This is a genomic window from Brevibacterium album DSM 18261 (assembly GCF_000426445.1).
In the GTDB taxonomy this organism is placed as follows: Bacteria; Actinomycetota; Actinomycetes; order Actinomycetales; family Brevibacteriaceae; genus Brevibacterium; species Brevibacterium album.
In genome coordinates this window covers 766,669-824,339 of sequence record NZ_KE384526.1, presented here as the reverse complement: position 1 = coordinate 824,339, position 57,671 = coordinate 766,669, and the positions used below count along the sequence as shown (strand labels likewise).

At 71.4% G+C, this 57,671-nt stretch carries 48 protein-coding genes and 1 tRNA gene (1 of these 49 running past the window's edge); 34 read left to right on the top strand and 15 right to left on the bottom strand.

Annotated elements, in window-relative coordinates; all coding sequences use genetic code 11:
- The 4 genes from K318_RS22935 to K318_RS0117360 form a co-directional block, all read right to left on the bottom strand.
- Positions 1-229 carry the 5' portion of a CsbD family protein gene (locus tag K318_RS22935; RefSeq protein WP_245579936.1) on the bottom strand. The gene continues 62 nt to the left of window position 1, outside the view, so only the first 229 of its 291 coding nucleotides appear in the window; it begins with the start codon at positions 227-229; its stop codon lies beyond the left edge, outside the window.
- A gap of 163 nt (positions 230-392) precedes the next feature.
- Positions 393-1,541: a tartrate dehydrogenase gene (locus K318_RS0117370; RefSeq protein ID WP_029090425.1), complete on the bottom strand. Its 1,149-nt coding sequence runs from the start codon at positions 1,539-1,541 to the stop codon at positions 393-395.
- 135 nt (positions 1,542-1,676) lie between these two features.
- Positions 1,677-1,946, bottom strand: a complete 270-nt coding sequence (locus K318_RS0117365; RefSeq protein ID WP_029090424.1) for a hypothetical protein — start codon at positions 1,944-1,946, stop codon at positions 1,677-1,679.
- A gap of 89 nt (positions 1,947-2,035) precedes the next feature.
- On the bottom strand, positions 2,036-2,725 hold the full coding sequence (locus tag K318_RS0117360; protein ID WP_029090423.1) for a DUF1707 SHOCT-like domain-containing protein: 690 nt from the start codon (positions 2,723-2,725) through the stop codon (positions 2,036-2,038).
- Positions 2,726-2,836: 111 nt separating this feature from the next.
- On the opposite strand from K318_RS0117360, the gene K318_RS25660 reads away from it, so the two are divergent.
- The 14 genes from K318_RS25660 to K318_RS0117290 all read left to right on the top strand — a co-directional run bounded on the left by K318_RS25660 (position 2,837) and on the right by K318_RS0117290 (position 19,902).
- Positions 2,837-7,267 (top strand): DNA polymerase III subunit gamma and tau, encoded by a 4,431-nt coding sequence (locus tag K318_RS25660; RefSeq protein WP_029090422.1) that lies wholly within the window; start codon positions 2,837-2,839, stop codon positions 7,265-7,267.
- A complete protein-coding gene (gene recR / locus K318_RS0117350) occupies positions 7,264-7,869 on the top strand; it encodes a recombination mediator RecR (protein ID WP_029090421.1) in 606 nt (201 codons plus the stop codon). Before K318_RS25660 ends, recR begins: the two co-directional genes overlap by 4 nt.
- 89 nt (positions 7,870-7,958) lie before the next feature.
- Positions 7,959-8,141, top strand: coding sequence for a hypothetical protein (locus tag K318_RS0117345; RefSeq protein ID WP_029090420.1), 183 nt, complete (start codon positions 7,959-7,961; stop codon positions 8,139-8,141).
- Positions 8,134-8,868, top strand: coding sequence for a hypothetical protein (locus K318_RS22925; RefSeq protein WP_051298166.1), 735 nt, complete (start codon positions 8,134-8,136; stop codon positions 8,866-8,868). Before K318_RS0117345 ends, K318_RS22925 begins: the two co-directional genes overlap by 8 nt.
- Positions 8,869-9,369: 501 nt before the next feature.
- The gene (locus tag K318_RS0117335) at positions 9,370-10,668 is read left to right on the top strand and encodes an aspartate kinase (protein WP_029090419.1); all 1,299 of its coding nucleotides are present in this window, start codon (positions 9,370-9,372) and stop codon (positions 10,666-10,668) included.
- Complete coding sequence (locus K318_RS0117330) at positions 10,665-11,753, top strand: aspartate-semialdehyde dehydrogenase (RefSeq protein ID WP_051298165.1); 1,089 nt, start codon at positions 10,665-10,667, stop codon at positions 11,751-11,753. The genes K318_RS0117335 and K318_RS0117330 overlap by 4 nt, the downstream gene beginning before the upstream one ends.
- Before the next feature lie 180 nt (positions 11,754-11,933).
- Entirely contained in the window at positions 11,934-13,106 is a 1,173-nt protein-coding gene (locus K318_RS0117325; RefSeq protein WP_029090417.1) for a metal ABC transporter substrate-binding protein, read from the top strand.
- Positions 13,103-13,948, top strand: a complete 846-nt coding sequence (locus K318_RS22920) for a metal ABC transporter ATP-binding protein (protein WP_051298164.1) — start codon at positions 13,103-13,105, stop codon at positions 13,946-13,948. Before K318_RS0117325 ends, K318_RS22920 begins: the two co-directional genes overlap by 4 nt.
- Before the next feature lies 1 nt (position 13,949).
- Complete coding sequence (locus K318_RS0117315; protein ID WP_029090416.1) at positions 13,950-14,855, top strand: metal ABC transporter permease; 906 nt, start codon at positions 13,950-13,952, stop codon at positions 14,853-14,855.
- A 150-nt stretch (positions 14,856-15,005) separates the two neighbouring features.
- Entirely contained in the window at positions 15,006-15,932 is a 927-nt protein-coding gene (locus tag K318_RS0117310) for a metallophosphoesterase (RefSeq protein ID WP_029090415.1), read from the top strand.
- Positions 15,933-16,110: 178 nt separating this feature from the next.
- Positions 16,111-18,372, top strand: a complete 2,262-nt coding sequence (locus K318_RS0117305; RefSeq protein ID WP_029090414.1) for a transglycosylase domain-containing protein — start codon at positions 16,111-16,113, stop codon at positions 18,370-18,372.
- Positions 18,373-18,468: 96 nt separating this feature from the next.
- A complete protein-coding gene (gene sp36 / locus K318_RS25100; RefSeq protein WP_169721490.1) occupies positions 18,469-18,630 on the top strand; it encodes a Sp36 family protein in 162 nt (53 codons plus the stop codon).
- 11 nt (positions 18,631-18,641) lie between these two features.
- On the top strand, positions 18,642-19,112 hold the full coding sequence (locus tag K318_RS0117295) for a RidA family protein (protein ID WP_029090413.1): 471 nt from the start codon (positions 18,642-18,644) through the stop codon (positions 19,110-19,112).
- A 1-nt stretch (position 19,113) separates the two neighbouring features.
- Positions 19,114-19,902: an MBL fold metallo-hydrolase gene (locus tag K318_RS0117290; RefSeq protein ID WP_035282237.1), complete on the top strand. Its 789-nt coding sequence runs from the start codon at positions 19,114-19,116 to the stop codon at positions 19,900-19,902.
- 150 nt (positions 19,903-20,052) lie between these two features.
- Here K318_RS0117290 and K318_RS0117285 read toward each other — a convergent pair whose 3' ends face one another.
- Positions 20,053-20,730, bottom strand: a complete 678-nt coding sequence (locus tag K318_RS0117285) for a Crp/Fnr family transcriptional regulator (protein ID WP_029090411.1) — start codon at positions 20,728-20,730, stop codon at positions 20,053-20,055.
- 169 nt (positions 20,731-20,899) lie between these two features.
- On the opposite strand from K318_RS0117285, the gene nth reads away from it, so the two are divergent.
- Positions 20,900-21,640 carry an endonuclease III gene (nth, locus tag K318_RS0117280; protein WP_425393466.1) on the top strand — a complete coding sequence of 247 codons (741 nt, stop codon included), beginning with the start codon at positions 20,900-20,902 and terminating at the stop codon, positions 21,638-21,640.
- Entirely contained in the window at positions 21,637-22,365 is a 729-nt protein-coding gene (locus K318_RS0117275; RefSeq protein WP_051298162.1) for an NUDIX hydrolase, read from the top strand. The genes nth and K318_RS0117275 overlap by 4 nt, the downstream gene beginning before the upstream one ends.
- A gap of 123 nt (positions 22,366-22,488) precedes the next feature.
- Here K318_RS0117275 and K318_RS22915 read toward each other — a convergent pair whose 3' ends face one another.
- The 3 genes from K318_RS22915 to acs all read right to left on the bottom strand — a co-directional run bounded on the left by K318_RS22915 (position 22,489) and on the right by acs (position 27,434).
- Positions 22,489-24,609: a PhoX family protein gene (locus tag K318_RS22915; protein ID WP_035282234.1), complete on the bottom strand. Its 2,121-nt coding sequence runs from the start codon at positions 24,607-24,609 to the stop codon at positions 22,489-22,491.
- A 254-nt stretch (positions 24,610-24,863) separates the two neighbouring features.
- Positions 24,864-25,271: a phage holin family protein gene (locus K318_RS0117265; RefSeq protein WP_029090408.1), complete on the bottom strand. Its 408-nt coding sequence runs from the start codon at positions 25,269-25,271 to the stop codon at positions 24,864-24,866.
- A 225-nt stretch (positions 25,272-25,496) separates the two neighbouring features.
- Entirely contained in the window at positions 25,497-27,434 is a 1,938-nt protein-coding gene (acs, locus tag K318_RS0117260; protein ID WP_029090407.1) for an acetate--CoA ligase, read from the bottom strand.
- 283 nt (positions 27,435-27,717) lie between these two features.
- Between acs and K318_RS24015 the strand changes: the two genes are divergently transcribed.
- The 8 genes from K318_RS24015 (at position 27,718) to K318_RS0117220 (ending at position 35,799) form a co-directional block, all read left to right on the top strand.
- Positions 27,718-30,441 carry a hypothetical protein gene (locus tag K318_RS24015; protein WP_051298161.1) on the top strand — a complete coding sequence of 908 codons (2,724 nt, stop codon included), beginning with the start codon at positions 27,718-27,720 and terminating at the stop codon, positions 30,439-30,441.
- A gap of 247 nt (positions 30,442-30,688) precedes the next feature.
- Entirely contained in the window at positions 30,689-31,756 is a 1,068-nt protein-coding gene (ssd, locus tag K318_RS22905) for a septum site-determining protein Ssd (RefSeq protein WP_084500375.1), read from the top strand.
- Positions 31,753-33,027: a TadA family conjugal transfer-associated ATPase gene (locus K318_RS0117245; RefSeq protein ID WP_029090406.1), complete on the top strand. Its 1,275-nt coding sequence runs from the start codon at positions 31,753-31,755 to the stop codon at positions 33,025-33,027. Before ssd ends, K318_RS0117245 begins: the two co-directional genes overlap by 4 nt.
- Positions 33,024-33,830: a type II secretion system F family protein gene (locus tag K318_RS24010; protein WP_051298160.1), complete on the top strand. Its 807-nt coding sequence runs from the start codon at positions 33,024-33,026 to the stop codon at positions 33,828-33,830. Before K318_RS0117245 ends, K318_RS24010 begins: the two co-directional genes overlap by 4 nt.
- A complete protein-coding gene (locus K318_RS22895; RefSeq protein ID WP_035282232.1) occupies positions 33,827-34,543 on the top strand; it encodes a type II secretion system F family protein in 717 nt (238 codons plus the stop codon). The genes K318_RS24010 and K318_RS22895 overlap by 4 nt, the downstream gene beginning before the upstream one ends.
- A 192-nt stretch (positions 34,544-34,735) precedes the next feature.
- On the top strand, positions 34,736-35,002 hold the full coding sequence (locus K318_RS22890) for a DUF4244 domain-containing protein (RefSeq protein WP_084500374.1): 267 nt from the start codon (positions 34,736-34,738) through the stop codon (positions 35,000-35,002).
- Position 35,003: 1 nt separating this feature from the next.
- Positions 35,004-35,351, top strand: coding sequence for a TadE family protein (locus K318_RS0117225; RefSeq protein WP_035282229.1), 348 nt, complete (start codon positions 35,004-35,006; stop codon positions 35,349-35,351).
- A 7-nt stretch (positions 35,352-35,358) separates the two neighbouring features.
- The gene (locus K318_RS0117220; RefSeq protein WP_169721489.1) at positions 35,359-35,799 is read left to right on the top strand and encodes an Rv3654c family TadE-like protein; all 441 of its coding nucleotides are present in this window, start codon (positions 35,359-35,361) and stop codon (positions 35,797-35,799) included.
- A 104-nt stretch (positions 35,800-35,903) separates the two neighbouring features.
- Here the strand turns inward: K318_RS0117220 and K318_RS0117215 are convergent, their stop codons facing one another.
- Positions 35,904-38,366 carry a DEAD/DEAH box helicase gene (locus tag K318_RS0117215; RefSeq protein WP_029090403.1) on the bottom strand — a complete coding sequence of 821 codons (2,463 nt, stop codon included), beginning with the start codon at positions 38,364-38,366 and terminating at the stop codon, positions 35,904-35,906.
- Between the two features lie 90 nt (positions 38,367-38,456).
- On the opposite strand from K318_RS0117215, the gene K318_RS0117210 reads away from it, so the two are divergent.
- Positions 38,457-38,828, top strand: a complete 372-nt coding sequence (locus K318_RS0117210) for a hypothetical protein (RefSeq protein WP_029090402.1) — start codon at positions 38,457-38,459, stop codon at positions 38,826-38,828.
- 96 nt (positions 38,829-38,924) lie between these two features.
- On the opposite strand, the gene K318_RS0117205 is transcribed toward K318_RS0117210, so the two are convergent.
- The 3 genes from K318_RS0117205 to K318_RS22880 form a co-directional block, all read right to left on the bottom strand.
- Positions 38,925-40,139 carry a Dyp-type peroxidase gene (locus tag K318_RS0117205; protein ID WP_029090401.1) on the bottom strand — a complete coding sequence of 405 codons (1,215 nt, stop codon included), beginning with the start codon at positions 40,137-40,139 and terminating at the stop codon, positions 38,925-38,927.
- Positions 40,132-40,728 carry a copper chaperone PCu(A)C gene (locus K318_RS22885; RefSeq protein ID WP_035282228.1) on the bottom strand — a complete coding sequence of 199 codons (597 nt, stop codon included), beginning with the start codon at positions 40,726-40,728 and terminating at the stop codon, positions 40,132-40,134. The genes K318_RS0117205 and K318_RS22885 overlap by 8 nt, the downstream gene beginning before the upstream one ends.
- Before the next feature lie 369 nt (positions 40,729-41,097).
- The gene (locus K318_RS22880; RefSeq protein ID WP_156914090.1) at positions 41,098-41,850 is read right to left on the bottom strand and encodes a hypothetical protein; all 753 of its coding nucleotides are present in this window, start codon (positions 41,848-41,850) and stop codon (positions 41,098-41,100) included.
- Positions 41,851-42,067: 217 nt separating this feature from the next.
- On the opposite strand from K318_RS22880, the gene K318_RS0117190 reads away from it, so the two are divergent.
- The 5 genes from K318_RS0117190 (at position 42,068) to K318_RS0117170 (ending at position 52,114) form a co-directional block, all read left to right on the top strand.
- Positions 42,068-43,786, top strand: a complete 1,719-nt coding sequence (locus K318_RS0117190) for a N5-glutamine methyltransferase family protein (protein WP_035282226.1) — start codon at positions 42,068-42,070, stop codon at positions 43,784-43,786.
- Between the two features lie 282 nt (positions 43,787-44,068).
- Positions 44,069-47,182 (top strand): type I DNA topoisomerase, encoded by a 3,114-nt coding sequence (gene topA, locus K318_RS22875; RefSeq protein ID WP_084500372.1) that lies wholly within the window; start codon positions 44,069-44,071, stop codon positions 47,180-47,182.
- 174 nt (positions 47,183-47,356) lie between these two features.
- Positions 47,357-48,241: a lipoate--protein ligase family protein gene (locus K318_RS22870; protein WP_245579935.1), complete on the top strand. Its 885-nt coding sequence runs from the start codon at positions 47,357-47,359 to the stop codon at positions 48,239-48,241.
- Between the two features lie 13 nt (positions 48,242-48,254).
- A complete protein-coding gene (gene tmk / locus K318_RS25655; protein ID WP_245579934.1) occupies positions 48,255-50,942 on the top strand; it encodes a dTMP kinase in 2,688 nt (895 codons plus the stop codon).
- Complete coding sequence (locus K318_RS0117170) at positions 50,939-52,114, top strand: DNA polymerase III subunit delta' (protein WP_029090399.1); 1,176 nt, start codon at positions 50,939-50,941, stop codon at positions 52,112-52,114. The genes tmk and K318_RS0117170 overlap by 4 nt, the downstream gene beginning before the upstream one ends.
- Positions 52,115-52,157: 43 nt before the next feature.
- Here the strand turns inward: K318_RS0117170 and K318_RS0117165 are convergent, their stop codons facing one another.
- Both K318_RS0117165 and K318_RS0117160 read right to left on the bottom strand, forming a co-directional pair.
- Positions 52,158-53,300 (bottom strand): M20/M25/M40 family metallo-hydrolase, encoded by a 1,143-nt coding sequence (locus K318_RS0117165; protein ID WP_029090398.1) that lies wholly within the window; start codon positions 53,298-53,300, stop codon positions 52,158-52,160.
- A gap of 146 nt (positions 53,301-53,446) precedes the next feature.
- Complete coding sequence (locus K318_RS0117160; protein WP_029090397.1) at positions 53,447-54,073, bottom strand: LysE/ArgO family amino acid transporter; 627 nt, start codon at positions 54,071-54,073, stop codon at positions 53,447-53,449.
- 71 nt (positions 54,074-54,144) lie between these two features.
- Here K318_RS0117160 and K318_RS22860 point away from each other — a divergent pair, with 71 nt between their 5' ends.
- Both K318_RS22860 and K318_RS0117150 read left to right on the top strand, forming a co-directional pair.
- On the top strand, positions 54,145-55,011 hold the full coding sequence (locus K318_RS22860) for an ArgP/LysG family DNA-binding transcriptional regulator (protein WP_035282224.1): 867 nt from the start codon (positions 54,145-54,147) through the stop codon (positions 55,009-55,011).
- Positions 55,012-55,185: 174 nt separating this feature from the next.
- Positions 55,186-55,258: transfer RNA gene (locus tag K318_RS0117150), tRNA-Thr, on the top strand.
- 95 nt (positions 55,259-55,353) lie between these two features.
- Here the strand turns inward: K318_RS0117150 and K318_RS0117145 are convergent.
- On the bottom strand, positions 55,354-55,626 hold the full coding sequence (locus K318_RS0117145; RefSeq protein ID WP_029090396.1) for a helix-turn-helix domain-containing protein: 273 nt from the start codon (positions 55,624-55,626) through the stop codon (positions 55,354-55,356).
- A 46-nt stretch (positions 55,627-55,672) separates the two neighbouring features.
- On the opposite strand from K318_RS0117145, the gene map reads away from it, so the two are divergent.
- Together map and K318_RS0117135 are read left to right on the top strand one after the other, a co-directional pair.
- Complete coding sequence (gene map, locus K318_RS0117140; RefSeq protein ID WP_029090395.1) at positions 55,673-56,455, top strand: type I methionyl aminopeptidase; 783 nt, start codon at positions 55,673-55,675, stop codon at positions 56,453-56,455.
- Between the two features lie 160 nt (positions 56,456-56,615).
- On the top strand, positions 56,616-57,518 hold the full coding sequence (locus tag K318_RS0117135; protein WP_029090394.1) for a universal stress protein: 903 nt from the start codon (positions 56,616-56,618) through the stop codon (positions 57,516-57,518).
- Positions 57,519-57,671 lie beyond the last annotated feature (153 nt).

Sequence of the window (57,671 nt, the reverse complement as noted above, 5' to 3'; positions counted from 1 at the left end):
CGTCCGCCTTGTCCCTGGCGGAGTCGGCGGCCTGGCGGATGCCGGATTCGGTGCGGTCCCGCACGCCCTCGGCCTGAAGATCGCTGTCGCCGGTCTTCTCGCCGATGAACTCCTTCGCCTTGCCGGTCGCTTCCTGTGCCTTGTTCCGGATGTCGTCCCCGATGCCCATGGCGTCTCCCTTCGTCCGGTGCACACCGGTCGATGTGCGCGTGGTCCCCACGCTAGCCATGAACCCTCATGAAGGGAACAGACCTTGCTGAACACCGGCTGAAATCGCTGCGCTGCGCTGTTCGCGTCTCACTCCGCGTCGCTGAGTAGGCGGATCAGCGATGCGGAGTGAGACACCAGCAGGAAGTGAGACGCGAGCGGGGAGCACACGGACTCCGGCGGGCTCAGCGGGAGACGGAGATCGCCTCGGCGACGGCGGTGCCGAGGGCCTGCGTGGTGGCCCGGCCTCCCATGTCCGGTGTGAGGATGTCCGGGTCCCCGCCGGCCAGCACGGTCTCGAAGGCGGTCTGCATCGCGGCGGCGGCCTCCGTCTCGCCGAGGTGGTCGAGCATGAGCGCGCCCGACCAGATCTGGCCCACCGGATTGGCGATGCCGCGTCCTGCGATGTCCGGGGCGGAGCCGTGGACGGGCTCGAACAGGGAGGGGAAGACGCCCTCCGGGTTGATGTTGGCGCTGGGGGCGATGCCGATCGTGCCGGTGCAGGCCGGGCCCAGATCGGAGAGGATGTCGCCGAACAGGTTGGAGGCCACCACCACGTCGAACCAGTCCGGATGCATGACGAAGTTCGCGGTGAGGATGTCGATGTGGAACTGGTCGACCTCCACCTCGGGGTAGGACTCGGACATGGCGGCGACCCGCTCGTCCCAGTAGGGCATCGTGATGGCGATGCCGTTGGACTTGGTCGCCGATGTGAGGTGCTTGGCCCGGATCCGTCCGGTGCCGCTCGCGCCCCCTGTGCTGCCGGGCCTGCCGTCGCGGCGGTTCGCGAGTTCGAAGGCGTAGCGCAGGACCCGGTCCACGCCGGTGCGCGTCATGACCGTCTCCTGGATCACGGTCTCGCGGTCCGTGCCCTCGAACATCCTGCCGCCCACCGAGGAGTACTCGCCCTCCGTGTTCTCGCGGACCACGAAGAAGTCGACGTCTCCGGGCTTCCGGCCGGCCAGCGGGGAGGGCACGCCCTCGAGGAGCTTGACCGGGCGCAGGTTGACGTACTGGTCGAAGTGGCGGCGGAACTGGAGGAGCGAGCCCCACAGCGAGACGTGATCCGGCACGATGTCCGGCCAGCCGACGGCGCCGAAGAAGATCGCGTCGAAGCCGCTGAGCGTATCCTTCCAGTCGTCGGGGAGCATCTGCCCGTGCTCCTGCCAGTACGCGGCCGAGGCCCAGTCGAACTCCGTGAGTTCGAGGGCGAAGCCGAAGCGGTCGGCGGCCGCGCGCAGGGAGCGCAGGCCCTCCGGCATCACCTCCGTGCCGATCCCGTCGCCGGCGATGGCCGCGATCCGGTATGTGCGGTCTGCTGTGCTCACTGTCATGGGTCTCCCTCTTCTGCGGTCTGCTCTGTCTCTCGCTCACATCTCGCTCATGTCTCATTCCGCGTCGTTCAGTGGGCGGATCGTCGATGTGGAGCGAGACACCAGCGGTCCTGTGTGGCTGGGACGCGAGCGGGTCTACGCGGGCGGCTCGTCCTCGCCGGACCGGTCTTCGCCGGACTCATCCTCACCGGGCCCGTCCTCGCGGGGCTGTTCGGCCCTGTACCGGCGCCGCTCCTCGTCGAGGATGCGCTGGTCGCGCATCTCCTCATAGCGCTTCCGCGTCCTCGCTCCGATCCGCGCCTCGGGATTCCGCACCGCGCGCACGATGAGCCAGCCGCCCAGTGCGAAGCACACCGCGAACGCGGCGACGATGATGAAGAAGACGAGGATCTGCGGCTCCTGCACGGCTCACTCCCCGGGTGCCTCGGGAACGGTTCTGACGGTCGGCACGGGGAGGGCGCCGGTGGCCTCGGGAGCGGCTGCGCGCCCGTCTCTCATCGCCTCTCCAGCCTGCGCCGGTCGAACCAGTTGGCGTGGCGGATCGTGAGCGATCCCATGCCCATCTTCCCGCTGACCCTGATGAGGGAGCCGCCGTGGCTCGGCAGGTCGCCCACCTTGTTGGTGACGGAGCCCCAGGACTTGGCGACCTCGTTGGTGTCCGCGCCCCAGCCCTCGGGCACGACGATGACGAGCGTCCCCATGTCGCCGGACACCTCGAGGCTGATCTCCTGCGGCACGAGGGCGACCTCGAGGAAGTTCAGCTCGACGGTCCCCATCCCGGACTCCACCCGGAGGTACGGCGGCACACGCCAGTTGCCCCGGCGGTACTCGGTGTCCCAGCCGCCCTTGAGCACGAGGGGCCGGTGCGGCTCCCAGCCGGGCTCCCCCTGGCGGGCGGGGACGAGGGGAGCGCCTCCGCCGGCGGGGACCACCGCGCCCGAGGCGGCAGCGGCTCCCAGCCCTGCCGCACCCTCCACGGCTGCGGAGGGGCGGGGCACCGGCAGGTCCTCGACGAGAGGGTCGAGGTCCGCATAGGTCCTCGCCGCGGCGGCGAGCTCCATGCGCTCAGTGAGCTCCTCGACCGTGAGGCGGCCGTCGCCTGCGGCCTCCCGCAGCGTCTCGATGACGGCGTCCCGCTCTGCGTGTCCGATCCGCAGGCGGCGGGCCGATGACTCGGGGTCCATGGGTGTCCTTCCAGGTGGTTGCGCGGGGCGGCGGTGTGAGATGGAGCGCGATCAGGCGGTCGGAAGCGGGCTCCGTGTTGTGTGTCCGTGCCTGACTATAGGCTGGGGGATGTGTCCACCGCACTGTACAGACGCTATCGCCCGGAGACCTTCGCAGAGGTCATCGGCCAGGAGCATGTCACCCGTCCGCTCTCCGCTGCGATCGACAGCGGGCGCATCAATCATGCCTATCTGTTCTCCGGCCCGCGCGGCTGCGGGAAGACGACGAGCGCCCGGATCCTGGCCCGCTGCCTCAACTGTGCGAAGGGACCCACGTCCACGCCCTGCGGTGAGTGCCCCAGCTGCCGGGACCTCGCGAACGGCGGGGGAGGCTCGCTGGACGTCGTGGAGATCGACGCGGCCAGCCACAACGGCGTCGACGACGCTCGTGACCTGCGGGAGCGCGCCGTCTACGCCCCCGCGCGCGATCGCTACAAGGTCTTCATCCTCGATGAGGCCCATATGGTCACAGCTCAGGGGTTCAACGCGCTGCTCAAGCTGGTGGAGGAACCGCCGCCGCATGTGAAGTTCGTCTTCGCGACGACGGAGCCGGAGAAGGTCATCGGCACCATCCGCTCGCGCACCCATCACTACCCGTTCCGGCTCGTGCCGCCGGAGGTGCTCACGCACTACCTCGAGGATCTGTGCGGACGGGAGTCCGTGCCCGTGGGCAAGGGCGTCCTGCCGCTGGTGGTGCGTGCTGGCGGAGGCTCGGTGCGGGACACGCTGTCCGTGCTGGACCAGCTCATCGCGGGCTCGGATGCGAACGGGATCGACTACGCGACGGCGGTGGCGCTGCTGGGCTACACGGATGACTCGCTGCTGGGCGACATCGTCGACGCCTTCTCCGCGGGCGACGGCGGGGGAGTGTTCCGTGCCGTGGAGCGCGTCGTGGAGTCCGGGCACGATCCCCGGCGCTTCGTCGAGGATCTGCTGGAGCGGTTCCGCGATCTCTTCGTCATCGCGGCGGCGCCGGACTCGGCGCAGGCGTTCCTGCCCGAGGTGCCGGCGGACCGCCTCGAGCGCCTCATGGTGCAGGCGCGCGCCTACGGTCCCGCGGAGCTCTCCCGTGCCGCGGACCTGCTCAACACGGGTCTCACGGAGATGTCGGGGGCGACCTCGCCGCGCCTGCAGCTCGAGCTCATCTGCGCGCGCATCCTGCTGCCGGCCTCGGAGGACTCGCGCCGCTCCGTGATCTCCCGGGTGGACCGTCTGGAGCGTCGCGTGGGCATGAGCCAGTCCGGTCGGATGCCGCAGGGGGCGGCACCGGGGCCGATGCTCGGTGTGGAGGCCGCCGAGGCGCCGGGCGGTGTCCCCGCAGGTGCCGTGGGCGCAGGGGCCTCGGCGGGTGCGCGGGTCGCCGAGGGAAGTGCCGCGGGTGGGCGCGGTCAGATGCCGGATGGGCGCGAGGACCGTTCGGGGATGCCGGTCGATGCCGGCGGTGCGTCCGGTGGTGCCGGACAGGGCGGTCTCGGACACGATGGTCCGGGTGCTGGTGGTCCGGGTGCCGGGGCACGCGGTGCCGAGCAGGATGCCGCCGGCCGCTCCGATGACCCCTTCGAGGGAATGGCCGATGCGGTGGCCTCGGCGCGCTCCGTTCTCGGGGAGGAATCCGGCGCTGCGGCTGTGGGCCAGTCCGGAGCTGTGGCCGGACCTGGGCCTGCGGGCCAGCCCGAGCCTGGGATCCGGGGTGGGTCTGCGAGCGAGTCGAAGCCCATGGCCGAATCTGGACGTGGAGCCGAGCCCGCGGTCGCACCGGATGCGACCTCCGGGCCGGACGCCGTCCACGCTCATGGGGCCGTTCAGGGGTATGACGATATGTCGGGCCGGGGAGCTGTACAGGGGCAGCGTCCTGTGCAGGGTGCCGGCCTCACACAGGGACAGAACTCCGCACAGGAGCAGAGCCGTGTCCAGCAGAGCCCGGTCCAGGAGCAGAGCCGTGGCCGGGAGCAGAGTCCGGCTCAGGACCGTGGAGGCGCGCCGGAGCCGGGCGTCCCGCAGGTCACGGGCCCGCCGTCCGCAGGGGCCCCCTCGCCGAGCGCGCATGAGCAGGATGCTCGGGGTGCGGCTCGGGTCGGTGCGCAGCCGCAGGGTGGGGCGCCCGCACAGCCGGCCGACCGCTTCGATTCCGTGCCTCCGCAGGGGCAGGGCCCTGTGCCTGCGCCGCCTCAGGGCGCAGACTCGAGCCAGAGCCAGAGCCAGAGCCAGAGCCAGAGCCAGAGCCAGAGCCAGAGCCAGAGCCAGAGCCAGAGCCAGAGCCCGGGCGTCGGTGCGGAGATCGACGCGATTCGCCGCGGGTGGCCGGACGTCCTCTCCCGTCTGCAGCAGCTGCGGCGGCTCTCCCATGCGATCGTGAGCGCCAACGCGTTCCCGCAGCGTTTCGCGGACGGGACCCTCTATCTGGCATTCAGCAACCCCGGTTCGGTGCAGGGCTTCCTGCGCGGACCTCATGCGCAGTTCGTGTCCTCGGCGCTGGAGGACTCACTGGGCATTCGAGCCGCGGTCCAGGTGGGCGACGACAACGCAGGCCCCATCCCCCCTGGCGGATTCGGCCCGGCCGGGCCCGGCGATTCCGGCAGGCCAGGCGGCCAGGGGGGACCAGGCGTGCCCACCAGCTCGGGTGGAACTGCAGGTTCCGGCGGAGCACCCGGCCCCGGCGGTGCGAACACTCCCCAGGGCGATGGCTGGTCCCAGGATTCGGCGGCCGGTGCTGTCTCCGTGCAGCGGCAGGCTCCCCGTCAGCCGTCCCAGGAGGAGATGGACCGGGTCGTCGGACCACGCGAGGCCGATCGTGCTCCGGTCGACCACGAGCGCTTCTGGCAGTCCGATGACGTACCACAGGAGAGCCGTGGCGGGCGTGAGCCTGCTGCCGAACAGGAGCCCGTCAGTCCGGGGCCGCTGAGCGCTCGCGGCGGCGAAACGCCCGCAGAGGTGCAGCGGGAGAACTCTGCCGTCCCCACACGAGGCGCGGCTGCGAGCCCGGCTCCAGGTTCCCCGTCGCTTCCGGTCTCTGAAGCGCATTCGGCGGCCGAGCCGTATGCGACCTCAGAGCCTCCGCCAGAGTCCTCGTCGCACACGGCCCCTGAGCCTCGCCGGACTTCTGAGCCGCATCCGGACCCTGAGCGGCATCCGCACCCTGAGCCGGACTCTGCATTCGGAACGGGCTCGTCGCGTCCGCAGGCTGCTCCTCATCCTCAGGCTGCCTCGGCGGCCCAGGACGTGGTCGGCGCACCGGCCGCAGCGCAGGAGCAGGACCCTGCCCCCGAGCGTGCCGAGGATTCTGCGCACACCAGGGATTCCGCATACGCACAGGACTCCGCATCTGCTCAGGGCGGCGGAGAGCGAGGGGGCTCCGCAAAAGCCTCTGCACATGCCTCCGCCAGTCCGGAGGACGCGTGGGCGGTGACGGACAGCTCGGTCGAGGGCTGGGCGATGGTGTCACCCGCCGGCGCGGGTGCCTCCGACCCCGCAGATGCCGGCTCCGATCCGTGGGCGCCCGCGCCCGGTATGGCGCGGTGGCAGGCCGATGCGGCACCGCAGGAGCTCACTGGCCAGCCGGTTCCGGAGCCGGTGGGGGAGGCGTCGTCCCGAGACGGTGGGGACTCCTCGCCCGCGGCGCACTCGCACGAGTCGGCCGTGACACGGTCTGCCTCGGAGAACGCCTCCGCCGGTCCCGCCGGCGAGGCAAGCTTCGCGAGCGGGGCGGGCTCCGCCAGTGAGGCGGGCCTCGACGACCAGGGGAGCGCGACCGCGGCTGGTGCAGGTGCCGTGGACTTCGGCGCCGTCGTGGTGCCGCCGCCCGTGGAGATCGAGGCGGACTATGGGGCGCCGGGCGTGGACGACGAATTCGCCCCCGGCGAGCCTCCCTACGACCCGGAGTACGACGGGTACCCGCCCTACGCGGATGAGCATGCCTCGCATGGAGACTGGGGCGGACAGTCTTCTCCTGGACAGCCGTCCTCCGGGCAATCCGCTCCCGCACAGTCCGCTCCCGCACAGGCGGGGCCGGACCGCAGAGAGCCGGGACCAGCGGAGTCGGCAGACATGCCCCTGAGCTCGTCCGCGCCTCGACCGGCAGAGCGCGGACCGGACGCATTCGGACAGGCATCCGCCGAACCTGCGGCAGACGGTCCGGCGGAGTCCGGCCCGGTGGGGGCAGGGCAGGGGGCGGACCTGGACTTCCTGGGCGCCTATGCAGACGTCTCCATCGCGTTCACGGACAACCCGGGGTACACCGCGGGCGCTGTGCAGTCGACTGCTGCCCAGTCCGACGGCGGCTTGGGCAAGTACGCGCACCTGGCTCAGCGGCACAGCGGAGACTCGAACCGGCATGACGGGGCGCCCGCGTCTGCACCTGCCGCGGAGCCCGTGCCCGATCCCATCGAGAACTATGCCGACTACGACACGTCCGGTGATGCCGATCTGGATGCGACGGCTGAGTTCGGTCCGGCCGTGGTCGAGCGTCTGCTGGGCGGGACGATCATCGAGGAGATCCACGAATGAGCCTGCTCTACGAGGGCGCTCTGCAGGACCTGGTCGAGGAGTTCGGCCGCCTGCCGGGCATCGGGCCCAAGTCCGCTCAGCGGATGGCGTTCCACATCCTGCAGGCGGACCAGGCGGACGTCGAGGCGCTTGCGACCGCCCTGCGCGAGGTCAAGCGGCGGGTGCGCTTCTGCATCGTCTGCGGCAACGTGTCCGAGGACGAGAAGTGCGTCATCTGCAAGGACACCCGGAGGGACCAGACCATGATCTGCGTGGTCGAGGAGCCCAAGGACGTGGTGGCGGTCGAGCGCACCCGCGAGTACCGGGGCCTGTACCACGTGCTGGGCGGTTCGATCGACCCCATGTCGGGCGTCGGGCCGGACGATCTGCGGATCAAGGACCTCCTGCCCCGCCTGCAGTCCGGTGAGGTGACGGAGGTCGTCATCGCCACCGACCCCAATCTCGAGGGGGAGGCGACCGCGACCTATCTGGTGCGACTGCTCAGCAGCGTGGGTCTCACGGTGACGCGTCTGGCCTCGGGCCTGCCCGTGGGCGGTGATCTGGAGTACGCGGACGAGGTGACGCTGGGCCGCGCCTTCGAAGGCCGCCGCTCGGTGGTGTGAGAGAGCTGTGTCCGCGCTCCTCGGTACTCTGGCCCTCCCACGCCCTGCACGTACAATTTCACTGAGGGGCCTGATCAAGGAGGTGCGTCATGACCGTATTGGTACCTGAAGTACTCAGCCGGGGCGAGGTCGAGGACCGCCTGAGGGCGTTGCGCGAGTCGATCGGGGACGTCGATGAGTTCTGCCGCAGAGGGGCGGCATACGAGCTGGATGCCGAGGAAGCGGCCAAATACGACAGGCTTCGTGATCTGGAGTTCCTGCTCGGTGAGTGAGATCGCGTCCCTCGAGGAGCAGGCCAGCGAGTTCGCGGAGGAGATCACTGCGACCGTACGTGCGGTGTCACCTGGTTGCGCTCCCTTTGTGGCCTCGCTGGTCAAGGATGGGCGTCGGCTCGCGGTACGGCAGGAGCCTGACACGGGTATTCCTCTGTGCGTCGGCGGCGAGGCTCTTCTGTCACTCAAAGTCTCCTACCACTGTACATGGGACGGTGTCGGCAGCTTCCTCGCGATAGACACCTCGACGGTGAAAGTGTTCGCCAGCCCGCAAAGCGGTGGGCAGCCACTGTTCCGGTACGAGTATGAGCGCAGCGCGCACTCGAAGCCTGCAGCTCGCCTCCACATTCACGGCCACAGGGATTCGTTCACCTATGTGATGACCCGGGCCGGTCGCACGACGAGGCAGTCGCAGAAGCGCGTGGATCAGGACAGGGTGCCCGCGATGCAGGACCTGCACTTTCCCCTGGGAGGCCACCGATTCCGGCCGTGTCTGGAGGACGTCCTTGAGATGCTCATCGACGAATTCGGCATCGACGATGCGCGTGAAGCCAGGACTGTCCTGCGACAGGGGCGTGCCCGTTGGCGGAGGAATCAGGTGCGCAGTGCTGTGAGAGACGATCCCGAATCGGCGGTTGGCGTGCTGAGTGCACTGGGATACACGGTCACCTGGGACCGTGAGGAAGCAGAGCCCGCAGTCCGAGAAGATCGGCTCGAAGCACCCTGATGAGCTGGGCGCTACGCACTGTGGTCTGGTGTGGGAACGCGAAACCGTCGGAATCGTGTTGGTACGGCAGACCACTCCGTGCGGAGCGGTCGCGGGGTGCGCGGCGGCCGCGGGTGCGCGACGCAAGTGCGACGCCCCCGGCGCCCGCCCGCAGCACGCACCGCGGCGTCCGCATGTCAGGCCGGTCCGAGTGCGGCGGATCACGCCCCGTACAATGAACAGCGGCCCGGCGACCTGGGCTCCGTCCTCACGGGCGGGCAGGGTGCTCCCCGCGCAGGCGGGGATGATTCGCCCCTCCAGGACGCAGGCGTCGGTGCTCCTGTGGAGCGTGCTCCCCGCGTAGGCGGGGAAGATTCTGCGCACAGGACACCGGGCGCAGGCGGGGACGTGCTCGGCACGGACCGGCAGCGCACCTCATGCAGGGGACGTCTGGGATCGGAGTCGCCCGTGCGGCGGCTCCGGCGTCGGAGAGATACCAGTGCCCGCGAGAGAAATGAGCTCATGAGCCTCGTTGTACAGAAGTTCGGAGGGTCCTCCGTCGCCGATGCCGAATCGGTCAAGAGGGTCGCGAAGCGCATCGTCTCCTATCGCGATGCCGGTCACGACGTCGTCGTGGTCGTCTCCGCGATGGGCGACCAGACCGATGATCTCATCGACCTCGCGCAGGAGGTCTCTCCCGTCCCGCCGCCGCGCGAGCTCGACATGCTCCTCACGGCAGGAGAGCGGATCTCGATGGCCGTCCTCGCCATGGCCATCGCGAACCTCGGCTCCGAGGCCCAGTCCTTCACCGGCTCCCAGGCCGGCGTGATCACGGACGAGAGTCACGGCAGGGCCCGTATCATCGACGTCACGCCCGGCCGCATCCGGTCCGCGCTCGACGAGGGCTACGTCGCGATCGTCGCGGGCTTCCAGGGTGTCAGCCAGACGGCCAAGAACATCACCACCCTCGGCCGGGGCGGCTCGGACACCACCGCCGTCGCCCTCGCCGCGGCGCTGGACGCGGACGTGTGCGAGATCTACTCCGATGTGGACGGCGTCTTCACCGCCGATCCCCGGATCGTGCCCTCGGCGCGGAAGATCGACAGGATCGGCTACGAGGAGATGATGGAGATGGCGGCCTCGGGCGCCAAGATCCTCATGCTCCGCTGCGTGGAGTACGCCCGCCGCTCCGGTGTGCCCATCCACGTGCGCTCGTCCTTCTCCCAGCACACCGGCACGTGGGTCACGGACGCAGAGATCCCCGAGCCCTTCCGCACCGACAAGCTCAAGGAGTCCACAGTGGAACAGCCCATCATTTCCGGCGTCGCGCACGACCGCTCCGAGGCCAAGCTCACCATCGTCGGCGTCCCGGACGTACCGGGCAAGGCGGCTGAGATCTTCAACCTCATCGCGGAGGAGGAGATCAACATCGACATGATCGTGCAGAACATCTCCACGCGCGATCCCGGCCGCACGGACATCTCCTTCACGCTGCCGATGACGGACGGCGGCAAGGCGATCGAGGCACTGGAGGCCCGTAAGGACACCATCGGCTTCGACCACCTCCGCTACGACGACCAGATCGGCAAGCTCTCCGTGGTGGGCGACGGCATGCGCTCGCACCCGGGCGTCACCGCGACCCTGTTCAAGGCGCTCAGCGAGGAGGAGGTCAACATCGAGCTGATCTCGACCTCGGAGATCCGCATCAGCGTGGTGACCCGCAGCGAGAGCCTCGACCGCGCGGTGCGCGCCGCGCACAGGGCCTACGGGCTGGATTCGCAGGAGGAAGAGGCAGTGGTCTACGGAGGTACGGGACGATGAGCGAGCAGAGCACCAGCAGCACGGCACAGGGCGTGCACATCGGCGTCGTGGGCGCCACCGGCCAGGTGGGCGGCGTCATGCGCACCCTCCTCGAGGCCGATCCCGGCTTCGAGATCGCCTCGATCCGCTTCTTCGCCTCGGCGCGCTCGGCCGGCACCACGCTGCCGTTCCGGGGTGAGGACATCACCGTCGAGGACGCCGCGACCGCGGATCCCTCCGGACTCGACATCGCCCTGTTCTCCGCGGGCGGGGCCACCTCCCGGGCCCAGGCCGAGCGCTTCGCCGCCGCCGGGGTCGTCGTCATCGACAACTCCTCGGCCTGGCGCGGGGACCCCGACGTCCCGCTCGTCGTGAGCGAGGTCAACCCGGATGCCCTGCGGGATCTGCCCAAGGGCATCATCGCCAACCCCAACTGCACCACGATGGCTGCGATGCCCCCGCTCAAAGCTCTCCACGACGCCGCCGGCCTCGAGCGTCTCAAGGTCGCCACCTACCAGGCGGTCTCGGGCTCCGGCCTCGCCGGGGTGCGCGAGCTCTCCGGTCAGGCCGAGGCCGTCATCCCCGCCGCCGAGGCGCTGGTCACCGACGGCTCCGCCGCCCCCTTCCCGGCCGCGGAGGTCTACACCCAGCCCATCGCATTCAACGTCCTGCCCCACGCCGGGAGCTTCGTGGACGACGGCGAGGGCGAGACCGATGAGGAGAAGAAGCTCCGCAACGAGTCGCGCAAGATCCTCGGTCTGCCCGAGCTGCTGGTGGCGGGCACCTGCGTCCGCGTGCCGGTCTTCACGGGCCACTCGCTGTCCATCCATGCGGAGTTCTCCCGTGACATCAGCGCCGAGGAGGCACGCGAGATCCTCGCGCAGGCGCCGGGCGTGACCCTGGACGAGGTGCCCACTCCGCTCAAGGCCGCAGGTCAGGACCCCAGCTTCGTGGGCCGCGTGCGGCAGGACCAGTCGGTGCCCGGCAACCGCGGCCTCGTGCTGTTCGTCTCCAACGACAACCTCCGCAAGGGCGCTGCGCTCAACACGGTGCAGCTGGCCGGGCTGGTGGCTGAGGCGAAGATGGGCCAGGCCCAGCCGGTCTGAGCAGACCCGAGCGACCCGGTATCACGAAAGCTCGGTTCGGGCATGCAGTTGCGTGTTCGGACCGAGCTTTCGTGCGCACTGGCCCCTCTGGTCGTATCTACATATCTGCATTAGTGCACCTCGGATCCGCGTCGTACTGTGAACGACGTCGAAATCCGCTCACCCGAAAGGGGTCCCGGCATGCGCAGCCTGCCTGTCATCCTCACCGCCTCCGCGTCAGCGCTCGTGCTCGCCGGCTGCGGCAGCGGTTCCGCAGGAGCGGGCGAGGACGGTGGCGAGGTCACCGTGGTCACCTCCACGAACGTCTACGCCTCGCTCGCCGAGGCCGTGGCCGGTGATGCGGCCGAGGTCACCCCGATCATCTCGGACCCGGCTCAGGACCCGCATGAGTACGAGGCCTCCGCCCGCGACCAGCTCGCGCTCTCGAAGGCGGACCTCGTCGTGATGAACGGCGGCGGCTACGACAGCTACATGTCGACCATGCTCGAGGCCATCGACGGCGATCCCGAGGTCATCGACGCGGTGGGCATCTCCGGGCTCCCGGGCTCCGAGGACGCCTCCGCGCACAGCCACGATCACGGACACGGCGACGAGGGCGAACCCGTGGAAGGCGAGGAGACCGCCGAGGGCGAGGACGGCCACGAGGGCCACGGGCACGGCGAGGAGGGCCATGAAGGCCACGACCACGCGGAAGCGGGTCAGGACCACGAGGGCCACGACCACGCCGAGGACGCACACGAGGGCCACGGGCACGAAGGCCACGACCACGCCGAGGACGCGCACGAGGGCCACGACCACGCGGAGGACGGCCACGAGGGCCACGACCACGGCGCGTTCAACGAGCACGTCTGGTACTCCGTGCCCACCATGCTCGCGGTCGTGGACGAGGTGGAGGCCCATCTCGCTGAACTCAGCCCGGACGATGCCGAGGCCTTCGCCTCCAATGCGGAGACCATCCGTGGCGAGCTGGACGAGATGAACGCGCGCCTCGGCGACATCCGGGAGGCGCACGAGGGTGAGAAGGCGGCCGTCACGGAGCCCGTCGCCCTGTGGCTCTTCGAGGACATGGGGCTCGAGAACGTCGTGCCGGAGGAGTTCGTCTACGCAGTCGAGGCCGGTGCCGACGTCTCACCCATCGTGCTCCGCGATGCCACGACGGCGCTGGAGGACGAGGACGTGGCGGTGCTCGCCTACAACACTCAGACCTCGGGCCCGGAGGCGGAGACCCTCAGGGAGACGGCGGAGGAGCTGAGCATCCCGGTGGTCGAGCTCTCGGAGACCACGGCGGCGGATCAGTCGTACAGTGAGTGGATGTCCGCGAACATCGACGCTCTGGAGCAGGCCCTCTCGTGACAGACAACAGCGCCCCCGTCCTCGAACTCGACGACGCGGAGCTGCGCTTCGGCGACCGGGTGGTCTGGCACCACCTGAGCCTGGCAGTGGAGGCCGGCGAGTTCGTCGCGGTCCTCGGCCCCAACGGCACGGGCAAGACCTCGCTGCTCAAGGTCCTCCTGGGGCAGAACCAGCTCCGCACCGGCACCGCCCGCGTGGGCGGGCACCCCGTGCGCGCCGGCGACGGGGACATCGGCTACATCCCGCAGCAGCGCGGCCTCGACCGGGCGACGCCCATGCGGGGGCGCGACCTCGTGCGGATGGGCCTCGACGGGCACCGCTGGGGGCCGGGCCTGTTCAGCCGGCGCAGGCGCGCGCGGGTGGACGAGCTGCTCACGGCGGTGGGCGCGGAGAGCTACGCGAACGCGCCCGCGGGCCTGCTCTCCGGCGGCGAGCTCCAGCGGCTCCGGGTGGCGCAGGCCCTCGTGGGCGAGCCCAAGCTCCTGCTGTGCGACGAGCCCCTGCTCTCCCTCGACATGAACCACCAGAAGCGGGTAGCCGCGCTCATCGACGAGATGCGCCGGGAGCGCGGCACGGCCGTCCTCTTCGTCACGCACGAGATCAATCCGATCCTGCCGTACGTGGACCGCGTGCTGTACCTGGCGGGCGGGCACTACCGGGTGGGCACGCCCGAGGAGGTCATCACCACGGAATCGCTCACGGAACTGTTCGGCAGCCCCATTGAGGTCGTCGAGGTGGGGGACCGCCTCGTCATCGTGGGCGGGGACGACCACCCGCACCACCCCGAGGCGGAGCTCAGCCCGGCGGACGCTCCTGCGCTGCGCGGACCGGCGGTGCTCTGAGATGGAGTTCCTCACCCAGTTCTTCACGTTCGAGGACTACGGCGAGCTCGTGGTCCTCCTGCGCAATTCCATCCTCGCCGCTGCGCTCCTGGGCGTCGTGGGCGGCATCATGTCCGTCTTCGTCATGACCCGCGACATCGCTTTCGCCGTCCACGGCATCGCCGAGATGTCGTTCGCGGGCGCGGCCCTGTTCCTGCTCATCGGCTTCGATGTGGTTCACGGCAGCTTCGTGGGCTCCGTCATCGCCGCCCTGCTCATCGCGGTGGGAGGCGTGCGGGAGTCCCAGAAGAACGCGGTGATCGGCGTGCTCATGCCGTTCTGCCTGGGCCTCGGGATCCTCTTCCTCGCCCTCTACGAGGGGCGCGCGGCGAGCAAGTTCGGCCTGCTGACCGGCCAGATCGTCGCCATCAGCGCCGATCAGCTGCGGCTCCTCGTCCTGTGCTCGCTCGTGGTGCTGGCGGTGCTCGCGGTGGTGTGGCGCCCGCTCATGTTCTCGAGCCTCGACGCGGACGTCGCCCGTGCCCGAGGCGTCCCCGTGGGCGCGCTCCAGATCGTCTTCATGATCATGCTGGGGCTCGCGGTCGCGCTCTCGGTGCAGGTGGTGGGCGTGCTGCTGGTGCTCGCCCTGCTCATCACCCCGGCGGCGGCCGCCAGCCAGATCACCGCCTCGCCGGTGCTCACCCCGCTGCTGTCCGTGGTGTTCGCCGTGGTGTCCTCTGTGGGCGGCGTGCTCATCGCGCTGGGCTCTCCCGTGGTGCCGATCAGCCCGTTCGTCACGACCATCAGCTTCCTCATCTACCTGGTGTGCAGGCTCGTGGGACGGCGGCGCATCTCCCGGCACGTACGCGCCCGGACCGCGCGCGAGGCGGACCTCCACGAGCATCCCTCCCTCGCCGCCCGGCGCTGAGGACGGGGACCGGCTCCCGAGGCGCACCCCTTCCCCACGGCCACTTCGGCGCGCTGTGATGCGGCGGCGCGCCCAAGGTGCGTCCCATCCCGCGGCCGCCCCGGCATACTCGGGCGGGCGGGGGGTCTCGCACCTGGGACAATGGACCGCATGAGTCTCGCACCCCGCTCCCGCCTGCTCCGCGCCGGCGCCCTTCTCGCCGCCGCGGGTGCCGCGGGCCTCGCGTGGTCGGCCCTCGTGGAGCCCCGGTCGTTTCGGATCCGGCGGCACACCCTGTCGCTCCTGCCTGCAGGGAGCCGCCCGCTGACGATCCTGCACCTCTCCGATCTGCACCTGGCGAAGGGGCAGGGATTCCGCGCTGAGTTCGTGCGATCGCTCGTCTCGCTCGAGCCGGACCTGGTGGTGAACACGGGAGACAACTTCGGGGGTGACACGCTGCCGGAGGTGCTGCACGCACTCGATCCGCTGCTCGATCTCCCAGGGGCCTTCGTGCTGGGCTCCAACGATTTCTGGGGCCCCAAGCCCAAGAATCCCGCGCGTTACATCTGGCGGCGCACCACACAGCACGAGGACAAATCCGGGCATGCGGAGCTGCCGACGCGGGAGCTCGTCGCGGCGTTCGAGGCGCGCGGCTGGAAGCGGCTCGACAACAGGAACGCCTCTCTCGAAGTGGGCGGTGTGCGTCTGGACCTCTCCGGACTGGGGGACGCGCACATGGACGCTGCGCGGATCACGGAGACGCACCCCTCCTTCGGTGCGGAGGAGCACAGTGGCGGGGGAGCGGTGAGAATCGGCGTCACCCATGCGCCCTACTCCCGGGCGCTCGAGGCCTTCGCCGCTGCCGGGGCCCAGCTCGTTCTCGCCGGCCACACGCACGGCGGGCAGGTGCGCATTCCGTTCTGGGGCGCACCGGTCACCAATTCCGATCTGGACCGCACCCGCGCCCGAGGCCTGTTCCCCTACCGGCGCACCCGGGTGAACGTGAGCGCGGGTCTGGGGTACTCGCCCTATGCGCCCGTCCGCTTCTCCTGCCCTCCGGAGGTGAGCCTGCTGCGGCTCGTCCCCGCCGAGCGCTGAGGCGGGCACCCCTGCGCGGCGGGCGTCTTCGGCCCAAGTGCTGATCTGTGCTGTGGGGCAGGGCACCGAGGGCCGTGGCAGGCAACGCGAGCATCGGCGAGAGGGCCATGCGGAGCCGGCACCGCGCCTTGGCGTTTCCTGAGCCGTACGGCTTGCGTGCTTGGATACACTTCTTGTCATGGTGACCTCTGCCCAGAAGAAGTCGACGAAACTCAGTGCGTTCGTCCAGTTCATCGCTGTGAGCTGCATCGCCGGCATCGTCAGCGCCGGACTGGCCATCCCCTCGGTGGGCATGGCGGCTGCCGGCGCGGACACCGCGGTGGACGTGTTCAACGCCCTCCCCACCGAGCTTGAGGAGCGCCCGCTGGCGCAGAGGTCCCGCATGCTCGCCGCAGACGGCTCCGAGATCGCCGAGTTCTACTGGCAGAACCGCCAGGAGGTCGCCTTCGACGAGATCTCCCAGGAGATGAAGGACGCGACCGTCGCGGTGGAGGACTACCGCTTCTACGAGCACTCCGGCGTGGACTTCCAGGGCATCGCCCGTGCGGTGGTCCACAACATGGTCTCCTCATCGACGCAGGGCGGCTCGACGCTCACCCAGCAGTACGTGAAGAACGTGCTGGCTGAGAACGCGCACGCGGAGAACGATGCAGAAGGCGTCGAGGCGGCGAAGGAATCGGACGGCACCGCCGGGTATGCACGCAAGCTCCGTGAGGCCAAGCTCGCGGTGGCCGTGGAGAACAAGTACGGCAAGGACGAGATCCTCCACCGGTACCTCAACATCAACAACTATTCGGGCTCGCCCGCCGTGTTCGGCGTCGAGGCGGCGGCCTACCGGTACTGGGGGATCTCCGCCGCGGAGCTGAATATCCAGCAGTCCGCGACGCTCGCGGGCATCGTGCAGAACCCGTCCGCGAACAACCCCGAGCGCTTCCCCGAGCAGACCCTCAAGCGCCGCAACACCGTGCTCGCGCTCATGCACCAGCACGGCTTCATCACGGAAGAGGAGTACACCGAGGTCAAAGACACCGACCTCGACCTCGACATCCACACGACGCCCAACGGCTGCGCCGCAGCAGGGAACAAGGCGTACTTCTGCGATTACGTGCAGCGTGTGATCGAGAACGATGAGGCCTTCGGCGAGGAACCTGCGGAGCGCACCAACTTCCTCAACCGCGGGGGCCTCACCATCAAGACCACCCTGGATCCCGCGATCCAGGACATCGCGGACAAGGCCCTCAAGGACCGCATCCCTGCGGACGATGCCTCCCACGCCGGTCACGCGGCGTCCACGGTGGAGCCTGGAACCGGTCGCATCGTCGCGATGGCGCAGAACCGGAACTACACCGTCACGGAGACGGACTCCGAGGCGGACACGCAGATCAACTACAACGTGGACCGCAAGCACAACGGCTCGAACGGCTTCCAGATCGGATCGACGTGGAAGCCCATGGTGCTCACGGAATGGCTCAAGGAGGGCAAAGGGCTCGGCACGACGGTGAATGCCACCCGGCGGAACTTCACCGCGGGCTCCTGGCGCTACGACGGCTGTCCCAACATGGGCGGACCGTGGAACCCCCGCAACGCCGGTGACGGCAGCGGCAGCTCCTCGATGTCGGCGCTGCAGGCCACCAAGTCCTCGACCAACACCGCCTATGCCGCGATGGGCAATCAGCTGAATATGTGCGGCATCATGAAGACCGCTGAGTCGCTGGGCATCAAGTACGGCAGCGGTGAGCCGCTGGACACGCCTGACGCCGATGGGTATATCGCTGCACTGGGCCCGGCCTCCATTCTCGGAGTGGTCCAGGTGACCCCGCTCGACATGGCCGCGGCCTTCGCCACTTTCGCGGCCGACGGCGAGTACTGCAGGCCCGTCGCCATCGACTCGATCACCACGAACGACGGTGAGGAGATCGAGGTGCCGGGCGCGGACTGCACACAGACTCTGGAGAAGGATGTCGCAAAGGGCGTCTCCTATGCGATGAGCCAGACCTTCAACGGCGGCACCACGAGCGGCCTCGGCATCGGGGTGCCCGCTGCCGGCAAGACCGGTACCACCAACTTCGAGGTCGGCTCGACGACCTTCGCCGGCTTCACGCGCACGCTCTCCACCTTCGTGTGGACCGGTGACCCGGACAGGAACAGGGACTGGCGGACTGAAGGTGCGGGCTCCGTGCGCGGACGCATCTACGGCGCCACCATCTCCGGAAAGACCTGGCAGAACATCATGCGCCAGGCGGTCACCCACACCGAGGGCAACTCCGGGTTCTCGCGTCCCGGCGGCTCCGCCGGCGGCAGCCAGGGAAGCTATCGCGCTCCTTCCTCGGAGCGCGGCGACGGGGGCGGCAACCGCGGAGGCGGCGGTGGCGGCAACGGCGGCGGAGGCGGAGGCAACTCCGACAACGGCGGCGGCCGGGCCGGCCTCGGCGGCAACTGACCTCGGCACATGACGACGACAGCGGTCGCACCTTTCCCGGTGCGGCCGCTGTGCGTAATCTGAACGAGCACAGGCAGCAGACGAAAGGAACAGCCCATGACCAAGTGGGAGTACGTGACCGTCCCCCTCCTCATCCACGCCACCAAGCAGATCCTCGACCAGTGGGGTCAGGAGGGCTACGAACTGGTGCAGGTGGTCCCCGGTCCTGAGGGCAGCAGCAACCTCGTCGCCTACATGAAGCGCCCCGTCCAGGGCTGAGAAGGAGAGACATGAGCCGCATCGAAGACGCACTCGCCGCACAGGGACTCGATCTGCCCCCTGTTGCCGCCCCCGCTGGCTCCTATGTGCCCGCACTCCGTGTGGGCGACCAGGTGCTCACCTCCGGTCAGCTGCCCTTCGTGGACGGCGCGCTGCCGCTCACAGGAGCGGTGGGCGGACCCGTCACCCAGGCCCAGGCCGCCGATCTGGCCGGTACCGCGGCCCTCAACGCCCTCGCCGCGGTCAAGGACCTCATCGGGGACCTCGACCTCATCGAGCGCGTCGTGAAGGTCACGGGCTTCGTGAACTCCACCCCGGACTTCACCGGGCAGCCCGGTGTGCTCAACGGGGCCTCAGAGCTCCTGGGCGCCGTCTTCGGCGAGGCAGGGCACCATGTGCGCTCCGCCGTGGGCGTGGCCGCGCTGCCGCTGAATGCCCCCGTCGAGGTGGAGCTCACGGTCCTGCTGCGCGCCGGAGCCTGATATGACCGCGCGTGCTCTCGCGGACGACGGCGTCGAGCTCGTCCTCGCGGACAACCCCTCGCCCATGACCCTGGAGGGCACGAACAGCTACGTGCTCCGGGCCGAGGACGGAGCCTCCGCGCTCCTCCTCGACCCGGGGCCGGAGCTGGCCTCCCACAGGGATGCACTGCTGCGGGCCCTCGGCGGGGCCCAGCTGCGGGGGATCGTCCTCACCCACCGCCACGCAGACCACTCGGAGATGCTGGGCAGCGCGGGGGAGTGGGCCCCCGGCGTCCCTGTCCACGCGGTCGATCCCGCTTTCGCCTCGTATGCGGAGCCGCTGCGGGACGGACAGCGGATCGAGTTCGGCACGGCCGCCGGTGATGCGGTCGAGATCGTGACGACGCCGGGCCACACCGATGACTCGATCTCCCTCGTGCACCGTTCGCGGCTGTTCTCCGGCGACACGATCCTCGGACGCGGAACGACGATGGTCTCGTTCCCGGACGGTTCGCTGGGCGATTACCTCGCGAGCCTCGAGCGGCTGGCCTCCCTTGCGGAGGACGGCGGCCTCACCGCGATCGCACCCGCCCACGGCGAGCAGCGCGAGGACGTCGTCGACCTCATCGCGCAGTACCTGCGGCACCGGCACGAGCGGATCGCCCAGGTGCGCGAGGTGCTCGCAGGCGGGGCCCGCACCGCCGAGGAGGTGCGGGACGTCGTCTACGCGGACGTCCCGGCAGGTGTGCGCCCGGCGGCCCTGCAGATCGTGCGTGCGCAGCTGGCCTACATCGACACGCTCGCGGACTGAGCCTCTGAAGAAGAACAAGTGACGTCTGCGCACCGGCCGTCCAACACGGCCGCTGCGCAGACGTCACTTGCCGAAAGGGCGTGCGAAGGCCCCTCGACCGCATGTGCGGCGAGGGGCCGATGAGGCCGGGGCCTCCCGTGCCTGGTGTGCTCAGGCGGCGCGGTGACGCAGGCGGTCGACGTCGAGCAGGACCACGGCGCGGGCCTCGAGGCGCAGCCAGCCGCGCTGCGCGAAGTCCGCGAGCGCCTTGTTGACGGTCTCGCGGGAAGCGCCCACCAGCTGGGCGAGCTCCTCCTGCGTGAGGTCGTGGGCGACGTGCACGCCGTCCGGCGCGGGCTTGCCGAAGCGGTCGGCGAGATCCAGCAGCGCCTTCGCGACGCGGCCGGGCACGTCCTGGAACACGAGGTCGCCGACGGTGTCATTGGTCTTGCGCAGGCGCAGGGCCAGGGCGCGCAGGAGGTTCATCGCGGCCTGCGGGCGCTCCTGGAGCCACGTGAGCAGGTCCTCGTGGCGGAGGCTCAGCAGCTCCGTCTGGGAGATGGCCGTGACGGTGGATGAGCGCGGGCCGGGGGCGAAGAGCGTGAGCTCGCCGATGATCTCCGTGGGGCCGGCCACCGAGAGGAGGTTCTCGCGTCCATCGGACGACTCGCGCCCGATCTTCACCTTGCCCGTCGCGACGATGTAGAGCTCGTCGCCGTCATCGCCCTCGCGGAAGAGCACGGTGCCGCGGCGCAGGCTCCGTGGCTTCATGAACTTCAGCAGAGCGCTGGTCGACTCGTCGTCGAGCCCGGCGAAGAGTGGGGCCTTGCGAACGACTTCGATATCCACGTGGGATTCCTCCTGATAAGCAGATGCGGGTATACCCGTCAATCTACCCGGTGCACGCCTCATCTGCCCAGACTCGGCCTGCGAATACGCGCAATGAACCGCCCGCGCCTCGGCCTCCGTCCTGCTCCGTCCCGGCCCGTCCGGTGCCTGGCGATAGACTTGCGGCGTGCTGTCAGTTGCTGAGAAGAGCGCCCGCCGGTTCCGGCAGGAGACCCCGCTGGGGCGCACGCGCCGGGCCCGGAAGATCAACCGGATCCTCGCCGAGACCTATCCGGACGCGCACGCGGAGCTCGATTTCACCAACGCCTTCGAGCTCCTCGTCGCCACGGTCCTCTCGGCGCAGACCACCGACATCCGCGTGAACTCGGTGACACCCGCGCTGTTCCGCGCGCACCCGGACGCGCACTCCCTGGCCGCCGCGCAGCTCGGCGACGTCGAGGAGATCATCCGCCCCACCGGCTTCTACCGGGCCAAGGCCAAGAGCATCGTCGGCCTCGCACAGGAGCTCGTGGAGCGCTGGGACGGCGAGGTGCCCGGCGAGCTCGCGGCGCTCGTGAAGCTGCCGGGGGTGGGCCGGAAGACCGCGAACGTGGTCCTCGGCAATGCCTTCGGCGTCCCCGGGCTCACGATCGACACCCACTTCTCCCGGCTGGCCCGCCGCTTCCTCTGGACCGCCTCCGAGGACCCCGTCCGCATCGAGGCCGACGTCGCAGAACTGTTCCCCGCCAGGGACTGGACGATGCTCTCCCACCGGGTCATCTGGCACGGCCGCCGCATCTGCCACGCCCGGAAGCCGGCCTGCGGAGCCTGCCCCCTCGCATCCCTGTGCCCCTCCTTCGGCGTCGGGGAGCTCGATCCGGACAGGGCGCGCGGGCTCCTCCGGTTCGAACTCGCCGAGGGCGCGCAGTGACGATCCCGGAGACGGAGGGGGCCACACCCGAGGCCGGCCTCGGCGATCCGGTGCGCGCCGCTCTCGCAGGCCTGCTGGAAGCGGCCACGCCGCGAGAGTGGATGCGGCGCAGCCAGGCGCCGGCCGGGATGAATGTGCGTGCGGCCTCCGTGCTCATGCTGTTCGGCCGGGGAACGGCCCCGCGCACCGCGGCGGGCGCGGCCGAGCTGGACCGGCTCGCGGAGCTGGGCGCGGCCGAGGTCGACGTGCTGCTGCTCGAGCGTGCCGCGACGCTGCGCCAGCACGCCGGACAGCCCGCGTTCCCCGGGGGCGGGGCGGATGCCGACGACGAGTCGCCCGTGCACACCGCACTGCGCGAGGCGCAGGAGGAGACCGGACTGAACCCGGAGGGCGTGGACGTGCTCGGCACGCTCGATGCGCTCTACGTCCCGGCCAGCCGCTACGAGGTCACCCCCGTGTTGGGCTGGTGGGTCTCGCCGACCCCCGTGCAGGCCGTCGACCTGGGAGAGTCCTCGCTCGTGGAGCGGGTGGCGGTCGCCGATCTCGTGGCGCCGGCGAACCGCGGTGTGTACGCGCCGACCGACCGCCCCTGGACCACCCCGGTCTTCGACGTGGGGGTCATGCGGCCGTGGGGCTTCACCGCCGGGCTCCTCGACTGGGCGCTGGGCTCGCTGGGCTGGGACCGGGAGTGGGACCGCGACAGGTACATCCACATCGACTGGTGACGGGCGGCGCCCGTCCGCTCGTGCGGACACGTGCACGAAAGCTCAGGACCCGCACGCAATTGCGTGTGCGTCCTGAGCTTTCGCGATGGGCGGGAGCCGCATGATCCCAGGGGGAGGGCCGCCTTATGCGGTGGCGAGGCCCGTCCGCAGTCTGTCCCCGGCCTCGGCGTCGCCCACGAGCGCGCGCTGGCGGGCGTCCTGCTCACCGGGCTCGGCCCGGAGCACCTGCACCACGGCGGGCCGCGGGAGGGTGAAGCTCCCGTCGCCGTCGGCATCCACGTAGTCGGGGAAGGCCGAGCGCTGCGCAGTGTACTCGCCGTCCTCTCCGGGGTGCTGCACCGAGACGAACACGCTGCCGTCCTGGTCGTGGATCACCGGCCCGCAGGTCTCCGCGTCGACCGGGACGGAGAGGAACTGCTCGACCTTCCCGCGGTCGTCACCCTCCAGGGTCACCTTGAACAGGCCGTCGTTGTAGCCGATGGAGGAGGGCGCCCCGTCGGTGGAGATCCACAGCGTGCCCGCGGAGTCGAAGGCGATGTTGTCCGGGCAGGAGATGGGCGAGACCTGGTCCGCCGGGAAGCCGCTGAAGTACGCGGAGTCGTTCTTCGCCGGATCGCCGCACACCAGCAGCAGGGACCAGCCGAACTCCGTGCCCGTCTGCCCGCCCGTCTCGGTGAGCTCCACGACGTGCCCGTCCCGGTTCTCGGTGCGCGGATTGGCCTCGTCGGGACCTGCCCCGCCGCCCACGCCGCGCTCGTCGTTGTTGGTGCAGGCCACGTACACCTTGCCGGTGGTGAGGCTGGGCTCGACGTCCTCGCAGCGGTCCATCTTCGTGGCGCCGGCGGCGTCCGCGGCCAGCCGGGTGTTGACGAGCACCTCCTCGACGGAGAACCCTGACACCTGCGACTTGCCGCCCTGTACGAGGGGCACCCACGTGCCCGTGCCGTCGAATCCGCCGTCCTCCGGGAGGGCGCCCGAGCCGTCGATCTCCTCGTCCGAGGTGCCCGCGAACTGCGCGACGTAGAGATCGCCCTCGGTGAGCAGCTGCTTGTTCGCCTCGCGGTCGCCCTCCTGGTAGGTGCCCTTGGAGACGAACTTGTAGAGGTAGTCGAACTTCTCGTCGTCGCCCATGTAGGCGACCACGTGGCCGTCGCCGGCGACGATGACATTGGCGCCCTCGTGCTTGAAACGGCCCATCGCCGTGTGCTTGACCGGAGTGGACTCCGGGTCCCAGGGGTCGACCTCGACGATCCAGCCGAAGCGGTTGGCTTCGTTCTCATAGCCCTCGTTGCGGGTGTCGAAGCGCTCGAGGTCCTGTTCCCAGCCGGTCTCGGTGGGCTCCGAGAGCATGCCGTAGCGCTTCTCCGCCTCCGAGGCCGCAGCCGAGACGAAGTAAGTGTTGAAGTTCTCCTCGCCGGAGAGCAGGGTGCCCCAGGGGGTGAGCCCGCCGGCGCAGTTGCCCAGCGTGCCCTGGGCCTTGTCCCCCTTGGGGTGATCCTTGGTCTGCAGGAGGGAGGAGCCGGCGGCCGGGCCCGTGAACTCGTACTCGGTCTCGATGAGGAAGCGGCGGTTGTGCGCGCCGTCGACGTTCACCTGCCACGGCTGCTCGGGACCCTCGCGGGTGAGGTCCACGACGGAGAGGCCCTGCGCCTGCCGCGCGACTGCGCGTGCGACGGCCTGATCCATGTCCGGCGGGAACATGATGCCGGGGTTGACGTACTCGTGGTTGGCGAACAGGACCGCCGCGTTCCCGTCCGAGTCCGGATCGATCTGGATGGCCGAGTAGTCGTTGTTGTAGCCGAACTGCCGCGCCTGCGCCTCGGGGGTCTGCGCGGCCGGATCGAAGGCGGGGGAGTCGGGGAAGAGGCCGTCGCCCCAGCGCAGGATCGGCACCCAGGTGAAGCCCGCGGGGACGATGAAGGCGTCGACTGCGGCATCGACGGGGTCGATGGGCTCGAAGTCGAGCTTCATGCCGTTCTGACCGAAGGTGCCGGGATCGCTCACGGCCGGGGTCTGCTCAGCCGGGGTGCAGGCCGCCACCGCGACGGCGAGGGCGCCCGCGCCGGTCAGCCCCAGCATCGCCCGGCGCGACATCGCCTTCGAGGCGATGTCGCGGAAGTACCCGTTGTCGCTGGTGTTGCACACGCCGCGGGCGCAGGCGTTCCCGCATTTGAGGGCGCAGGTGACGGGGCTGCGCTTGCCCTTCGTGCGGTGGAACATGGGGAGGAGCTCGAAGCGGGGCATGGCGTCCTTTCCGACGGCTGCGTGCTGACTGCGACGCTCACACCGTTTCAGGGAAGGGGGACGGAGATGCGACCGCCGGGTGAACGGCAGGGGAAGCGGAGGGAGCGGGCGGTGTGCCTGTGCGGAGCGACGGCCTGCAGGCTCGGGGGCGGAACGGGATGCGCAGACGAACGGGCCGCGAGAGCTCACGCGGCCGGCGCGGAAGATGCGGCGGGGTGAGCTCTCGCGGCCCGGAATGGCGGCCGGAGGGGGCCTCAGTAGCGGGGGCCGCCCGGATTGGACAGTGCGCGCTTGAGCGCGGCGACCGCGGACTGACCGCTCCGGATCGCCTGCGAGGGCACCGGATTGCCCTTCTTGAACAGCGGGATCGCGATCGCCACGAGGATCAGCGCCAGCACCACGAGGATCGCGAAGACCACGAGGAAGCTCAGCCACCATGCCCAGCCCAGGCCCTCGTGGAAGGCCGCGGCCAGCGTGAACATGACCATGAATGAGGAGAGGAACAGGAAGAACAGCGCACCGATCGCCAGGCCTGCCCCGATGCCGAGGTTCTTGGCACCCTCGGTCGCCTCGGACTTGGCGAGTGCGGTCTCCTCCTGAGCGAGCGCACGCGAATCCGCACCGATGTCCTCGATCAGTTTGGAGATAGACCTCTCAGCCATTGACGGCTCCTTCGTGCTTGCCGGTGACGTTGTGCAACTGCGTCCACCTTACTGCCTGCTGAGCGCACGTGCACCGCGCCCGTGCGCCCGGCCTCGGACGTCTGCCCGGGCTCGCCCCGACCTGTTCCGCACCGCCCTGCCCCGTGTGCCGGGGAGAGCGGTGCGGAGCCGATCGGTGACAGCGGCGCGGGCTCCGCCGCAGGCGTCTCGGGCGTCCCAGTCGTCTCAGTCGTCCGCGGAGGATGATTCCACCTGCTGGGAGATGATGTCCATGACGGAGGAGTCCGCCAGCGTCGAGGAATCGCCCACCGCGCGGTGCTCCGCGACGTCCTTGAGCAGGCGGCGCATGATCTTGCCCGAGCGCGTCTTCGGCAGTTCGTCGACCACGTGGACCCGCTTGGGCTTGGCGATCGGCCCGATGTCCGAGCCCACGTGCCGGCGCAGCTCCTCCGCGATGTCCTCCCCGGCCTCGGCATCGGCGCGGAGGATGACGAAGGCGATGACGGACTGGCCCGAGGTCTCGTCCGCCGCTCCGACGACGGCCGCCTCGGCGACGGCGTCATGGGCGACGAGGGAGGACTCGATCTCCGCGGTGGACAGGCGGTGGCCGGAGACGTTCATGACGTCGTCCACGCGGCCGAGGAACCAGATGTCGCCGTCCTCGTCGCGGCGGGCGCCGTCACCGGCGAAGTAGGTGTTCTCGAAGCGAGACCAGTAGGTGTCCCGGAAGCGCTGCGGATCGCCGTAGACGCCGCGGAGCATGGCCGGCCACGGCTCCGTGATGACGAGCAGGCCCGGTTCGCCGCCTTCCAGCTCGGCGCCCTCGTCGTCGACGACCTTGACCTCGATGCCGGGGATCGCACGCTGGGAGGAGCCCGGCTTCGTGTCCACCACGCCCGGCATCGGCACGATCATGTGCGCACCGGTCTCCGTCTGCCACCACGTGTCCACGATGGGGCAGCGGTCCCCGCCGATCACCCGGCGGTACCACAGCCAGGCCTCGGGGTTGATGGGCTCGCCCACGCTGCCGAGCAGGCGCAGGGAGGAGAGGTCGTACTGCGCGGGGATGTCCTCGCCCCACTTCATGCAGGTGCGGATGGCGGTCGGTGCGGTGTAGAGGGTGGTGACGCCGTACTTCTGGACGACGGACCACCAGCGGCCCTTGTCCGGGGTGTCCGGTGTGCCCTCGTACATCACCTGGGTGGCGCCGGCGGAGAGCGGGCCGTAGGTGACATAGGTGTGACCCGTCACCCAGCCCACGTCGGCGGTGCACCAGAACACGTCCGTCTCCGGCTTGAGGTCGAAGCTCGCGAACATGGAGTAGGTCGCCTGCGTGAGGTAGCCGCCCGAGGTGTGCAGGATGCCCTTGGGGCTGCCCGTGGTGCCCGAGGTGTAGAGGATGAAGAGGGGGTTCTCCGCCTCGAAGGCCTCGGCCTCGTGCTCGGGGGAGGCGGCGGCCAGCAGCTCGCCCCACTTCTTGTCGCGGCCCTCCGTCCATGCGACGTCCTGGCCCGTGCGCTCGACGACCACGACGTGCTCGACCGGTGTGTCGCCGCCGGCCAGCGCCTCGTCCACCGCGGGCTTGAGGCCGGAGGGCCTGCCCCGCCGGTAGCCGCCGTCGGCGGTGATGACGACGCGGGCCTCGGCGTCGTTGATGCGGGACCTGAGGGCATCGGCGGAGAAGCCGCCGAAGACCACGGAGTGGGCCGCGCCGAGGCGGGCGCAGGCGAGCATGGCGATGGTCGCCTCGGGGATCATCGGGAGGTAGACGGCGACGCGGTCGCCCTTCTTCACCCCGAGGTCCGCGAGCATGTTCGCGGCCCTCTTCACCTCCTCCGTGAGCTGCGCGTAGGTGAGCGTGCGGATGTCACCGGGCTCGCCCTCGAAGTGGATGGCGACGCGGTCGCCGTTGCCCGCCTCCACGTGTCGGTCGAGGCAGTTGCGGGCCACATTGAGCTTCCCGTCTGCGAACCAGCGGGCGAACGGCGGATTCGACCAGTCGAGGGTCTCCGTGAAGGGCGTCTCCCATTCGAGGAGCGTGCGCGCCTTCTCCGCCCAGAACCCCAGCCGATCCTCGCGGGCGCGTGCGTACTCGTCGGCCTGCACGTTCGCCGCGGCGGCGAACTCCGGGGGAGGGGGGAAGGTCTCCTGCGTCTCAGTCATGAATCAATCCTCCGGCTACATCGATGGAGCGTCCGCGCAGCGTCTGTGAGGGGCTGCACGAAGACTTTTCCGTCTGCGCGAGAAACACTACCTGACCGAGTGAGCCAAGCCACCTGTCCGTGTCGGCTGTCGGTGAGCGCGCGAGGCTCTCAGCTGACATTTGCGTAAGAAGTGGTCGGTGACGAACGCACCGGACCGGTGCACAGGTGCAATGATGGGACGAGCACAAGGGCGACGACCGTGCAGACCACCTGCGAAATCGGCAGGGGAATAAGGAGTACCGATGAGCATGCCCAACCAGCCCCAGCACGGCTCGGGCCCCCAGCAGTGGGGGCAGGACGGCGCCTCCGGGCAGCAGGATCAGCAGGATCTCGGCCAGCAGGGCCCCGGCGGGCAGGATCTCGGCGGGCAGGGCCTCAGCCCGCAGGCGCCGCAGTACGGTTCGCAGCCGGTCTACGGCGACCAGCAGGGCGGACAGCAGTACGGGACCGGGGCCGGCTACGGTGCGCTGCCCGAGTACGGCTCGCAGCCCGGCTACGGTGCGCAGCCGGGTCAGGGCGAGCAGGGCTATGGTGCGCAGCCGGGAAGCTATGGCCAGGGTGCCGACTACGGTCAGGGCACTGACTACGGTCAGGGCGGCGGCTACGGCCAGCCGGCTGACCACGGCTACGCCGCCGGTGACCAGGGCGCCTATGGGGTGGATCCCTACGGTGCGCAGACTGCGGCTGCGCAGTCCGGGATCCCCGGCCAGGCAGGTTACCCGCAGCCGGCGTACGGCTCGCAGCCGCAGCAGGCGTATGCCCAGCAGGGCTATGACCCGCAGGCCTACGCGCCTCAGGGATACGAGCAGCAGGCCCACGCCCAGCAGGCGTATGCGCAGCAGGCATATGCGCAGGGGCAGCAGGGCTACGGCGCCGCGCCCTCCAAGCCCAAGCTGCCCGGTGCCGTCGCGGGTCCGCTGAGCATCCGCGACCTCGCACTCCTCGTCTCGGCGCTGTTCGCCCTCGTGGCGATGGCCGTGCCGTTCTACGGCTACTCGTTCTCCGGCTTCTCGCCCGGCGGCAGCTGGATCTGGCACTGGACCTTCACCCACGTGGGACTGCTGTTCCTCGGCGTCCTGCCGCTTCTCATCGCAGGAGTGCTCGCCCTGCTCCAGAAGGTGGTCACGGGCTTCCCCGCGAGGATCGGGTCGCTGAGCGTCGATCAGGTCATCTCCGTGCTCACCTCGGTCTCGTTCGCGGCGAACCTGGTGCACATCCTCACCACGGCGCAGGTCTTCCATGCGGGCGCGTACTTCGCGTTCTTCGGCTCGCTCATCGCCTTCTTCTTCGGGGTCTTCACCTTCCTCCCCTTCATGGCCGCCGAGTTCGCCGCGAGGCCTGAGACCACAGCCCATGCGAAGGCCCGCCCGGCCTCCCGGGCATCCGGTGCGGCAGGCACCGGCCTCGCGGGTGCTGCGGGTGTCGGCGCCGCTGCGGGAGCGGGTGCCGCTGCGGCGGGTGCAGCAGCGTACGGCTCCCAGGGCCAGGCCTATGGTTCGCAGCCGCAGGCCTACGGCTCCCAGCCCCAGCAATACGGCTCCCAGCCCCAGCAATACGGTTCCCAGCCGCAGCAGTACGGTTCCCAGCCGCAGCAGTACGGCTCCCAGGGTCAGGCCTACGGTTCGCAGGGGCAGCAGTACGGCTCCCAGCCGCAGCAGTTCGGTGCCCAGGGCGATGTCTCTCAGGCGACGGATTCCGGCGCCTACGGCAGTGCGCCCGCGTACGGTTCGCAGCCGGAGCAGTACGGTTCGCAGCCGGAGGCGTACGGGGCAGAGGCCTCGGGCGCGCACACGGCGGGGGCCGAATACGCCTACGGCGCGGCACCGGCCTACGGCTCGCAGGGGCAGACCTATGCCTCCCAGTCCCAGCAGTACGGTTCGGAGCCGGGCACCGCTCATGGCTTCCAGGCCCAGGACGGCACCCCGGAAGCGAGCGGCTTCGCACCGGAGGCGAACGTCGCCGCGACCGGCGGCGAGGCGGAGAGCAGCAGCCCGGTCGGGGCCCCGGCCGAGACCACGAGCACGGCCGACGGCCAGACCTACCTGGGCGCTCAGTCCGGGCAGGCGCCGCAGCACTCGCAGAGCGAGCCCACACAGGCCTTCGCCGCGGGCGCGTTCGGCGATCCGGCCCCGCTCCACGAGACCGCTCCGGATGCCGTGGGCGCACAGGCCTCCGAGGGCGCATCGCATTCCGAGAACGTCCAGCAGAGCGGGACCCCCGTACCGGATGCGCTGTCCGGCTCCGCACAGGGCACGGACGAGGCCGCCTCGGCCCCGGTCTTCGGCTATACGCCGGAGGGGGCCGCCGCAGAGGAGCCTGAACTCGCCAATCCCGCGACCGCGTCGGGCGAGGCACCCGTCGAGCAGGAGGCGGCCGGGGCTGCTGTGGGTGAGTCGACGGTCGCTGCGGAGGAGACTCCGGCCTCTGCGGGAGGCACCCGCGTCCGCGGCGCGGAACCGGCCGGCGATTCGCCGGACGAGCCGACGCAGTGGTTCAAGGCGGGGGAGCACGATCACGCCGCCGAGGCCGTTCAGGACTCTGATCGCGCGGCCGTCGCGGGCGGCTCCGACCCGGATGCGACGCAGGCGGCCGGTGCACCGGTCGCCGAGGCGGCCGATGTCTCGGGCGAGCCCACGCAGGCCTTCAACCCCCTGCAGGCACAGGGCTACGGTGACGCAGCGGCTCAGGGCCACGCGGGATCCGGCCATGATGCACACGGACAGAACGCGGCTCAGGTCTCGTACGCGCAGCAGGCCGAACCGCAGGCACCGTCCACGCAGATGTTCTGGTTCGCCGTTCCGGAGCCCCGTCCGGCCGTCGACGCCGTGACGGGCCTCGAGGTCTTCACGGTGACTCCGGGAGAGTGGTTCCTCGCGCTGGAGGATCACGGCACCTTCTTCAAGGTCCGCGACGCCCACGGCCGCGAGGGCTACCTCAACAGCGTGGAGGGCATCACGCGAGGCTGAGGCCGCCGCGGCCCCGGCGCCGCACCCGTTCCGCCCCGGCCGATGAGCTCATCGGCCGGGGCGGAGTCGTCTTCGCGGGCAGATCGCCGCTCCGCGTGCCGCGCGCATGGTGCGCTGACTGAATGTCACAGGCATGCCAACGTGAGCGCTCACTGTGCGTCACATTCGCGGTGGTTCGCCCGCGCGGCGTTCACAGCCCCGGTCTCCTCCCTTCACCACGGGGCGTGCACCGCGCAGTGTGGGGGCCATGTCACGCATCGCGCTCATCTCCCAGCTGCCCAGCCTCATGGAGCAGTGCGCCGCGCTCGCAGACGGCGCGGGCATCAGGCTCGACGTCCTCGCACCCAGCGGCGGCGGCTGGCAGGATGCTGTCCTCGTGCTGCTCGGCGAGGACATCGTCCTGCCGCCCGCGGGGATCACCGCCCCCACCGCGCTGATCGGCACCTCCGCGGCGGACGCATGGACCGCCGCAGCACGCGTGGGCGCCGAACACGTCGCAGTTCTGCCGGAGGCCGCCGAGTGGCTCTCGCAGCGGATGATCGCCGCAGTGGAGCCGCCGGTCGCACCGGGCACCACCGTCGGGGTGGTTCCCGGCTGCGGCGGGGCCGGTGCCTCGGTCCTGGCCGCGGCGCTGGCGATGCGCGGGAGCCGGGAGGGCCTGCGCACGGTGCTCGTCGACGCCGACCCTCTGGGCGGCGGCATCGACCTGCTGCTGGGGGCGGAATCCGCCTCGGGCCTGCGCTGGCCGGATCTCGCGGAGTCGAAGGGCCGGCTGCGGCCCTCCACGCTCGTGCACGCGCTGCCGCAGGCGGAGGGCGTCTCCCTCCTCTCCTGGGACCGCACGACGGCCGCCGAGCACTCCGCGGATGTCTTCGACAGCGTCCTCGCCGCCGCCCAGCAGGCATTCGACTTCGTCGTCGTCGACCTGCCGAGACATTCGGCCCTCGACAGTGCGCGGGCCTGCCACCATCTGGTGCTCGTGGTGCCCGGCAGGGTGCGTGCGGCCGTGGGGGCCGCTCGCGTCGCCGCACGTCTGCGCGGTGTGCATGCCGGGACCGGCATCGTGGTGAGGGCCCCGGAGCGGGGAGGGATAGCGGCCGGGGACATCGCCTCGGCCATCGGGGTGCGCCTCCTGGCCGAGATGCGCGAGGACCGGGGCCTGGCCGCACGGGCCGACAGAGGTGAGGGCCTTCTCGGACCCCGGCGCTCGAGCCTGAGCGCGGTGGCCGGTGAGCTCCTGAGCGGATGGTTCCCCGGTGAATCGGGCCGTTCGCGCGGCGCCTCCCGGGCGTTCGAGGAGGTGGGAGAGCTGTGACCGGCGGCGAGGTGCGCGAATGGCTCGACCCCGCGCTCGTCACCCAGGTCCGGGAGGACCTCCTCGAGCACCCCGGACCGGTCACCGATGCGGCCGTCGCCCAGGCGGTGCGCCGGACAGGGAGGGTGCTGGGATCGACGGCGATGCTGGATCTCGTCGGCCGGCTCACGGCGCAGCTGTCCGGCGCGGGCCCGCTGCAGCCGCTCCTCGACCGGCCCGGGGTCACGGATGTGTTCGTCAACGGACCGCACGAGGTGTGGGCCGATTTCGGCGGAGGTCTGGAGCAGGTGCCGCTGAGCCTCGGCGCGGAGGCGGATGTGCGCGCGCTCGCGGTGCGCCTGTCGGCCTCGGGCGGGCGGAGGCTCGACGACTCCGCACCGCTCGTCGACGTCCGCCTGCCGGACGGAACCCGGCTCAACGCCGTGATCCCGCCGCTGTCCGGGGAATGCACCGTCATGAGCTTCCGCATCCCGCGGGCCAGGGGCTTCACCCTCGACGAGCTGCGGGAGGACGGGTTCGTGCCCGGACCGCTTGCGTCCCTGCTCGAGGAGACGCTCGCGCGGAGGGCGAACTTCCTCGTGTCCGGCGGGACCGGTTCGGGGAAGACGGCGCTGCTCGGCGCCATGCTCTCCGCCGCGGACCGCAGCCAGCGCCTCCTCGTCGTCGAGGATGCGCGCGAACTCGTGATCACGCACCCGCACGTGGTGCAGCTGGCCGCGCGGCAGGCGAACGTCGAGGGCAGCGGGGAGGTGCCGATGAGCACGCTCGTGAAGAATGCCCTGCGGATGCGCCCGGACCGCCTCGTGGTCGGCGAGGTCCGCGGGGCCGAGGTGCGCGATATGCTCACCGCCCTCAACACCGGGCACGAGGGCGGCTGCGGAACCCTCCATGCGAACACGTGCGCGGCGGTGCCGGCACGGCTGGAGGCACTGGGCGCGCTCGCCGGGATGACTCCGGCCGCCGTCCACGCCCAGGCCGCGACGGCGCTCGACCTGCTCATCCACCTGCGCCGGGGCGATGCGGAGACCGGGGGAGCGGTGCGAGTCGCGGGAGCGGCGCGGCCGCGAGCCTCCGCCGGGAGGGAGCGCTCCGCCGGAGGAGAGACCGGAGCGGGCGCGATGCGGGAGGCCAGGGGCATCGCCGAGGTGGCGGTCCCGTCCGTCGTGGAGGGGACGGTGCGCACGGAGCCGGTGTGGAGCAGGGAGGGCGGCTTCGTCGCCGAGGGCGTGGCCCGGCTGCAGAGGACCTTCGCGGCGAAGGAGAGGTCATGAGTGCCGCGGCCCTGGCGCTGATCTGTGCGCTGGTGTGCGCGGGGCTGCTGCTGACGGCCGCGGGTGGGCCGCGGGCGCGGCTGCGTCGGATCCTGCCGCGAGGCGAAGGCGGTGCTGCTCCGACAGCGGAGGATGCGGGCGGATCAGAGAGGGGTCGGGGCGCTGCGGGCAGAAGCGCATCGGCCGGGACGAGCGCGGATGTCTTCGCCCCTGCCGGTCGCGAGGCGGGGGAGCTGCGTCTGCCGGCCCACCTCACCGGCCCCGATGACCCCGCGCGTGCCATCACGGTCATCGACCGCGCCGCCGAGCTCCTGCGCATCGGCCTGCCGCCCGCCGAGGCGCTGGCGCAGCTCGCCGAGCTCAGCGATCCGGAGATCGCGCAGATGCTGCTGCGAGCAGCTCGTTCGCTGAGCCTGGGAGATGACCCGCGGACCGCGATCGCACGGCACGCGCGCACCCTGCCGCCGCCCGTGGCTGAGGTGCTCACGGGTATGGGCGCGGTGTGGTTCGTGTCGGAGACCGCAGGCGCTCCGGCCGCGGACATGCTCGAGCGCTTCGCGGCGAGCAGGAGGGAGATCGCGGACGCCGAACGCGAGAGGGCGGTCTCCCTCGCCGGACCGCGAGCCACTGTCACAGTGCTCACCTGGCTTCCGGCCGCGGGGCTCGGACTGGCGCTGCTGATCGGCGCGGACCCCCTCGCGCTGCTGTCCTCCGGCCTCGGCCTGGCCTCGCTGCTCAGCGGTGGGACGCTGCTGGTCGCGGGCCGGCTCTGGATGACGGCACTGCTGCGGAGGGCGCAGTGAGCGGCGCAGCGCTCGTGCTGCTGTGCGCGGCGATCTGCGCGGGAGCGGGTCTGCGCCTGGTGGCCGGGAGGTCGCCTGCGCGGCGCCTGCGGAGCCTGCTCTCGGGTGAGGCCGCTGAACCGTCTGCCGCGGGTGAGGCCGGTGCATCCGGCGGAGCTGCCGGGGCCGGCGGGCCGAGCAGGACCGCAGGGATCGGCCCGAGGGGCGGGACGCGGCAGTCGCGCACACCGGGGAAGGTCCCGAGCGGGTCAGGAGCGGATCCCAGCGGGGCGACGAGCGGAACGGGCAGAAGTCTCGATGCGCTCGCCTTCGACCTGGACCTCGTCGCCATCTGCCTGCTGGCCGGCCTCCCCGTCGACGGTGCGCTCGCGCACGCCGCCGAGGCGTCCGAGGACAGATCGGGTCTGGGCACCGTCGCACGCGCCCTGCGTCTGGGGAGCGAGGCGCCGAGGGGTCTGCGGCCCGAGCTGGAGGGCGTCCTCACGCTCATCCGCTTCTCCTCGCGGACCGGAGCGGCACTTGCGCCTCTGCTCGGCGCGCATGCCTCCGAGCTGCGCGCGAGTGAGCACAGGAGGCGTCAGATCGCCGCGGCACGTCTGGGGGTGGTCCTCGTGCTGCCCCTCGGGGTGTGCGTGCTGCCTGCCTTCATCCTGCTGGGCGTGGTGCCGGTGCTGCTCACCCTCGTGGGCGATCTCCTGCCGGCGCTGGGCTGAGGTCACAGGCGGGGGCTCATCGCCTCCGGCTCTGCGCACCTCCGGCTGTGGACCGCTGGAACGCCGTCCACAGATCGAGGAGGGGTCTTCCCTCTCGCTCTCGCTCGCCCCAGTCTCGATGGCACGGCGCCGAACGGGGCCGATGACCGAATGCACGGCGGGCGGCCGGCCCGCGGTGGGGAGGGAAGAGCGATGGAGATCGAGGACAGGACGAATGGGAGGGTCGAGGCTGAGACTCCCGCCGGGCCTACCGCAGACCACGGGCGTGCGGTGGTGTCACCGGCGAGCGTGCGGGAGTGCCTGGCCGATGACACAGGAGCCACCACAGCTGAATACGCGATCACGACACTCGCGGCATGCGGGTTCGCCGCGCTGCTCGTGGTGGTCCTCAAGAGCGACCCGCTCCGGGAGATGATCACCGGGGTCATCACGGGCGCGCTGGGTCTGGGCGGCGCCTGACATGGGCGGTGCCGGTTCCCGCGACGAGGGCGCAGCCGCGGCGGAGTTCGCGATGGTGATGCCCGCACTGGTGCTGGTGATCGGTCTCGTCGTGGGTGCCGGAACCGTCGGATCGGCGCAGCTGCGGGCTCAGGACGCCGCTCGCGGTGCGGCCCGGGAGGCCGCGCGCGGGGAGCCGCGCTCGGAGGTGCTGAGTGAGGCGCGGAAGCGCGCGGGCGAGGGAGCCCGCGTGACGATCGCGGAGGAGGGTCGGTACGCGGAGGTGACGGTGGAAGTGCCGCTGCCGGAGAGCCTCGCCCCGGTGCTCGAATCGGTGCGGGCTCGGGCGACTGCGCGGCGGGAGGGGTGAGGTCGGCGTGGACCGGACAGCAACCGCGGGGCCGGGGGCAGAAGCAGAAGGACGGCGGTGCGATGAGGGGTCGAGCACCGTCATCGGGCTGGGCACGGCCTCCCTCGCCATGACGCTGGTGCTCGTGGTGGGGGCCGTGAGCATGGGTCTGCGTGCCCGGTCGCAGGCGGATGCCGCTGCCGACCTCGCCGCGCTCGCCGCAGCGCAGACACTCGCGTGGAGCGGGCCGGGGGACGGAGGAACGACGGAGGGAGGGACCGCGGACCCGTGCGCGATGGCGGAGGAGGTGGCGGAGCGCAACGGCGCCGAGCTGTCCGAGTGCATCGTGCGGCCGGACCTCCAGCGGGCGAAGGTCGAGGTGGAGGTGCCGGTCGCACTGAGCGCGCCAGGGCTCGAGCGCCGGCCGGTGATGCGGGCCGAAGCGGTTGCCGGAAGATCCGGACCATGACTGCAGCGACGCACGACCGAGCAGGCAGCGCGCGCGATGTCTGCCGAGGGTGCCGGGCTGCGCGGCCTCCGCCGAGCACCGCCGGGCACGGCAGGACCACGGTCTCAGCCGAGCACGGCCGCGAGGAGCCGCACCGCCGCGTACTTCTCCAGCGGTTCGTTTCCGTTGCCGCATTTGGGCGAATGGACGCAGGAGGGGCAGCCGCTCAGGCACTGGCAGGCGTCGATGGCCTCGAGCGTGGCGGTCTGCCAGCGCTCGAAGGCGCTGTAGCCCCTCTCCGCGAAGCCCGCTCCGCCCGGCTGCCCGTCATGCACGAACACGGAGGCCAGTCCCGTGTCCGCGTGCCGTGCAGTGGAGACGCCGCCGATGTCCCAGCGGTCGCAGCCGGCGAAGAGGGGGAGCAGCCCGATCGCCGCGTGCTCGGCGGCATGCACCGCGCCGGGGAGATCCGCGGGGGAGACGCAGGCCGCCTCGACGAGGGCATCGGGTGCCGACCACCAGACGGCATGTGTGCGCAGCACCTGCGAGGGCAGCTCCAGGGGGTGCTCGCCCATGACGACGCCCGTGCCGAGCTGTCGCATGCGGTAGCCGGTCACCTGCGTCGTCACGTCCACGACACCCCAGCTGAGGGCGGCCCCGGAAGGGAGGCCGCGCGCAGCCCGGGTCTCGACCACGCCGATCTCCGTGACGGACTGCGCCTCCGTCGTGTAGTCCACGCTCGCGGCCTCGACGAAGGCGACGTGCTGGTCCGTGTCCAGCTCCAGCACGCGGAAGGTGCGGCCCTGATGCACGTAGACCGCGCCGGGGTGGCTCTGGTGGTGGCTGCCGGCGTCATCGACCGTGCCCAGGAGCGAACCCGTCGCGGCCTCCACGAGCCGGACGGTGCCCCCGCCCCCGGAGCGGATGTCGGAGAGGCCGGCGGCGCTCTCCGCCTTCGCCCAGTACCACCCCGCCGGTCGCCTGCGCAGCATCTTCGCCTCCGTCAGCTGCTCGATCACCCCCTCCGTTCCTGCGGGGAAGAGAGCGAGGTCGGCGGCGGTGAGGGGCGCCTCGGCGGCGGCCGCGCAGAGGTGCCCGGCCAGCACATAGGGATTGCCCGGGTCGATGACGACGGCGTCGACGCTGCGGTCGAAGACGGCCTCGGGGTGGTTGACGAGGTAGGTGTCGAGCGGATCGTCGCGGGCGATGAGGACGGCCAGCCACTCCTGCCCCGCGCGTCCGGCCCGGCCGGCCTGCTGCCAGAGCGAGGCGAGCGTGCCCGGCCAGCCCGCGATCGCGACGACGTCGAGGCCGGAGATGTCGATGCCCAGCTCCAGGGCATTGGTCGAGGCGACCGTGAGGAGGCGTCCGGTGCGCAGTCCCGTCTCCAGGAGCCGGCGCTCCTCCGGCAGATAGCCGCCGCGGTAGGCGGCGACGGTGCGCACGAGGGAGTCGTCCACGCGGGCGACCTGGTCCTTGATCATGGATGCGAGTGCCTCTGCCCCGCGCCGGGAGGCGATGAAGCCGATGCCCCGGCGGCCTGCACATGTGGTGTCGGCGAGGATGTCGGCGGTCTCGACCAGCGAGGAGCGGCGTGCGGCGACCTCCGGCCAGGTCGGTTCCGGCGGCAGCGCGGCGAACCTGTGTGCGGGCGCGGCGCTGTCGGCCCAGGGATCCAGCGGGGTGCTCTCCGCCCACGGATCGGCCGCGTCCTCCCCGAGGAGATCGGCATCGAATTCCTCCTTTCCGCCGGCGGGCAGCAGCGGCGGCTCCCAGAGCACGAAGCATCCGGCCGCCCGCGGGGAGGCGTCCTGGGTGACGGCCGCCGCGTCCTCCCCGATGAGACGGGAGAACACGCCGGCGGGATCGCCCGCCGTCGCGGAGGCGCCGACGACCGTGGGCTCGGCCCCGTAGTGCCGGGCCAGGCGCAGGAGGCGGCGGAGGACGAGGGCCACGTGCGAGCCGAACACGCCCCGGTACTGGTGCGCCTCGTCCACCACGATGTAGTCGAGGCGTTTGAGCACGGAGGAGAAGCGCTGGTGGGAGGGCAGGATCGAGCGGTGGAGCATGTCCGGGTTCGTGAGGATGACATTGGCGTGGCGGCGTGCCCAGTCGCGGTCGGCCTGCGCGGTGTCGCCGTCATAGGCCGCCGGTCGCAGGCCCCGCAGGACGAGCGTGCGCAGGGTCTCGGCCTGATCGGCGGCCAGCGCCTTGGTGGGGGAGATGTAGAGGGAGGCCGAGCCGCGGCCGGAGGGGTGCGCTGTGCCGCGGACGGCGGAGTGGAGGACGGGCATGAGGTAGCCCAGCGATTTGCCCGAGGCGGTGCCCGTGGCCGCGATGACGTGCCGGCCGGCGTGGGCGAGCTCCGCGACCTCGGCCTGGTGGGTCCAGGGCCGGGGGATGCCCGAGGCCTCGAAGGCCCGGCGCACGTCCTCGTCCAGCCAGCCCGGCCAGTCCGCCGTGATGCCGGCGCGAGCGGGGAGAGCGCGCACGTGGGTGACCCGGTCCTCACGCTCGCGGAACCGCGTGATGGTGTCGAACAGGACCGAACCGTGGGGATCGGGCGTGCGGTCCTGGGGCGTGTTCATGGCACCAATGGTAGGGCGGGCACCGCTGATAACGTCGTTGCGGAGGGTCTCATGAGCCCGCGTCGATGCCCGCGGAGGAGGAACGGCCGGATGGCGGTGGTGCTGCAGCGTGCGGTGGGGATCGCAGGCGTGCTCGTCTTCCTCCTGGTCTACGCGTTCGTGCACGGTCTCGTGGCGCTCGTGCCCGCGGGCCTCGTCAACATCCCCTCCCGCCGTGCGCACGCCCACTGGACCTCGGCGGCGCACCGGCCTGAGTTCAACCGCCGTTTCACCGCCGGCATCGCCTGCCTCGGCGGCGTGCTGTTCGCCCTCCTCTCCGCCGTGGACCTGGACATGGCATTCACGCAGCCCGGTGCGGATGCGGGTGCGCTGTCCGCACACGTCGGCTGGTTCGTGGTCGCGGTGGTCGCGGTGTGGATCGCGCACCTGCTCCTCTGGACGCTGCGGGTGCCTGCGGAATAGGGGACGCTGCCGGAACAGCGGGCACCTCGGATGTGACGTCGGCGTACCGGCCGTGCAGCACGGCCGGTACGCAGACGCAACTCGGGGGGAGAGGCCTCAGACGAACAGGGTCTCGCCCACGAATCGGCCCTCCTCGCAGCCGGGCGGCAAAGCGAACACGGCCGATCCCACCGGCGTCGTCCACTGGTTGAGGATGTCCAGCTCGTCCAGGCGCCGCTGCACCGGCACGAAACCGGTGTCCACATCGGCCTGGAACGCGATGAACAGGAGGCCGGCCTCGCCCGCGGCCTCGTCCTCGTAGTTGTAGGCGCGTCTGAGCATCGTGGGCCGCGGATCCTCGCCCCGCGCCCGCGCGATGTGCGAGAACTCCGGTATCACCGGGAACCCGTGGGGGCCCAGCGCCGCGAAGTCCGGCTCATCGTGCTCGTCCTCTCCCGTGAGCGGAGCCCCGTCGGACTGCCTGCGTCCGAGCGCGCTGTCGCGGGCGGAGCGATCCACCCTGTCCCATTCGTCGAGGTCCATGCGGATGCGCCGCAGCACGAACGACGTGCCCCCGGCCATCCACCCGTCCGCAGCCCACACCTGGGCGTCGAAGTCCTCATCGCCGGGCCGCAGATTCACCGTCCCGTCGACCTGTCCGAACAGGTTGCGCATCGTCGTACCCGGGGCCTCCGAGCCGCGGGCGCGCCGGAAGCCCGGCTGCCGCCACCGCACGGACGTCCAGGTGCGCGAGCTCTTCACCAGCACGCGCGCCGCATGCGCCACCGTCACCCGGTCATCGGCGGCGATCTGCAGCAGCAGGTCGCCGCCGCTCCACTCCTCACGGAGCTCGTCGATGTCGAACGCGGGCAGGGGGCGGAGCCAGCCCGGGACCGCCTCGGCGCCCGCGACCCGCCTCACGAGCTCCGGGCCGAAACCGAGAGTCACCGTCAGCCGGGCCGGCGCCGAGGCGAGCTCGGGCTCCGTGTCCGCCAGTGCGCCGCGCCCCTGCGTGAGCCGCGCGGCGTCGTCGCTGAGCACCCTCAGCAGCCGGCGGATCTCCTCCCGGCCGGTGTCGTCGTTCAGATCGAGTGCGATGAGGGAGGCGAAGGCCTGCGGTGTCGTCGTGATGCCCGCCTGGTGCCGGCCGTGGAAGGGCACCGTCTCCGTTCCGACGGGGGCATGGGCGAGCACCTCCTCCGGAGAGAGGTCCGCCGAGGTGCTTGCTGACCCTCCCCGTCCCTCCCCGGCGGAACAGCCGGCCAGCACGAGGCCTCCGGCTCCGGCGAAGGCGCCGCTCAGCAGCATCCGGCGGCGGGTGAGGTCACTCATCCGAGTGCTCCGCGTGCGCATCGCCCTCGCCGGAGTCGTGGTCCCCGGCGGTCTCGCCGTGCCCGGCATAGTCCTCGTCCTCCATGCCGCCGTAGTTCTCCTGGGCGCCGGCGAAATCGCGGACGTCCGCGGTGACCTCGAGCGTGGAGTCATCGGAGAACACGAGGGTGAGCTCAGTCGTCGTGCCGTGCTCGAGCGGTTCCGCGAGGTCCATGAGCATGATGTGCTCGGCGCCGGGTTCGAGGGTGAGAGTCTCGCCCGGGGCGATGGGGAAGCCGCCCTCCTGCTCCTCCATCGACATCCCGCCGGAGCCGTCCTCGTTCGTCGTGTGCAGTTCGACGTGGTCGGAGACGGGGGATTCGACGGCCGCCAGCGTGATCTCCTCCTCGCCGGTGTTCTCGACGAGGCCGAAGGCGGAGGTCATGCCCTCCTCGGCGGCCTTGGCCCAGGGGTCGGTGAGGGTGGCGGAGTCGGCGGCGGGGGCCTCGGCGGCGGAGGCGCCGTCCTCCTCTCCCGAGCCGCAGGCCGCGAGCATGAGAGAGGCCGCGGTGAGGACGGCGGGCAGGGTCATGAGTGTGCGTGTGCGCATGTCAGCGCCTTTCGTGAGAGTTCGTACGAGCTGGGGCACGCACCGGGGCCCGGTGGGATGCGGGGCGGAGCGTCCGAGGGGACGTCGCGCGGGCCTCGGGCGCGGGGGCCGGAGCATCACGCGGGAGCCGCGGACTCAGCGGGCATCGGACGGGCCTCGGACGCGGCGGGCATCGGACGGGCCTCGGACGCGGCGGGCATCGGACGGGCCTCGGACGCGGCGGACATCGGACGGGCCTCGGCGGCCGGGGCCGAGAGGAGGTCGTCGAAGCGTCCGCCGAGGCGTCCTCGGAGGACCCGAGGTGCGTGCGGTGGAGAAGGGGTGTGGAAACTGTGCCGCCGCGGGCGGAGCCGCAGCAGGACGGTGCGGTCAGGCGGCGAGGGCGAAGGCGGGCGGACCCCTGTCCAGATGGGTCGAACGGAGCACCCCGAGGGGCACGAACACACGGGTGAGCGGGGTGCCTGTGAGGCCCCGGTGCGGGGAGAGGACCGGTACCGGAACGGCGTCCGAGGCGAGCGCGCGCAGCCGCGCCCCCACCATGCGCAGGAGGTCGCGGAGACAGGCCAGGATGCGTTCGGCGCGATGCAGCACCGCGATGGTGAGCACGGCCGCACCGGCGTGCGCGAGCAGCATGAGCAGGCCGGAGTGCCCGGCGTGGACGGCTGCCGCCGAACCTGCGCCCGCGGCCTCGGCGAATCCCTCCGGCAGCGGCGCATGGAAGGCGTGGGGTCCGAGCGCGGCGGCCTGGTCGCCCGCCGCCGCCTGCCTGAGCGTCCGCGCCGCCTGTGCCGATGCGGCGGCTGTGAACATCCAGTGGAACACGAGCTGGCTGAGCACCACCGAGGCGGTGATCCTCACGAGCGAGCGTCGGCAGCCGGCCAGCACGATGCACACCACGAGCGAGAAGAAGAGCGGCACGGCCACGCCCATGAACGGCGGTGCGGTCCCGCCGCCGGCCATGTGGGAGAAGAGTGCGATGAAGGTCGCCACGAGCGCGGCCGCGGTGCCGCGGGCGAAGCGCAGGCGCACATCGGTGCCCGCGGGGGAGCCGGCCTCCGCACGGTGTGCGTCTTCGCTGCCGGGCCGCCGCAAGACGCCCGGCACGGGTGTGTCTTCCCTCATCGGCGCCATTGTCCCGTGGGACGGGGTGCCCCGGCCCGGTGTCCGAGATGCGGACGGAATGTGACCGTGATGCGGCCCACGTGAGGCACTGCCCAGATGCTGGGGCCGTCCGCCGTGATCAGGCGGCTTCCGCGTGGTGCCCGGACCGCCGGCGCACGGCGGGTGAGGGCCTTCGGACCTTCTGCGAAGGCTCTCGACCGCTCGATACCCTGGTGCGGTGACTTCGCTCCCGCCGGTTCCCTCACTGTCCCCGCACCTTGCCGACCGCCTTGCCGCAGCTCTGCGGGCCGCGCCCTACACGCCCGCCGCACTGCGCGGCATCTGGGGCGTGGACGCGGATGCCGCGCTCGAGGCGAATGATCCGGCACCGGCCCGGCGCGCCTGTGCGCGTGTGCTGGGAACGCGCTGCGGGAACGCCCGCGGAGCCGGCGCTGCGGAGGGCGCCGAGGACGGCGCCGCGCTCGCCGCGCTGGCCTCCGTCTTCCTGCTCGACCAGCCGGTCGAGCCTCGCCACCTCGCCGCGGCTCTGGGCGGCGACCTCCTCGACGAGCTGTGCGCGGCGGGTCTGTTCGAGGAGTGCCCGGTGCCCGAAGCGCCCCTCCGCTCGGTCCTCGCGCTCACGTGCCACCCGGTGCCGGTCGGGGTGCCCCGCCGCCAGCGTCCCGGCGACGAGACGCTCCTCCTCGCCTCCGACCACGGCACGCTCACCGTGCCCGGAACGCTCGACGGCGACTATGTCCTCGGCTACGGCGGTGCGGGGCGGACCCTCGCGGAGATCACCCCGCGCGAACGCGTGGGATTCGCGGCCGACCTCGGCACGGGATGCGGCATCCAGGCGGTGCTCCTGGCCCGCCACGCCGCCCGGGTGATCGCCACCGACATCTCCCGGCGGGCACTCGCGTGCACGGCGCTGAGCGCCATGCTCAACGGAGTCGCGGACGCCGTCGAGCTGCGGCTCGGCTCGCTCTACGAACCGCTCACGGAGACGGTCGATCTCCTCGTGTCGAATCCGCCGTTCGTCATCACCCCGCGGCGGGCGGACCCGCAGGGCTCCGGCCGCTTCGAGTACCGCGACGGCGGGCGGACGGGGGACGCGATCATGCGCGAGGTCATCGAGGGCGCACCGGCGCGCCTGGCTCCCGAAGGCCAGGCGGTCTTCCTCGGCAACTGGGAGTACGGCGAGGGGCGCCTCCTCCCGCACGAATGGCTGGAGCCCCGCGCGGAGGCTCAGGGTCGCGCGGAGGCTGAGGGCCGTGCGGAGGCACCCGAGCTCGCAGGCGGCGAACCCGAACCCGCGGCCGCGGCGACCTCGGCGATGGTCATCGAGCGCCAGCGGATGAGCCCCGCCGAGTACGCCCGCACCTGGATCCGCGACGGCGGGGTGCAGCGTGCGAGCCCGCGCTGGCAGTCGGACTCGGAGGCCTGGCTCGACGATCTCGAGGCCCGCGGGGTGGAGAGCGTGGGCTTCGGCTGGGTGCGTCTGCACCGGCTCGCGGCCGAGGCGGATGCCGTCTCCCCGGTCCGCTCCTTCGCCCGCATCGAGACGGGGCCGGGCTCCAACCCCGCGGGGCTGGCCTCCTTCCTCGACCTGCGCCTCGGGCTGCTCGAATGGCTGGGATCGGCAACGGACGCGGAGCTCGAGGCGACGGCCTTCGTGCTCGCCGGCGATGTCACCGAGCACCGGCACCTGCGGCCCGGAGCCGAGGACCCCACGATGCTCACGATCGAGCAGGGCGCGGGCCTCGCCCGGACGTTCCAGGCCGATCCCGCGCTCGCCGGCTTCCTCGGCGTGTGCGACGGCTCGCTCACGCTCGGGCAGATCGCCGCCGCGCTCGCCCAGCTCCTCGACGCCGATCCCGCGGCGCTCACCCGGCAGCTCGTGAGCCAGGTCCGATCCCTCGTCCCGGAGGGCGTGCTCGCTCCCGCCGAGGCCTGAGCCGCACGCTCTCGCCCGTCCCCGCTTGCCCCGGCCTCGGATCGCCCGCCCCGTCCCCGCCGTCCTGCGGTCCGCGCCCGCGTGCCTCCGGCTCCCGCCTCCTCGCTCCCGGTCAGCGCCGGGACGCAGGCGGCACCGGTGTGCGAATCCGCGTCCGGGCCGGGTGCTACTGTTTGCACACATCCGGCCGTCCTGATGTCCGAGCGTGCTCCCGGCACATGTCATCGGAGTGCGTCGGGTCAGCATGACCGCGGACGTCCCCGTCCGAAGGGAAAGGAATCCATGGCAGCCTCCGGAAACTCCCCGCGCCGACTGGTCATAGTCGAGTCGCCCACCAAGGCCCGCACCATCGTGGGCTATCTGGGCGACGGCTATGACGTGGAGGCCTCGGTGGGGCACATCCGCGATCTGCCTCAGCCCTCTGAGCTCCCGGCTGACATGAAGAAGGGCCCCTACGGCAAGTTCGCCGTGGACGTGGACAACGGCTTCGACCCCTACTACGTGGTCGCCCCGGACAAGAAGAAGAAGGTCACGGAGCTGAAGAAGCTCCTCAAGGACGCCGACGAGCTCTATCTCGCAACCGATGAGGACCGCGAAGGGGAGGCCATCGCCTGGCACCTGCGCGAGGTCCTCAAGCCCAAGGTCCCGGTCAAGCGCATGGTGTTCCACGAGATCACGCGTGAGGCCATCGAGCGTGCGCTGGAGAACACCCGTGAGATCGATGACGACCTCGTCGATGCGCAGGAGACCCGCCGCGTCCTCGACCGCCTCTACGGCTACGAGGTCTCCCCGGTGCTGTGGCGCAAGGTCCGGGCCGGGCTCTCGGCCGGCCGCGTGCAGTCCGTGGCGACCCGGCTCGTGGTCGAGCGCGAGCGTGAGCGCATGGCCTTCGTTTCCGCTGACTACTGGGACCTCGACGTGGAACTCGCCGCAGGAGAGGGCACGAGCGCTGCGGGTTCGGCCCCCTTCAAGGCGCGGCTGGAGTCCGTCGACGGCAGCAGGGTCGCGACGGGTCGCGATTTCGACGACCGCGGCCGGCTCAAGAAGTCCGCGCAGGTCTCTGTGCTGGGCCAGGCGCACGCGGAATCCCTGGCGAGTGCGCTGAACGGTGCGGCGAAGACCGCGCTCACGGTCGACTCCCTCGAGACCAAGCCCTACACGCGCAGGCCGGCCGCGCCCTTCACCACCTCGACGCTGCAGCAGGAGGCCGGCCGCAAGCTGCGGATGTCCGCCCGCCAGGCCATGCGCGTGGCGCAGTCGCTGTACGAGAACGGCTACATCACCTATATGCGCACGGACTCCACGCAGCTGTCCGGCCAGGCGGTCTCCGCCGCACGGCGGCAGATCGGGGAGCTCTACGGGCCCGAGTTCGTGCCGAACTCCCCGCGCATGTACGGCTCCAAGCAGAAGGCCGCGCAGGAGGCGCACGAGGCGATCCGGCCCGCCGGTGACCACTTCCGCACGCCCGCGCAGGTCTCCGGCAGCCTCACCGGCGACGAGTTCCGCCTCTACGAACTCATCTGGAAGCGCACCGTCGCCAGCCAGATGGCCGATGCCAAGGGCCGCACCGCGACCATGAAGATCGGTGCGGACCTCAGCGGCGCTACCGGGGAGCTGGCCCCGGGCGGCTGGGAGAAGACGCCTGCCCGGGCCGGCTTCACCGCCTCGGGCACCGTCATCACCTTCCGCGGCTTCCTCGCCGCCTACGAGGAGGGCCGCGACGTCGAGCGCTACGCGGAGGGCAAGGAGGGCGAGTCCCGCCTGCCCAATGTGGAGGAGGGCGAGGCGATCGCGGTGGAGCGCGTGGAGGCCGACGGCCACACGACCGCGCCCCCGCCGCGCTTCACGGAGGCCAGCCTCGTCAAGCGGCTCGAGGAGCTGGGGATCGGCCGCCCGTCCACGTACGCGGCGACGATCTCGACGATCCAGGACCGCGGCTACGTCACCAGCCGCGGCAACGCGCTCGTCCCCAGCTGGCTCGCGTTCTCCGTGATCCGCCTGCTGGAGGAGCACTTCTCCGGGCTCGTCGACTACCAGTTCACGGCTGCACTCGAAGGCGACCTCGACGAGATCGCCGGTGGGCGCGAGGACCGCCGGAAGTGGCTGCATGACTTCTACTTCGGCGCAGGGGGAGCAGGCGATGCCGCCGAGGCCGGCTCCGGTGATGCCGAGGGTTCGGGCCCCGGGACCGCGGGTGCCTCGGCGGCTGCGGCGGCCGGGGACGGCGAGGCGGCTGCCGCCTCGGCGGGCGATGCGACAGCGGCGGGCGATGCGACAGCGGCGGCGAAGCTGGGCCTCAAGGCGATCGTGGACGATCTGGGCGACATCGACGCCCGCGAGATCAACACCGTGCCGATCGCGGACGGCATCGTCCTGCGGGTGGGCCGCTACGGCCCCTATCTGGAGGTCGCGCCCTCGGTGACCGGGGGCTCTCCCGAGGACGAGCCCGGCCGCGTCTCCGTCCCGGACGACCTCGCCCCCGATGAGCTCACGGAGGCGAAGGCCCGCGAGCTCATCGCCACGCAGGGCACGGGCGACCGCGAGCTGGGCACGGATCCGGAGACCGGGCACACCATCGTGGCGAAGTCCGGGCGGTTCGGCCCGTACGTGACGGAGGTGCTGCCGGAGCCGGAGGAGAAGCCCAAGCGCGGGCAGAAGAAGCCCAAGCCGCGCACGGCCTCCCTGTTCAAGTCGATGGAGCCCACGACCGTCACGCTCGAGCAGGCGCTCCAGCTGCTGACCCTGCCGCGCACGGTGGGCGAGGACGCCGAGGGCACCCCCATCACGGCGCAGAACGGCCGCTACGGGCCGTACCTGAAGAAGGGCACGGACTCGCGGTCGCTGGAGCGCGAGGAGCAGATCTTCTCGATCACCCTCGAGGAGGCGCTGGAGATCTACTCGAAGCCCAAGCAGCGCCGCGGGCAGACGGCGGCGGCACCGCTCAAGGAGCTGGGCGAGGACCCGGAGTCCCAGAAGCCCGTGGTCGTCAAGGACGGCCGCTTCGGTCCGTACGTGACGGACGGGACGACCAATGCCACCCTCCGCAAGGACGACTCCGTCGAGGGCATCTCGCCCACGCGGGCGTTCGAGCTGCTCGCGGAGAAGCGGGCGAAGGGTCCGGCCAAGAAGAAGACGACCACGCGGAAGACGACGGCGAAGACGGGCACGGCGAAGAAGACGTCGACGGCCGCGAAGTCCTCGACGACGAAGGCCGCCGCTTCGAAGTCCGGCACGACGAAGACGACTGCGGCGAAGTCCGGGACTGCGAAGTCGAGCACGGCCTCCAAGACGGGTGCCGCGGCGAAGTCGACGGCCGCGAAGTCCACCACGGCGCGGACGACGGCGGCGAAGAGGACGAGCACCGCGAAGAAGTCCTCGGCCCCCGAGACCCCCTGAGCGGGCTCGCACCGGAAGCAGACGCTCATGTCTCGCTCCGCACTCGTGTCTCACTGCGCTTCGCCGATCGCGCCGATCACCGAAGCGCAGTGAGACACGAGCACGAACTGAGACGCGAGCGCACCCGGGGAGGCGAGCGTCGGGGTGCACCTCGGCAGAGGCTAGTCTGAGACGGTGAAACCCCCGCTCACTCTGCTGCGCCACGGTCCCGGTGAGGCACTCCACGACCTCTCGCTCGCTCGGGCCCTGCTGGACTCCGTGAGGTCCGGGGAGCGCGGTGCCGTCCTCCGCATCTACCGACCCGCTCCCACGGCCGCCTTCGGCGCACGCGACCGCTTCCTCGACGGGTTTCCGGCGGCGGTCGAGGCGGCCCGGGCGGAGGGCTTCACCCCGGCGCTGCGCACCTTGGGCGGGCGGATCGCGGCCTACCACGGCGGCAGCCTCGTCATCGACCACATCGAGCCCACCGGCGAGTTCCTCACCGAGACGCAGGACCGATTCGTGCGGTTCGGCGAGATGTACGCCGCCGCGCTCCGGACGATCGGGGTCGATGCCCGGATGGGCGAGATCCCCGGGGAGTACTGCCCCGGCGAGCACAGCGTGAATGTGGGCGGCCGGATCAAGGCGATCGGCACGGCTCAGCGGGTGGTGAGCGGTGCGTGGCTGTTCTCCTCCTCCGTGATCGTCGAGGACCCGGCACCCGTCCGCAGCGTGCTCACGGCGGTTCAGGCCGCGCTGGGTGTGGACTGGGAACCGGAGACCGGCGGCGCGATCAGCGAACTGCACCCCGGGATCTCGGTCGAGGCCGTCGAGGCCGCGCTGCTGCGGTCCTACTCGCGGGAGTTCGAGCTGACGGAGGGCGGGCTCACCGCCGCCGATGCCCGGGCGGCCGCCGCATACGTGCCCAAGCATCGGCTGCCGGGCACCGGCGAGGCCGCGGCTCCCGGTGGCACTGTTGACGGGGCAGGTCCCGGTCGCGCCGCGGATGCCGTGGATGACGAGGCCGGCGGAGGCTCCCGCTCGCATGCGGTTCCCAGTTCCCGCGTCAGTGCCCCCTAGTAGGCTTGCGGGTGTGAGCGAACAAGGATCCACCCACCCCAGTCCCGCGCTGAGCCGACCGGAGCCCGCCTCCCTCGGACCGGTGATGGTGGAATCGGGTGCCTGGCTCGCGATGCTTGCGCTCGCGGGGCTGACGTTCAGCCTCGCCGGCGCCTTCGGGCTGACCGCGCGCGTGGACCCGGGCCAGCTCACCGCGGTCCGGGAGGCCGCAGCGGGAGGGGATTTCGCCCTGCGCACGGGTGTCCTCGCCTACGCCCTCGTGTGCGCGGCCGGCGTCGTGGGCGTGTTCGTCCCGGCCCGCAGACTCGGCCGGCAGCATGCCCTGCGCCTTGCGGCGGGCGCCGCGCTCACCGCAGCGGTGCTCTCCGTCGTCCTCTTCTTCGTGCTCGCCGCCTGGCTGGGCATCCTCACTGCGGCGGCGGCGGGCGTCGCGGTGACCAGTGTGCTCGGTGCGCTGCCCTCCTCGCACCGCAAGCCCTGGCGCAGCGCCGGTGTGCCCGTCGCCCTGCTCCTCGTCGTCACCTATGCCGCCCAGATCCTCGGCGGAGTCGGTGCGGGGCACACCGTCCTCCGGTGGATGGCGGTGCTCGGCTGTCTCGCGGTGCTGCTGGGAGCGGTGCTGCTGCTCGTGGGCCGGTCCGCCGCGCCGTCCTCGGAGGCCCCGACCACCGGTGTCTTCCCCGTGAACCACCGCATGCCCGTGCGCGAGGCCTCTCCTGTGGCATCGGCATGGGCCTGCCACGCACTCTTCTTCGTGCTCGGCGCGGTGGGCATCCTCTCGCAGCCCGCGGTCGCGGATCTGGGCTTCGGCCAGGCGGGGATGTCGCTCATCGTCTGCGCGGTCCTGCTGGGCTGGGCCGTGGGGTTCGAGACCGGTCCCACCTTCGCCCCGGGCATGTCCCGTCCCCGCCTGACCGCCTTCGCCCTCCTCACCTCAGGGGTTCTCACGATCGGGGCGGGGGCCCTCACGGAGCTCTCCGGCAAGGCCGTCCTCTCCGGTGCGATCGCGTTCCTCGTGGGCCTCGGCGTGCGGGCCCAGGACTACACCTTCTCCCGTCGCGTGGGCGCAGGCATCGGCATGGCGGCGGGGCTCCTGCTCACGCTTGCGGGCGTGCGCGCGGAGATCCCGCTCAGCGACGCCGCGCATTGGAGCCTGTCCTCGACGGAGTTCGCCTATGAGGTGGTGGGCGCGATCGCGCTCGTCGCGGGCATCGTCGCGCTGTTCTCCTTCGGTCCGCACGGCATTCACGGGATCGGGGTGGATGTCGTGCACGCCTTCCGGGTACCCGCTGTGCGCGGAGCCGAGCCATCCGGATCCGCGCAGTCGTCTGCGGCCGGAGACCAGGGCAGGACGGCGGACGCTGCCGCTGGGTCCAGCGCGGACGCATCCGCTCCGGGGCAGGCACCGACTGGAGCGGCTCCGGGGCTGTCGCGGCTGAGCTCGGTTCCCGGGAAGACGGGCTCGAGTCTCTCCGCCTCCGGAGCGGCGGCCGGCGCCGGCGCCGCGGGAGCAGCAGGCGGCGGCACCGGCGGTGGGATGTTCATCGCGCTCGAGGGCGGTGACGGAACGGGCAAGAGCACTCAGATCCACCTCCTGGCGGAAGCGCTGCGCGAGCGCGGACTGCCCGAGGTCGTGACGACGCGGGAGCCGGGCGGGACCGGTCCGGGCAGGCAGCTGCGGGCCGTGCTGCTGGACGGCGAGGGTGTCGTGCCCCGGGCGGAGGCGCTGGTCTTCGCCGCGGACAGGGCGCAGCACGTGGCCTCCCTCGTGCGGCCGATAGTGGCTCGGGGCGGCATCGTCATCACGGACCGCTACATCGATTCCTCGCGGGCGTATCAGGCAGCCGGCCGCGCACTGGGGGACGAGGACATCACCGCACTGTCGGCGTGGGCCACGGAGGGGCTCGTCCCCGACCTCACCCTCGTGCTGGACGCGGACCCTGCCGTGACCGGTGCGCGCATCTCGGGCAGGGCGGACGAGAACCATCTGGATCGCGAGGGTGAGGCGTTCCGCCGGACGGTGCGCACGGCGTTCAGGGAGTTCGCCCAGGAGGACCCCGCGCGCTATCGGGTGATCGACGCTTCGGGCGGCGTCGAGGCCGTGGCGGAGAGCATCCTCACCGCGGTGCTCGCGGCACTCGAGAGCCGTGGGTCCGCGGATGCCACGGCAGGGTCGGGTGCGCCCAGCGGCGCTGAGGCGGCGCCGGACGCTTCCGGGGCCGGGGACCGCACGGCGTACCCGGCAGGCTCCGAGGCCTCGGCCGCCGGCCACTACGAAGACAGCACAGTGGTGCTGGACGGGGTGCATGCCGGCCGTTCCGGAGCCTCGGGGGACGGGATGGGAGCGGCCGCGAACAGGGCTGGCGGCAGCGCGGGTCAGGACGGTCTTCCTCAGCCCTCGCCGTCCGAGGACCCCACACGGGTGATCCGTGCCGTGACGGACTCGGCCGCGCAGCCGTCTGCGCAGCGGCCGGTGGGACTGCCGGAGGAGGTCATGCGCGCCGCCCGTGACGGACTCGCCGGCCGGGAGAGCGCTGGAGCGCCCGCCCCTGCGGGCGATGGCACGGGGGCCTCCGGGTCTTCCGGCGACGGCACCGGAGCGCCGAGGGCCTCGAGCCGTGACAGGCTGCGGGCACAGGCCGAGATCGAGCGTCAGGCGCGGGAGAGGCTGCGCGAGCAGCGGGATGGGCGGCGCTCATGACGGTGACCGCCGCGCTCCCCGCGGAGAGCGTCTGGCATGAGCTCGTGGGACAGGACCGGGCGATCGAGCAGCTGGCCCGGGCAGCGGCACCGGGCAGCGGCTCGATGACGCATGCCTGGCTCATCACCGGTCCGCCGGGCTCCGGGCGCTCGAACGCGGCCCGGGCCTTCGCCGCAGCTCTCCTCACCCCGGACCATGGGGCCAGCCGCACACCGGAGACGGAGCGGGCGCTGCGGGGCACGCACGAGTCCATGACGGTGCTGACCACGCAGAAATCCGTCATCACGATCGACGAGGTGCGGGAGCTGGTCTCCCGGGCGCAGCAGTCGCCGGTGAACGCGCCGTGGCGCGTCGTCATCATCGAGGACGCCGACCGCATGGCTGAGCGGACCTCCAATGTCCTGCTCAAGGCGATCGAGGAGCCGCCGCCGGCGACGGTGTGGATCCTGTGCGCGCCCAGCCCGCAGGACGTGCTCACGACCATCCGCTCGCGGTGCCGCAGCGTCTCCCTGCGGGTGCCGGGTGCGGACGCGGTCGCAGAGCTGCTGACGCGGCGGGACGGCGTCGATCCGCAGACCGCGCAGTGGGCCGCGCACGCCTCGCAGAGCCACATCGGCCGGGCCCGGCATCTCGCACTGCACCCGGAGGCCAGGAAGGAGCGTGCTTTCACGCTCGACATCCCCTCCCATCTGACCTCGGTGGGTTCGACGGTGAGGATCGCCGCGCGCATCGTCGATGTCGCGAAGGAGCGCGCGGCCGCGCGGACCGAGGCCCGCAACGCGGAGGAGCGGGAATCGCTGCTGCGCACCCTCGGGGTGGAGTCCGACGGCAGGATACCGCCCAGTGCGCGGGCTCAGATCAGGCGGCTGGAGGAGGAGCAGAAGCGCAGGAGCGTGCGCGCTCGCAACGATGAGCTCGACTCGATCTTCATCGAGCTGCTCTCGCTCTACCGGGACGTGCTCGCGGTGCAGCTCGACTCCGGCACCGGGCGGATCAACGTCGAGGAGAGCGACCGCATCGCGCGGCTCGCGGACCAGGGCGATGCCACGACGACGCTGCTGCAGATCGACGTGCTGCGGCAGGCGAGGGAGAGGCTGGCGACGAACATGGCACCGGCCCTCGTGGTGGAGGCGGCCTTCATCGGCCTCTCCAATCCCTGGATCACGAGCTGAGACGGAGCCACCTGGCAGGGGTCGGCTGCGCGGAGGGCCTCGGTCAGTGATGCGGCAGGGGGTCCTCCAGCAGCGAGCCCAGCAGACCTGCGACGAGCTCCACGCGGCGGGGGATCCACTCGATGAGGGCGTGCTCGTCATCGGCGTGCGAGCCTCCGCCCACCGTGCCCAGGCCGTCCAGCGTGAGTGCTCCCACCCCGGCGGCGAAGTTCGCATCGGAGCCCCCGCCCACGCGGAGCGGACGCACGGGAGGGTGGTCCAGGGCCTCGGCGATCTGCTGCGCCCGCCCCAGCAGGGGCAGGGAGCTGAGGTCCTCGAGCGGCGGGCGGTTGATCCCGCCGTGCAGGACGAGCCGGGCACCGGGAACGACCGCCGTGAGCGCCCGCAGCGAGGCGTCGACGCGCTCCTGCTCCGCGACGCTCTCCGCACGTGAGTCGACGGCGAGTGTGCCGCGCGCGGGCACGGTGTTGGTCGTGGTGCCCGAGTGGACGACGGCCGGGACGACGCTCGTGCCGAGCTCCGGGGCGCCCAGCTGCGCGATCCGCAGCACCTGGTGGGCGAGCTCGACGGTGGCGTTGACGCCCTTCTCCGGCTCCACTCCTGCGTGTGCGGCTCGGCCGACCGCCTCGAACTCGTAGATCGCCACTCCCTTGCGAGCGATCTTGACTTCTCCGGACGCGCCGCCCGATTCGAAGACGAGCACCGCCTCGGCACCGGCGGAGAGGGATTCGATGAGCGGCCGCGAGGTGGGCGAGCCCAGCTCCTCGTCGGCGGTGATGAGGACGGACACGCCGTCGAGGAGGTCCTCGCCCGCGAACGCACGGAGGAGGGCGATCGCGTGGAGGGCGATGAGGATACCGCCCTTCATGTCGTCGGCGCCGGGTCCGCGGACCATGCCGTTCTCCGCGGAGAACGGCATGGAGGCCAGCGTGCCGCGGGGCCAGACGGTGTCGTGGTGGCCGAGCAGCAGGATCCGGCGCGGCCCAGTGCCGAGGTCGAAGCGGACGTGCGGGAAGCCCTCGACGGTGCGGACGCGGGGGCGCACTCCGGTGAGCTCCTCGCCGATCCCGGCGACGAGGGCCGCGCTGGCCGCGAGCGCGCGCGGGTCCGAGGACGGCGACTCGCACTCGATGAGCCGGCGGAACTGGGACAGGAACGTCTCAAGCCTCTCGTGGGAGAACCTCATCACGTGCCCGTCTCCTCTCGCCTTCCAGTGGTCGCGGCGATCATCCTGGTCCCGCTCGGTAGAGACTACGTGATCGGAAGCGCAGGTGAGGCACTGTCGCTGAGGCGCACGCGGGCCCGGGGGCCGCCTCGGCCCCGGAGCGCAGCTCAGAAGCCGAATGCGAGCTTGGCGGCGATGAGGACCATGACAGCGGCGACGCACAGGTCGATGACCAGCCATGCCCGCGGGCTGCGGAGTGCGGGGGCGAGGCGATGCGCGCCCCAGCCCAGGGCGCTGAACCAGGCGAGCGAGGCCGTGATCGCGCCGCCGGCGAACACCCACCGGTGCTCCTGCTGATTGGCGATGGATCCGAGCATCACCACGGTGTCGAGGTACACATGGGGGTTGAGCAGTGAGAGGGAGGCGGTGAGGAGGCCGATGCGCAGTGCGGAGGGTGCGGCGGAGCGCTCCTGTGCCGCGGTGCCGGCTTCGAGCGAACCGCCGGAGAACGCGGAGCGGACGCTGCCGAACGCGAACCAGAGGAGATAGGCCACTCCGCCCCAGCGCAGGGCGGCCACGAGCCAGGGCGCGTGCTCGAGGACGGCGCCGATGCCCGCGGTGCCGAGCGTGATGAGTGCGATGTCCACGAGCGCGCACACGGTGACGACGACGCCAACGTGCTCGCGACGGATGCCCTGGCGGAGGACGAAGGCGTTCTGGGCGCCGATCGCCACGATGAGTCCGAGTCCGGTCGCGAAGCCTGTGAGGGCGAGGGGGAGTGCGCTGAAGTCCATGCGCAGAACGCTATGGCGACTCTGCTTGTGAAGTCCATGTAAACGAACTGAAGTGGATTAAGGTTGCTTTCATGGAGCCGAGTCTTGCGCAGCTGTCAGCTCTCGTCGCGGTCGTGGACGAAGGGGGTTTCGACCTGGCGGGGAGCGCGCTGGGCGTGACGACCTCGGCGGTCTCGCAGCGCGTGCGCGGGCTGGAGCGGGCGCTCGGGAGCGTGCTGGTCACGCGTTCCTCGCCGCCGCGGGTGACGGCGGCGGGGGAGCGGGTGCTGGGGCGGGCCAGGCAGATCGCCGCGCTGGCGGGTGAGCTCGCTGCCGCCGAGGCGCCGGCCCGGACGGTGCTCCCCGTCGCCGTGGGTGCGGACGCGCTGGGAACCTGGCTGGAGCCGGTCATGGCGGACGCCGCGCAGTGGGGCGATGTGGTTCTCCGCATGCGCGTCGAGGATCAGGACGTGGCGCACGGTGCGCTCGCCCGCGGTGAGGTGATGGGGGCGCTGAGCGCGCGGGCGCAGGCGCAGACGGGGTGTGTGGCGGTGCCGCTGGGCCGATTCCGGTACTGGCCCTCGGTCTCCGAGGCCCTGTGGGAGAGGCACGGCTCGCTCGAGCGCTGTCCCGTGCTCGTGTTCAACTCCGATGATGATCTGCAGCATCGCGTGCTGCGGGAGCAGGGGGTGCGAGCGGGGGCGGGGAGCGCGCCGGTGCACGTCGTCGGTTCGATGGAGGGGTTCGCCGCGGCAGTGCGTGCGGGCCTCGGCTGGGGGTGCCTGCCGGAGCTGCAGCTGGCGCGCATGGACGGTACGGGGGACATCATGCGGGTGCCGGGCGCGGGACCGGTGGACGTGCCGCTGCACTGGCATCGCTGGGCCGCGTCGCTGCCGGGGCTCGACCGGCTCACGGACTCGCTCGTCGCGGCGGCCGTGAACGCCCTCGCGCCCCTGTGAGGGGAGGGCGCGGTCTGAGGGGCCGGCGTCCGGTCGCTGCGGGCTGCTGAAGTCCATGGGGCCGAGGGTTCGCCAGTCCGGTCTGCCGACGGAAATCGGTGTCGAGGATCACAGCAGAGAGTGCCGGTCCCGCTTTGACCTCTCGTGAGGGGTCGTCATAGACTGGTCCGCGTTGCCGCCTTAGCTCAGTCGGCAGAGCGATTCACTCGTAATGAATAGGTCGTCGGTTCGATTCCGACAGGCGGCTCGGCAACAAGGCTCCCCACCAGGCGAATGCCCGGTGGGGAGCCTTTCGCGTGTCGAGGGCCGTGTTCGTGAGCATGAGCCTTCGCGCGGGACGTGTCAGGCTCCCGCGGCCGCAGTCCGCTCCGCAGGCGCGGTGATCTGAGCCCAGACCTCATCGAGAGAGAGCCCCAGCGCCTGCGCGAGCGCGGCGACGGTCGAGAATGCAGGGGTCGCCACGCGGCCGGTCTCGATCTTGCGCAGCGTCTCCGGCGATACTCCTGCGGCGACGGCGACTTCGAGCATCGAACGCTGATCGCGGGCGAGCCTCAGCAGGGCGCCCAGGCGCTGCCCGCGTTCGATCTCCTCTGGTGTGAGCGGCAGTCTGACCATGCACCCATTCTATTGCCGGTACTGTTTGACCGGTATAGTTATCGGCATGATCGAGATCCTCAGCCCCGCCCAGCTCGGCCGGGCGCGCGACACCGGACGCCTGGTCGGCGACATCCTTCGGAGTCTGAAGCGCCGCGCGAGTGCGGGCACGAACCTGCTCGACCTCGACCGGTGGGCGAAGGAGATGATCCTCGACGCCGGTGCCGAGTCGTGCTACGTCGATTACGCTCCCTCCTTCGGTCGCGGACCTTTCGGGCACTACATCTGCACTGCCGTCAACGATGCCGTGCTGCATGGAATGCCTCACGACTACTGCCTGGCCGACGGCGATCTGCTCACTCTCGACCTTGCCGTCAAGCTTCAGGGCGTGGCTGCCGACGCCGCGATCAGCTTCGTGGTCGGGACTCAGCGTGATCCCGCTGATGAGCGTATGATCGTCGCCACCCAGCAGGCGCTCGCGGCCGGCATCGCGGCGGCGCGGCCGGGTGCGCGGATCGGCGATCTCTCCCACGCCATCGGCGATGTCCTCTCCGCGGTGGGCTACGCGATCAATCTCGAGTTCGGCGGGCACGGGATCGGCACCACCATGCATCAGGACCCTCACGTCCCGAACACCGGACGACCGGGACGCGGCTACACGCTCCGCCCCGGCCTCATGCTCGCCCTGGAGCCCTGGGTGATGGCCGACACCGACCGGCTCGTCACCGATGCGGATGGCTGGACCCTGCGCAGCGCCACCGGAGCCCGCGCGGCGCACAGTGAGCACACCATCGCGATCACCGGCGACGGGGCGGAGATCCTGACGCTGCCGAGCGAGCACATCGCGTAGGGGATATGCGCCCAGCCTGCACTCCGAGCAGAGCGTTCCCACGACCCGGATGGCCTCGGGGCGCCCGCGGCGGTCAGGGGCCCTCCGGGCGTTTCGCCCGCGGGTTCACTACGATTGCGAGTGACCAGGCCATGAGGATGTGACCCGCCGAGGAGGCGCTGTGGAGCTGAGCGGAGACGTGTTCGTCGGCATCGACGGATCGGTGCAGAGCGATGAGGCCGCCGCGTGGGCGCTCAAGGAGCTCAGGGGGACCGGGCACGCGCTGCGGCTGGTCCACGTCATCACCCCCGCCCACCTTGAGATCGACGACGAGGCCGAACTCCGGGAGGCGGGGGAGCAGCTCCTCACCTCGCTCTCCTCCCGACTGGCCGAGCTCGACGCCGCGCACCCCGAGGGCGCCTCGGGCACGGAGATCCGCACCGAGGCGGTGGTGGGCGACGCGGGCGAGGTGCTGAGCGACCGCGCCTACGATGCAGGCCTCCTCGTGCTGGGGCACCACGGCACGGGCCAGGTCAACAGCCGGAGGATCGGGACCGTGAGCTTCGGGCTGCCTGGGCACGCCCTCAGCGCTGTGCTGGTCCACGCCGCCGCGGAGGGCAGTGAGTTCGACGATCCTGCGAGCCACCCGGTCCGCACGGGAGGCGCAGGCGTCGTCGTGGGGCTGGACACCTCCGAGTACGCCGGTGTCGCAGCGCTCGACGCGGCCTCGTTCGCGGTGCGCAACGATCTGCCGCTGCGGCTGCTCGTGGGCATCGACGCGCTCTCGGAGCGCACGCTGGCAGAGCGCCGGGCGCGGGCCGACCTCGCGTGGCTGCGGGAGGCGTATCCCGGCCTCGAGGCGGAGGTCGAGTTCCTCTCCGGTGAGCCTGCAGCGCTGCTGATCCAGGCCTCGGCGACGGCCGATCTCCTGGTGCTCGGCAAGCGCGGTCTGGGCAGGTTCGAGGGAATGACCTCGCAGCTGGGCCGGACGAGTTCCGCGGTGCTCTCCGCAGCGCTGTCGAGCGTGCTGCTCGTGCCCTATCGGCGTGACCCGCGGCTGTGGGAGCGCAGGGCGGAGGGCTGAAGGGGCTGTCGCCGGTCGCGGAGAGCTGAGCGGCCGGCGCCCCAGACCGGGGCCAGGAGGTCGTCGAGTCCCACCTCGAACGAGGCGGAGAGCCTCAGCCATGTCTGCAGATCGCCGTGGTGCTTCCCCTGGCTCAGGTTGATGAGAGTCTGC

Bases quoted from the DNA above. Each gene is read 5' to 3' on its own strand.
- K318_RS0117370 (WP_029090425.1), bottom strand. From the start codon at position 1,541: ATGACAGTGAGCACAGCAGACCGCACATACCGGATCGCGGCCATCGCC.
- K318_RS0117360 (WP_029090423.1), bottom strand. From the start codon at position 2,725: ATGGACCCCGAGTCATCGGCCCGCCGCCTGCGGATCGGACACGCAGAG.
- recR (WP_029090421.1), top strand. From the start codon at position 7,264: ATGAGCCTGCTCTACGAGGGCGCTCTGCAGGACCTGGTCGAGGAGTTC.
- K318_RS0117345 (WP_029090420.1), top strand. From the start codon at position 7,959: ATGACCGTATTGGTACCTGAAGTACTCAGCCGGGGCGAGGTCGAGGAC.
- K318_RS0117335 (WP_029090419.1), top strand. From the start codon at position 9,370: ATGAGCCTCGTTGTACAGAAGTTCGGAGGGTCCTCCGTCGCCGATGCC.
- K318_RS0117330 (WP_051298165.1), top strand. From the start codon at position 10,665: ATGAGCGAGCAGAGCACCAGCAGCACGGCACAGGGCGTGCACATCGGC.
- K318_RS0117325 (WP_029090417.1), top strand. From the start codon at position 11,934: ATGCGCAGCCTGCCTGTCATCCTCACCGCCTCCGCGTCAGCGCTCGTG.
- K318_RS0117315 (WP_029090416.1), top strand. From the start codon at position 13,950: ATGGAGTTCCTCACCCAGTTCTTCACGTTCGAGGACTACGGCGAGCTC.
- K318_RS0117310 (WP_029090415.1), top strand. From the start codon at position 15,006: ATGAGTCTCGCACCCCGCTCCCGCCTGCTCCGCGCCGGCGCCCTTCTC.
- K318_RS0117305 (WP_029090414.1), top strand. From the start codon at position 16,111: ATGGTGACCTCTGCCCAGAAGAAGTCGACGAAACTCAGTGCGTTCGTC.
- sp36 (WP_169721490.1), top strand. From the start codon at position 18,469: ATGACCAAGTGGGAGTACGTGACCGTCCCCCTCCTCATCCACGCCACC.
- K318_RS0117295 (WP_029090413.1), top strand. From the start codon at position 18,642: ATGAGCCGCATCGAAGACGCACTCGCCGCACAGGGACTCGATCTGCCC.
- K318_RS0117290 (WP_035282237.1), top strand. From the start codon at position 19,114: ATGACCGCGCGTGCTCTCGCGGACGACGGCGTCGAGCTCGTCCTCGCG.
- K318_RS22915 (WP_035282234.1), bottom strand. From the start codon at position 24,609: ATGCCCCGCTTCGAGCTCCTCCCCATGTTCCACCGCACGAAGGGCAAG.
- K318_RS0117265 (WP_029090408.1), bottom strand. From the start codon at position 25,271: ATGGCTGAGAGGTCTATCTCCAAACTGATCGAGGACATCGGTGCGGAT.
- acs (WP_029090407.1), bottom strand. From the start codon at position 27,434: ATGACTGAGACGCAGGAGACCTTCCCCCCTCCCCCGGAGTTCGCCGCC.
- K318_RS24015 (WP_051298161.1), top strand. From the start codon at position 27,718: ATGAGCATGCCCAACCAGCCCCAGCACGGCTCGGGCCCCCAGCAGTGG.
- ssd (WP_084500375.1), top strand. From the start codon at position 30,689: ATGTCACGCATCGCGCTCATCTCCCAGCTGCCCAGCCTCATGGAGCAG.
- K318_RS24010 (WP_051298160.1), top strand. From the start codon at position 33,024: ATGAGTGCCGCGGCCCTGGCGCTGATCTGTGCGCTGGTGTGCGCGGGG.
- K318_RS22890 (WP_084500374.1), top strand. From the start codon at position 34,736: ATGGAGATCGAGGACAGGACGAATGGGAGGGTCGAGGCTGAGACTCCC.
- K318_RS0117225 (WP_035282229.1), top strand. From the start codon at position 35,004: ATGGGCGGTGCCGGTTCCCGCGACGAGGGCGCAGCCGCGGCGGAGTTC.
- K318_RS0117215 (WP_029090403.1), bottom strand. From the start codon at position 38,366: ATGAACACGCCCCAGGACCGCACGCCCGATCCCCACGGTTCGGTCCTG.
- K318_RS0117210 (WP_029090402.1), top strand. From the start codon at position 38,457: ATGGCGGTGGTGCTGCAGCGTGCGGTGGGGATCGCAGGCGTGCTCGTC.
- K318_RS0117205 (WP_029090401.1), bottom strand. From the start codon at position 40,139: ATGAGTGACCTCACCCGCCGCCGGATGCTGCTGAGCGGCGCCTTCGCC.
- K318_RS22885 (WP_035282228.1), bottom strand. From the start codon at position 40,728: ATGCGCACACGCACACTCATGACCCTGCCCGCCGTCCTCACCGCGGCC.
- K318_RS22880 (WP_156914090.1), bottom strand. From the start codon at position 41,850: ATGAGGGAAGACACACCCGTGCCGGGCGTCTTGCGGCGGCCCGGCAGC.
- topA (WP_084500372.1), top strand. From the start codon at position 44,069: ATGGCAGCCTCCGGAAACTCCCCGCGCCGACTGGTCATAGTCGAGTCG.
- K318_RS0117170 (WP_029090399.1), top strand. From the start codon at position 50,939: ATGACGGTGACCGCCGCGCTCCCCGCGGAGAGCGTCTGGCATGAGCTC.
- K318_RS0117165 (WP_029090398.1), bottom strand. From the start codon at position 53,300: ATGAGGTTCTCCCACGAGAGGCTTGAGACGTTCCTGTCCCAGTTCCGC.
- K318_RS0117160 (WP_029090397.1), bottom strand. From the start codon at position 54,073: ATGGACTTCAGCGCACTCCCCCTCGCCCTCACAGGCTTCGCGACCGGA.
- K318_RS22860 (WP_035282224.1), top strand. From the start codon at position 54,145: ATGGAGCCGAGTCTTGCGCAGCTGTCAGCTCTCGTCGCGGTCGTGGAC.
- K318_RS0117145 (WP_029090396.1), bottom strand. From the start codon at position 55,626: ATGGTCAGACTGCCGCTCACACCAGAGGAGATCGAACGCGGGCAGCGC.
- map (WP_029090395.1), top strand. From the start codon at position 55,673: ATGATCGAGATCCTCAGCCCCGCCCAGCTCGGCCGGGCGCGCGACACC.